This window comes from Microbacterium sp. NPDC057658 (assembly GCF_042799975.1).
Classification (GTDB): domain Bacteria; phylum Actinomycetota; class Actinomycetes; order Actinomycetales; family Microbacteriaceae; genus Microbacterium.
The window spans coordinates 1769521-1825242 of record NZ_JBHVHT010000001.1; the positions used below are offsets into that span (position 1 = coordinate 1769521).

A 55722-nucleotide genomic window follows, 5' to 3' on the forward strand; every position below is an offset into this window, starting at 1 on the left:
AGGCGTCGGGGGGTGTCAGCACCCCTCCCGGTACGCTAATGGGAGCTCGCACCCCCCCCTTAACAAAAAAAGCGTCCGGACCCCGCTCCCCCCCCCGCTTCCGTGAATCTCAGGAGGCGCGGCGGGCGCGGGCCGCGCGACGCTTGAGAGCGCGACGCTCGTCCTCGGAGAGGCCGCCCCAGACGCCGGAGTCCTGACTGGTCTCCAGGGCGTACTGCAGGCAGATCTCGGTGACCGTGCAGGTCGCGCAGACCGTCTTGGCCTTCTCGATCTGGTCGACGGCCGGGCCGGTGTTCCCGACGGGGAAGAACAGTTCGGGGTCGACGGTCAGGCAGGCGGCCTTGTCACGCCAGTCCATGGGGGCTCCTCGGTGTGGATTTCATGAGATGTCGCGATGCGACCTCTCGATTCGGGTGACGGTTCGGGTTCCGCTACCCTGTTGAGATACGGGCGGATGCCCGCTGATTGTGATGCGAACGCGAACGTTCGCCCCACGCCGCTGTGGGAGCACATGACTTTCTCTATTCTGTTACATGAATACCCTGAAATCAAGGGTTTTCTCGTCATTCGATCCCCGGGAGGACACCCGTGCGCGCACCGGGAATCGCCCGCGCCGCCGCCGCCGTGCTGGCGGTGGAAGCCATCGCCCTGCTCGTGTTCGCCGCGATCGAGATGGCCGGACTCGGGGCGGGGGACGCCGCGTCGCTGCCGACGGCCATCGCTCTCATCGTCCTGACGCTGATCGGCGCCGCCGCGCTCGCGGCCTTCGCGTTCGGCACCCGCGCGGGACGCTCCTGGGCGCGATCCGGGGGCGTGGTGTTCCAGGTCCTCGCGATCGCCCTGGCGCTCGGAGCCCTCACGCTGCCGCCCATCCCGTGGGCCTTCGTGCTCGGACTCGGCATCCCGGCCGTCGCGGGCTTCGCGCTCCTCATCGCGAGCGCACGCCGGGAGGGCTCACGCCGCGAAGCGGAGTGAGCGGGACCCGACCCGTCAGGCGTCGATGCCGAGCTGCTTGCGCAGCCGCGCGACGTGGCCCGTGGCCTTCACGTTGTACTGCGCGCTCGTGATGACGCCGTCTTCGTCGAGGACGAACGTCGAGCGGATCACGCCTTCGACGAGCTTGCCGTAGTTCATCTTCTCGCCCCAGGCGCCGTACGCCTCGTGCACCGCGTGGTCGGGGTCGCTGAGCAGCGGGAACGTGAGGCCGTCGCGGTCGCGGAAGGCGGCGAGCTTCGCCGGCTCGTCCCGCGAGACGCCGACGACCTGATACCCGGCGCCCTGCAGCGACGAGATGCTGTCGCGGAAGTCGCAGGCCTCCGTCGTGCACCCCGGCGTCATGGCGGCCGGGTAGAAGTACAGCACCGTCTTCGTGCCGCGGAGGTCGGCCAGGCGGACGGTGTTCCCGTCCTGGTCGAGCAGGGAGAAGTCGGGGGCGGCGGTTCCGGTTTCCAGGCGTTCGGTCACCCGTCCAGCCTATCGTCCGGGGGGCTGCTCCGCCTTGTCGGCGAAGGTCTGCAGGAGGCGCTGCAGGGAGTCCAGCCGGGCGCGCCCCGTCTCGCTCAGCTCGCCGCGCTCCGCCGCCTCGATGAGGGCGCAGTCCGGCGCGTCGGGGAGGTGGGTGCAGCCGCGCGGGCAGTCCTCGGCGATGACGGCGAGCTCGGTGAAGGCGGCGAGGATGTTCGCGGGGTCGACGTGCCCGAGGCCGAAGGAGCGGACGCCGGGGGTGTCGATGACCCAGCCGGAGCCGTCGGCGCTCTCGTAGCGCAGCGAGACGGTGGAGGAGGAGGTGTGTCGCCCGCGGCCGGTGACCTGGTTCACGTGTCCGGTGGCGCGGCCCGCGGTGGGCACCAGGGCGTTCACCAACGTCGACTTGCCGACACCGGAGTGTCCGACGAACACCGTCGAGTGGCCGATGAGCGCGGCGCCGATCTCGTCGACCGGCATCTCGTCCTGTGCGCTCGTGAAGACCCGGAGATCGAGGCCCTCGAAGTGCGTGAGGAACGGCGCGGGGTCGGCGAGATCGGTCTTCGTCACGACGAGGAGGGGACGGATGCCGGCGTCCAATGCGGCGACGAGGTAGCGGTCCACGAGACGGGCGCGGGGCTCGGGGTCGGCCGCCGCGACGACGACGAGCATCTGGTCGGCGTTCGCGACGATCACCCGCTCGACCTCGTCGGTGTCGTCGGCGCTGCGGCGGAGGAGCGAGGTGCGCTCGACGATGCCCACGATCCGGCCGAGCGTGCCCTCGTCGCCCGAGGTGTCACCGACGACGCGGGCCCGGTCGCCCGTGACGATCGGCGTGCGCCGCAGCTCTCGTGCGCGGGCGGCCGTGATCGTGCGCTCCTGCGGGGTGTCCTCGTCGAGGAGGACGGAGTACCGGCCCCGGTCGACGCCGAGGACGCGGCCGATCTGCGCATCCTCGTGCGCAGGACGGCGTTTGGTGCGCGGCCGGTTGGCCTTCGGGTTCGGACGCGTGCGGATGCTGCTCTCGTCGTAGTCCTCGAAGTCGTCCTCGAGGTCGTCGTCGTCGTTCAGCCAGCTCACCCGTCAGCCTCGCAGCATCCGCTCCCAGAGCATCGTGAACTCCGGGAGGGTCTTGGCGGTGGTGCCGATGTCGTCGATGACCACGTCGGGGACGCGGAGGCCGATCAGCGCGCCGGTCGTCGCCATCCGATGGTCGTGGTGCGCGGCCCAGGTGCCGCCCCGGAGCGGACTGGGAACGATGCGGATGCCGTCGGGGAGCTCCTCGGCGGTTCCGCCGAGCGCGCGCAGGTTCCCGACGAGCGCCGCGATCCGGTCGGTCTCGTGGAGGCGGATGTGTCCGATGCCGCGGATGGTCGTGGGGCCGTCGGCGAAGGCCGCGAGACCGACGAGGGTCGGCGTCAGCTCGCTGGCGGCGGAGAGATCGAGATCCAGTCCACGGATTCCGGAACCGGCCCGCACGGTGAGCACGCCGGCGTGACGGCTGACGTGTGCACCCGCCGCCTGCAGGATCTCGGGGAGCAGCGCTCCGGGCTGGGTCGAGTGCGCCGGCCAGCCGGTGATCGCGACGGAGCCTCCGGCGACGAGGGCCGCCGCCAGGAACGGGGCGGCATTGGAGAGATCCGGCTCGATCGGGATCTCCTTGGCACGGGGGACTCCGGCCTCCACCAGCCATTCGCCCACGGCGGGGCGCTCGATGCGGATGCCGCGGCGGCTCAGGGCCTCGATGGTCATGTCGATGTGCGGCAGGCTCGGCAGCCGCTCGCCCGTGTGCACGAGGTGCAGGCCGACGTCGAAGCGCGGGGCCGCGAGCAGCAGCCCGGACACGAACTGGCTGGAGGCCGACGCGTCGATCTCCACGCGACCGCCGCGGATGTGGCCGTGGCCGCGGATGGTGAACGGGAGGGCCCAGGTGCCCTCGTCGTCGATGTCGACGCCGAGGTCGCGCAGGGCGCTGATGAGCCCGCCCATGGGCCGGTGCAGAGCCGTCTCGTGCGCGGTGAGGTGGACGTCCTGCTCCGCGAGGCCGGCCAGCGGCGCGATGAAGCGCATGACGGTCCCGGCCTGGCCGCAGTCGATCGTCGTGCCGCCGCGGAGCTTGCCGGGCGTGATCACGAGGTCGGGACCGAACTCATGACCGGCGTCGACCTCCTCGATGCCGACGCCGAGTGCGCGGAGTGCCTCCACCATGCGCTGCGAGTCGTCGGAGTGCAGCGGCGCGATCAGGCGGCCGGGGCCGTCCGCGATCGCCGCGATGAGGAGCTCGCGGTTCGTGAGGGACTTGGAGCCGGGGATCGTGAGCTCGGCGTGCACCGGGCCGTCGATCGTGGGCGCGGGGTAGGCGCCCTGCACACGGGTGGGGGAATACCTTTTGGCGCTCATCGGTTCTCACCTTAGTAAACGCAACGCCGTCCTCGTGAGAGGCGGCCCCCGTGTGAAGGGAAGAGGATGCCTGCGACGCTGGAACGCGAGGTGATCGACCTCAGCCGCCTAGACTGGCCGGTGATGGACGACACCGCAACCGCAGCCACCGTCGGCGACCCTCGGCGCGAGTTCGAGGAGCAGGCGCTCCCCTTCATGGACCAGCTCTACGCCGCCGCGATGCGCATGACGCGCAATCCCGCTGACGCTGCCGATCTCGTGCAGGAGACCTTCGTCAAGGCCTACGGCTCGTGGTCGACGTTCGCGCAGGGCACGAATCTCAAGGCGTGGCTGTACCGCATCCTCACCAACACGTACATCAACATCTACCGCAAGCGGCAGCGCGAGCCCTTCCAGGGCACCATCGACGAGCTCGAGGACTGGCAGCTCGGCGGCGCGGAGTCGACCACCGCTTCGCACAGCCGGTCGGCAGAGGCGGAAGCCATCGACCGCATGCCGGCGTCGGTCGTGAAGGACGCGCTGCAGGCGGTTCCGGAGGACTTCCGGCTCGCGGTGTACCTCGCCGACGTCGAGGGCTTCGCGTACCAGGAGATCGCCGACATCATGAAGACCCCCATCGGCACCGTGATGAGCCGTCTGCACCGTGGCAGGCGGATGCTGCGGGAGCTGCTGGCCGACTACGCCGCGGAGCGGGGAATCGCCGCGGCTGACCCGAGGAGCAAGAAATGAGCGACTGCGGCTGCGACAAGGCCCGTCAGGATCTGGAGGAGTACCTCCGCAACGAGGTGTGCAAGACCGAGCACGCCGAGATCCGCGAGCACCTGGAGAACTGCCCGGCGTGCCGGGACGAGGCTCTGGTGGCGACGACCCTCACCGAGGTCATCGCCCGCGCCTGCAAGGAGACCGCTCCGGAGGAGCTGCGCGACCAGGTGTTCGCTCGGCTCCGCGAGGTCCAGGCCGCGCAGCACTGAGCGCCCCCGGGGCGCGGAGCGTCGGAGACCGCCCGTAGGCTGTGTGCATGGCCCATACCGATGCGCGCGGGATCCCCGCTGACCAGACGTCCGTCGACCGCCTCGCGGGGGAGGGCCTCGAGTACCGGGTCCTCGATACGACGGATTCCACGCGCGTCGCCGCCTTCCAGCGGGCGATGGCCCGCGGGTTCCTCGGCGCCGACCCCTCGGAGGCGGCTCGTGAGGAGGGCGTGGGCACGCTGAGGAGCCGGCGCAACATCGGCGTCTACGAGCCCGACGCCCCGGCCGACCGCTTCCCGGTGGCGACCATCGACTCCTGGGTGACGCCGCTGACGATCCCCGGCGGCGAGATCGGGATGTGGGCGATCAGCGGGGTCACCGTAGCCGGCACGCACCGCCGCCGTGGCATCGCGCGCGCCCTGTTGGAGGGCGAGCTGCGTGCCGCCGTCGATGCCGGCCTCCCCGTCGCGGGTCTCACGGTGTCCGAGGCGACGATCTACGGCCGGTACGGCTTCGGCTCCGCCGTCCCCGTGGCGCGGTTCACCGTGGATGTGCGCCGCGCCGGCTGGGCGGGCCCCGTCCCGGCCGGCCGCGTGGAGTACCTCGAGCGCGAGGAGCTCGCCGAGGCGCTGGCGGAGGCGCACGAGCGCGCCCGTACCGCGCGGTCCGGTCAGGTCCCGGGGTGGGCGGCCCGCTGGGCGGGCATCAGCGGGCTCACGAGCACCGACACCGACCGGGATCGGGTGCGCGGCGTCCGCTATCGCGACGAGTCCGGTCAGGTGCGCGGCGTGATGGCCTTCCACCTCAGCGAGCGCGGCGGCACGTTCCGGTTCGCAGCGCACGTGCGCCTGCTCGTCGGCGAGACGGCGGAAGCGACGGCTGCGCTGTGGCGGTTCGCGCTGCAGCACGACCTCGTCGACGAGGTGACCGCCGATCTCCGACCGCTCGACGACGCCCTGCCGTGGCTGGTCGCGGACCCGCGCGGCGTCACCCAGGAGGTGCACGACCACGGGTGGCTCCGCGTTCTGGACGTCCCCGCCGCGCTCACGGCCCGGACCTACGCCGCGCCCCTGGACACCGTGCTCCGCATCGAGGACCCCCTGGGATTCGCCGCGGGCACCTGGCGCCTGCGCGTCGACGCGGAGGGGCGGGCGCACATCGAGGACGCTCCGGGCGCCGAGGCGGACCTCCTCCTCGACGTCTCCGCGCTCTCGTCGATCTACGCCGGCAGCATCCGCGTCGCCGCGCTGCACGGAGCGGGCCGGATCACGGGCCCGGTGGACGCCGTCGAGGCACTGGACCGTGCGTTCGTCGCCTTCCCGGCGCCGTCCCTCGACATCTGGTACTGACCCACGGACCGAGAAGGGCGCCCCGGCCGAAGCCGGGGCGCCCTTCGTCGTCAGAGAGGCGGTCAGCCCAGGGTGACCGCCTCGCGGATGAGCGCGGCCTGCTCGGTCGCGTGCACCTTGGACGAGCCCGTCGCCGGCGAGGCCGACGCCGGACGCGAGACCGGGCGGAACGAGCGGTCGCCGGGGACGTCCGCGAAGGCCAGAGCCAGGAACGGCCAGGCGCCCTGGTTCTCCGGCTCCTCCTGCACCCACACGAGCTCGGCGTTCGGGTACGAGTCGGTGATCTTCTTCAGCTCGTCGATGGGCGTCGGGTAGAGCTGCTCCAGACGCACCAGGGCGATCTCCGGGTTCGGGTTCTTCTCCAGCTCGGCGCGGAGGTCCCAGTGCACCTTGCCGCTGTGCACGAGCACGCGCTTCACGGCGGAACGGTCGAGACCGCGGTCGTCGTCGAGGACCGGCTCGAAGCGGCCCCCGGTGAACGCCTCCACCGGGCTCGTCGCGCCGCGCAGACGCAGCATGGCCTTCGGCGTGAACACGATGAGCGGCTTGCGCGGGCGGGCGTAGGCCTGCCGGCGCAGCAGGTGGAAGTGCGACGCCGGGGTCGATGGACGGGCCACGATCATGTTGTCCTGCGCGCACAGCTGCAGGAACCGCTCGATGCGTGCGGAGGAGTGGTCCGGTCCCTGGCCCTCGTAGCCGTGGGGGAGCAGGAGCGTGACGCTGGACTGCTGACCCCACTTCTGCTCCGCGGCGGAGATGTACTCGTCGATGACCGACTGGGCGCCGTTGACGAAGTCGCCGAACTGCGCCTCCCACAGCACCAGGGCCTCTGGCGCCTCCACGGAGTAGCCGTACTCGAAGCCGAGCGCGGCGTACTCGCTGAGCAGCGAGTCGTAGACGAAGAAGCGGCCCTGCGCGTCGGACAGGTTCGACAGCGGCAGCCACTCCTGGCCGTTCGCACGGTCGTGGAGCGCGGCGTGCCGCTGCACGAAGGTCCCGCGGCGCGAGTCCTGGCCGGCGAGGCGCACCGGGGTGCCCTCGACCAGAAGCGAGCCGAAGGCGAGCAGCTCGCCGAAGCCCCAGTCGATGTTCCCGTTGCGGCTCATGTCGAGGCGCTTCTCCAGCAGCTGCTGGATCTTCGGGTGCACCGTGAAGCCCTCGGGCTTGTTCACGAACGCGTCGCCGATGAGGCGGATGACCTCGGCGGGGACACCGGTGACCTCGGGGGCTCCGACCTGGTCCTCGACCTGCGGGGCCTCCTCGGGGGCGATCGGGGTCGCGCCGGTCTCGGCGGCGTGCGTCTCGGCGAAGGCGATCTCCAGACGGTTCTGGAAGTCGGCCTTGGCCTCGTCGTACTCCTCCTCGGTGATGTCGCCGCGACCGACGAGGGACTCCGTGTACAGGCGGCGGACGGAGCGCTTCGCCTGGATGAGGTCGGTCATCAGCGGCTGCGTCATCGAGGGGTCGTCGCCCTCGTTGTGCCCGCGTCGGCGGTAGCAGACGAGGTCGATCACGACGTCGCGGTGGAAGCGCTCGCGGTACTCGAACGCGAGCTGCGCGACGTGGATGACGGCCTCGGGGTCGTCGCCGTTCACGTGGAAGACCGGCGCCTGGATCGTCTTGGCGACGTCGGTGGCGTAGACCGAGGTGCGGGCGTCGCTCGGCGTCGTGGTGAAGCCGACCTGGTTGTTGACGACCACGTGGATCGTGCCGCCCGTGCGGTAGCCGCGCAGCTGCGACATCTGCAGGGTCTCGACGACGACGCCCTGGCCGGCGAAGGCCGCGTCGCCGTGGACGAGGATGGGCAGCCAGGCGAAGGTGCCGATGGGCTTGCGGTCCTGCTTGGCGCGGACGATGCCCTCCAGCACGCCGTCGACCGTCTCCAGGTGGGAGGGGTTGGCGGCGAGGTACACCGGCAGCGCGGAGCCGTCGTCGGCGACGAACGTGCCCTCGGTGCCCAGGTGGTATTTCACGTCGCCCGAGCCGCGCTGGTTGCCGGGGGTCTGCGTGCCCTCGAACTCGCGGAAGACCTGGCCGTACGTCTTGCCGGCGATGTTGGTGAGCACGTTCAGGCGGCCGCGGTGGGCCATGCCGATCGCGGCGCCCTCCAGACCGGCCGTGGCCGCGCCCTGGAGGATCTCGTCGAGGAGGGGGATCAGCGACTCGCCGCCCTCGAGCGAGAAGCGCTTCTGGCCGACGAACTTCGTCTGCAGGAAGGTCTCGAAGGCCTCGGCCTCGTTGAGCTTGCGCAGCACGCGCAGCTGCTCGTCATGGCCGGGCTTCTGGTACTTGACCTCGACCTTCTCCTGGAACCAGCGGCGCTGCTCCGGGTCCTGGATGTGCATGTACTCGATGCCGAGAGTGCGGCAGTACGAGTCGCGCAGCACGCCGAGGATGTCGCGGAGCTTGGCGACGCGGCGTCCGCCGAACCCGCCCGTGACGAACTCGCGGTCGAGGTCCCAGAAGGTCAGGCCGTGGCTCTCGATCTCCAGGTCGGGGTGCGAGCGCTGACGGTACTCGAGCGGGTCGATGTCGGCCATGAGGTGGCCGCGCACGCGGAAGGAGTTGATGAGCTCCTGCACGCGCGACTGCTTGTCGACGCGCTCGGCGAGGTCGACCGCGATGTCGGGGTTCCAGCGGATGGGCGCGTACGGGATGCGCAGCGCCGCGAAGATGTCGTCGTAGAAGCCCCGCTGCCCGATGAGCAGCTCGTGAACCTTCTTCAGGAACTCGCCGGAGCCGGCGCCCTGGATGACACGGTGGTCGTAGGTGCTCGTGAGCGTGATGGTCTTGCCGATCGCGAGCTCGTTGAGCGTCTTGTCGCTCGCGCCCTGGAACTCGGCGGGGTACTCGAGGGCGCCGGCGCCGATGATGCAGCCCTGGCCCTTCATGAGACGCGGGACCGAGTGCACCGTGCCGATGCCGCCCGGGTTGGTGAGCGAGACCGTGGTGCCCTGGAAGTCGGCGGCGGTGAGCTTGTTGGCGCGGGCGCGGGTGACGAGGTCCTCATAGGCGGCGAGGTACTCGGTGAAGGTCATGGTGTCGGCACGCTTGATGCTCGGGACCATGAGGGCGCGGGTGCCGTCCGGCTTGGGCAGGTCGATCGCGATGCCGAGGTTGACGTGCGCCGGGGCCACGACGGAGGGCTTGCCGTCGATCTCGGCGTAGAAGACGTTCTGGCTGCGGAACTCGTCGAGGGTGCGGATGAGCGCCCAGCCGATGAGGTGGGTGAAGCTGACCTTGCCGCCGCGGGTGCGGGCCATGTGGTTGTTGATGACGATGCGGTTGTCGATCATCAGCTTGGCCGGGACCGTGCGGACGCTCGTCGCGGTGGGGACGGTGAGCGATTCGTCCATGTTCGCGGCGAGGGTCTTCGGCAGACCGCGCAGCGGGGTGACCTTGTCCTCTTCGGACGGCTGCTGCGTCTCCTTGGACTCCTGCTTCGGCTTCGGCGCCTGGGCGGGGATCGGCGCGGCCGCCGCCGGCTTCGCGGTGGTGCGGGCGACGGGCTGTGCTCCGATCACGGGGATGGGAGCGGTCACGGGGTGCGCGGGGGCCGCGGTCGCGGCGGGAGCGGCAGCGCCTCCGGCGGCCGTGGTCTCGGAGTGGTACTTCTCCAGAATGGGCCACCACTCCTTGTCGACCGAGTCGCGGTTCTCCTTGAACTGCTCGTAGAGCTCTTCGACGAGCCAGGAATTGGCTCCGAACCCCCCGTCGCCACCGACGCCGGTCACCTGGTTCGACACGCTCTATCGCCCTCTTTCATCGCTGAAGATCTCCGATGCGGACGCACGACGCAGGATGCGCTCGGGCCCGCACACTCTCGACCACCAAGCCTAACCTGTTTCGACCGAGGAGACGTCGAACAGCACGACCCGTGGCGCGCCGATCTGGGTACCGTGGAGACATGGAGTTCTCAGGTGCGCAGCCGACCGTCGATCTGACCTACTCGGACGTCTTCCTGGTGCCACGCCGCTCGGCCGTCACCAGTCGCCTCCAGGTCGATCTCGCTCCGCACGACGGCACCCCGGCGACGCTGCCGCTCGTCGCCGCGAACATGAACTCGGTGACCGGGCCGCGGATCGCCGCCGTGCTCGCGCGCCGAGGGGCGCTGGGCGTGCTGCCGCAGGACCTCCCGCTCCAGGAGCTCGACGCCGCGATCCGCGACGTGAAGGGGCAGCCGGTGCTCTGGGACACGCCGCTCGTGCTGCCCCCGGAGGCGACGGTCGCCGACGCCCTCCGCCTGCTCCCCGCCGCCCCCGGCCACGGCATCGTCGTGGCCTCCGGCGCGGCGCCGTTCCCCGTCGACCGCATCGTCGGGGTGCTCCCGGCCACCCGTCTCGCGACCGCGCTGCCCGACGCGCAGCTCGGCGACCTCGTGCACCGGGGCACGCCGTCCATCGACGCGGACGACATCGGCTCCGAACGGCACGCCTTCGACGTCATCACCGAGGCGGACGTCGAGGTCGTCACGGTCGTCCACCACGGCCACCTCGTCGGGACGCTGAGCGCCCGCAGCGCCCTCCGCGCCACGCTGTACCGGCCGGCCGTGGACGCCGACGGGCGCCTCGCCGTCGCCGCGGCGGTCGGCATCAACGGCGACGTCGGGGCGAAAGCGAAGGCGCTCGCGGCGGCCGGGGTGGACGTGCTCGTCGTCGACACCGCGCACGGCCACCAGGAGGGCATGCTCCGGGCGCTGCAGGAGGTCGCGTCCCTCGGGCTCGGGCTCCCCATCGTCGCGGGGAACATCGTCACCGCGGACGGCGTGCGGGATCTCGTCGACGCGGGTGCCTCGATCCTCAAGGTCGGCGTCGGACCAGGGGCGATGTGCACGACGCGGATGATGACGGCGGTCGGTCGTCCCCAGTTCTCCGCGGTGCTGGAGACCGCGCAGGCCGCCGCCGAGGCCGGAGCGCATGTCTGGGCCGACGGCGGGGTGCGCTACCCGCGAGACGTCGCCCTCGCGCTCGCGGCCGGTGCGGCCTCCGTCATGGTCGGCTCCTGGTTCGCCGGGACGATCGAGGCCCCGGGGGAGCTTCAGCGCGACGCGGACGGTCGTCTGTTCAAGGAATCGTGGGGGATGGCCTCGACCAAGGCCGTGCAGGCGCGGTTTGGTCGGCTCGACGCCTACGAGCGCGCGCGCAAGGAGCTGTTCGCCGAGGGCATCTCCTCCTCCCAGATCTACCTCGACCCGCTGCGCCCGGGAATCGAGGACCTCCTCGACATGATCACGTCGGGCGTGCGGTCGTCCTTCACCTACGCCGGGGCCGCGACCGTGCCGGAGTTCCACGACCGCGCTCTCGTCGGACTGCAGTCGGCGGCGGGCTACGAGGAGGGCAAGGCGCTGCCGGTCAGCTGGTGATCACCTGCCGCGACCACAGTCCGCTTCTGTAGAATCGAGCGCACTATGGACGACCCTCCCAGTTGCCGAACATCGCCCCACCGTCCCGTTCTCTCCCCGGAGAGGAAGATCTGATGGACTACATCATGTTGGGCGTGGGGCTTCTGCTCACGGTCGGCACCGGCCTCTTCGTCGCGAGCGAGTTCGCCCTCGTGAACCTCGACCGCGCGGATCTGGAAGCACGGCAGGCGCGAGGCGAGTCCCGCCTCTCCCTGACGATCAGCGCCCTGCGGCACACCTCGACGCATCTCTCCTCCGCGCAGCTCGGCATCACGCTGACCACGCTGCTGACCGGATACACGATGGAGCCGGCGCTGTCCAACCTCCTGCGCCCCACGCTGGTCGCCTGGAACATCCCGGAAGCCGCCGTCGCTCCGATCGCGACCGTGGTGGCGATGTTCGTCGCGACGGTGCTCTCGATGATCCTCGGCGAGCTCGTCCCGAAGAACTTCGCGCTGGCGCTGCCCCTGGCCACGGCGAAGCTCGTCGTCCCGTTCCAGATCGCCTTCACGACCGTGTTCAAGCCGGCGGTGGTCGTGCTCAACGGCAGCGCCAACGGGGTGCTGCGCAGCATGGGCATCGAGCCCAAGGAGGAGCTCTCCGGCGCCCGCAGCGCGGAGGAGCTCTCCTCCCTCGTGCGACGGTCGGCGAGCGCCGGAGTGCTGGAGGCCGACACCGCGACGCTGCTGGACCGCACGCTCACGTTCTCGCGGCTCACCGCGGCCGACGTCATGACGGCGCGCCCGAGCATGCACGCGATCGCCGCCGGCGACTCGGTCGACGACGTGATCCAGCTGGCGCGGCGCACCGGCCACAGCCGCTTCCCGGTCTTCGACGAGGACCTCGACGACATCACGGGCGTCGTGCACCTCAAGGCCGCCATTTCGGTGCCGCGGGAGCGCCGGGCCGAGGTGCCCGTCGGTGCTCTCGCGACCGATCCGCTGCGCGTGCCGGAGACCGCCCACGTCGACGCCCTGATCTCCGACCTCCGCGGTCGCGGATACCAGCTCGCGGTCGTCGTGGACGAGTACGGCGGGACGGCAGGGATCGTGACGCTGGAGGACCTCGTGGAGGAGCTGGTCGGCGAGGTGTCCGACGAACACGACCGGACGAGGGCCGGCATCATCCGCAACCGCGACGGGGTGACCTTCCCCGGCGAGCTGCGTCCGGACGAGCTGCGCAGCCGCGCAGGCGTCGAGGTGCCGGAGGGCGATGTGTACGACACGGTCGGCGGCTACGTCATGAGCGTCCTCGAGCGGGTGCCGGTCGTCGGCGACGAGGTGCCCCTGGAGAGCGGCACGCTGCAGGTGGTCCGCATGGACGGCCGCCGCGTGGATCGGGTGCGCTACGTCCCGAGACCGGATGCCGTCGTCATCGAGGGGGTGTCCCTGTGAGCGATTGGGGAGGCCTCGCCTGGCTCGTCGTCCTGCTGGCGGCGAACGCGTTCTTCGTCGGCGCCGAATTCGCGGTGATCTCCGCGCGGCGCTCCCAGATCGAGCCGAAGGCGGAGCGCGGGTCGCGCCCGGCCAAGACGGCGCTGTACGCCATGGAGCACGCGACGCTCATGCTCGCGACCTCGCAGCTCGGCATCACGATCTGCTCGCTGCTCATCCTGAACGTGTCCGAGCCCGCCATCCACCACCTGCTCGCCGTGCCGCTGCACGCGCTGGGCTGGTCGGACGGCGCGGTGGACGTCGTGTCGTTCACGATCGCGCTGCTCATCGTGTCGTTCCTGCACGTCGTGTTCGGCGAGATGGTGCCGAAGAACCTCGCGTTCTCGATTCCGGACCGGGCCGTGCTGCTGCTGGCGACGCCGCTGGTGTGGGTGTCGAAGGTGTTCATGCCGGTGATCTGGCTGCTGAACGCGGCGGCGAACGGCGTGCTGCGCCTCTTCCGCGTGGAGCCGAAGAACGAGGCGGCGTCGACGTTCACCCTCGACGAGGTCGCGACCATCGTCAACCAGTCGCGCCGTGAGGGCGTGCTGATGGACACCGCGGGCACGGTGACGGCCGCGGTGGAGTTCACCGACAAGAAGGCGCGCGACGTGGCCGTGCCGCTGAGCGACCTCGTCACGCTGCCGCAGACGACCACGCCCGACGACATCGAGAAGGCGGTGGCCCGTTACGGGTTCTCGCGCTACGTGATCGTCGACGACGAGGACGTCCCGATCGGCTACGTCCACCTCAAGGACATCCTGCGGGCCTCGGAGGGCCCGGATGCCGAGGCCAAGGTGCTCGAGCCGATCCCCGGCAAGCGCATCCACCACATGGTGCCCGTGCAGGAGGACACCGATCTGGAGGACGCGCTCGCCGTCATGCGACGGGCGGGTCGCCACCTCGCCAAGGTCCGCGACGCCCGGGGGGAGACCACCGCCGTGCTGTTCCTGGAGGACATCCTCGAGGAGCTCGTCGGCGAGGTGCAGGACGCGACCCGTCGCGTCCGCGGCCACTGACATCCGGACACGCGAAGGCCGCCGGCTCCCTCGGGAACCGGCGGCCGTCGTCGTGGGCGTCAGCGCCAGTGCGCGCGTTCGTACTGCGGCGGCCAGGCGACCTCGTCGTCCAGCTCGTGCGCGGCCCGGAGCGCGAAGTGCGGGTCGCGCAGCCACTCCCGTCCGGCGAAGATCGCGTCGGCCGCCCCGTCGGCGAGCACCTGCTCGGCCTGGGCGGCGGCGGTGATGAGGCCCACGGCCGACACCGGGATCCGCCCGCCCTGGCGGACGGTCTCGGCCAGCGGGACCTGGTAGCCGGGGGAGACGCTGATGCGCTGATGCGCGACGAGGCCGCCGCTGGAGACGTCGATGAGGTCGGCGCCGCGCGCGGTCGCCCAGCCGCCGACCGTCGCGGCCTCCTCGGGCGTGAACCCGCCCTCGGCGTGATCCGTCGCCGAGATCCGGACGAAGACCGGCACACCCTCGCCGGCCGCCTCGCGTACCGCGTCCACGACGCGCAGCAGCAGCCGGGCCCGGTTCTCCAGCGAGCCGCCGTACTCGTCCTCGCGGAGGTTCGACAGCGGCGACAGGAACTGGTGCAGGAGGTAGCCGTGGGCGCCGTGGACCTCGATGACGTCGAAGCCGGCCTCGAGCGCCCGACGGGTCGCCGCGGCGAACCCATCGACGACGCGGTCGATGCCCGCCGCGTCCAGCGCGACCGGCGCGGCGAACCCCTCGTAGGCCACCGCGGACGGGGCGGTGGTCGTCCACCCGCCCGCGGCGGCGGGGACCGAGCCGCGCTCTTCGGCCCAGGGCCACCAGGTGGAGGCCTTCCGCCCGGCGTGCGCGAGCTGGATGCCCGCGGCGGCCCCGCGGTCGTGGATCGCTCGCACGATCGGGGCGAGGGCGTCGCGCTGGGCGTCGTCCCACAGCCCGAGGTCGCGCGGGGAAATGCGCCCCTCCGGCACGACGGCCGTGGCCTCGGCCACGATGAGCCCGGCGCCGCCCGAGGCGAACTGCGCGAGGTGCGTGTGATGCCACTCCTGCGCCACGCCGTCGACGGCGCTGTACATGCACATGGGGGAGACCCAGAGGCGGTTGCGGAACGTGGTGGACCGGATGGTCAGCGGGGAGAAGAGAAGACTCACCGTTCGACGGTACCGCCGACGCGGACGGGACAGGGCCGTCGGGCTAACGTGGAGTCATGAGCGACGTGCGCGAGTGGTCCCGCAGCGACGCGGCGCGGTTCTTCCGCGCGCCGACCGCCGAGGACGACAAGTATTCGCGGGGCGTCGTGGGCATCCGCACCGGATCGGCCGCCTACCCCGGCGCGGCGGTGCTGGGCGTCGAGGCCGCCTGGCGCACCGGTGCCGGTTTCGTCCGCTACGTGGGCGCGCCGTCGGCGGTGGCGGCGGTGCTGGCACGACGCCCGGAGACCGTCGGCGGGCCGGATGCCGGACGCACGCGGATCGGTGCCTGGGTGATCGGCTCCGGGACCGATCCGGACGACCGGAGCACGGCGGAGGCGCAGGCGCTGCGGGAGATCGTCGACGGCGACGTCCCCGTGGTCATCGACGCCGGAGCGCTCGATCTGGCGCCGACCGCCCGCGCTCCGTTCGTCGCCACGCCGCACGGTCGGGAGTTCGCGCGGCTGCGCGAGCGCGTCGGCATCGACGGGGCGGGGGACGATCTCGCCGACGTCCGCGACGTGTCCGCCGCGATCGACGGCGTGGTGCTGCGGAAGGGCGCACGCACCCTGCTCGCCGCACCTGACGGCACGCTCATCGCCGTCGAGGCGGGGACCGGGTGGCTCGCGACGGCCGGGACGGGGGACGTGCTGGCCGGGATCGTCGCCGCCGTGATCGCCGCGAATCCGGACGGCCCGCTCGTCGAGTCCGCCGCGGCGGCCGTCTGGCTGCACGGGTACGCCGCCCGCCTCGCCGCCGCGGCGACCGCGGGCGCGAGCGGTCATCCGATCGTGGCGCTCGACGTCGCGGAGGCGCTGCCCCGCGCGGTCGCGGACCTCCTGTCGTGAGGACCACGGCTCGGGGGAGCGTGCTCGCGCTGTGGATCGCCTTCCTCCTCGTCCACGTCCTGACCGCATGGCTGGGCTGGGTCTACCCGAGCCAGCCCATGGGGGACGTCGTGCTGGTCTACGAGCCCTGGGCGACGGCCGCGTGGAGCGGCGGCGAGATCGTGGGTGTCACGGAGTCCTGGGTGTATCCGCAGCTCGCGCTCCTGCCGATGATGCTCGCGGCCGTGCTCGCCGCCCCGCTCCTCCCGCTGCTCGGCGTCTCCGGCGCGTACCTGATCGGCTGGGCGTTGCTGGTCACGGTGCTCGACGCCGTCGCGTTCGCCGTCCTCGTCGGGCGTGGACACGTGCGGTCGCGGCGCACCGCCGCGTGGTTCTGGTGCGCGGCGCTGCTGCTCCTCGGACCCATCGCGCTGTACCGCATCGATGCCGTCACCGTGCCGATCGCCGTCGTGGCCGGCCTCTGGCTGGTGACCCGCCCGACCATCGCCGCGGCGCTGCTGACCATCGGCACCTGGATCAAGATCTGGCCCGGTGCCCTCCTCCTCGCAGCGGTCGTGGCCGGGAGGGCGCGGCTGCGGATGCTCCTGGCCGCCGCGGTCGTCACCGCCGGTGTGGTGGTGGTGCTCCTGCTGCTCGGCGCCGACACCGAGATCCTCGGCGTCCTCACCGCGCAGACGGGCCGGGGACTCCAGATCGAGGCGGTCGCCGCGACCCCGTTCCTCTGGATGGCCCTGACGGGGGCCGCCCGCATCGAGTACAGCTACGACATCCTCACCTTCCAGATCGTCGCGCCGGGCGCGGAGGCCCTCGCGACGATCCTCACCCCGCTCCTGGTGCTCGCCGCCGCCGTCGTCACCGTCGTCGGCGGGGTCAAGGCCGCCCGCGGCGCCTCGTTCGCGCGACTCTTCCCGCCGCTGGCCCTGCTCCTGGTGACGGTGCTCATCGCCCTGAACAAGGTCGGCTCGCCGCAGTTCCAGACCTGGCTGCTCGCCCCCGTGATCCTGTGGCTCGTGCTCGACCGCCGCCGGGCGCGCACCGCCGCCGCCCTCGTGCTCGCCCTGTGCCTGCTGACGTGTCTCGTGTATCCGCTGAGCTATGACGGGCTTCTGCGTGCCGAAGCCGCCCCCGTCCTGCTGCTCACGATGCGCAACGCCCTGCTCGTCGTCCTCGCCGCCGTGAGCGCCGTCGCGCTCGCGCGGGTCCCCGCCGTCCGTCGTCCCCGAACCCAGGAGTGAACCCATGCTGATCGCCTTCTCCGTCGCCCCCAGCGGCACGCCCGCCGATGGTGCCGAGCGCACCGATGCCTCCGTGCATGACGCGGTCGCCGCGGCCGTGCGCGTCGTCCGCGCGTCGGGCCTCCCGCACCGCACGACGAGCATGTTCACCGAGATCGAGGGGCCCGACTGGGACACCGTCATGGACGTGGTCAAGCGCGCGACCGAGGCGGTCCTGCCGTACGGCTCCCGGGTGTCGCTCGTCCTCAAGGCGGACATCCGCCCCGGGTACACGGGAGAGCTCGACGCCAAGGTCGAGCGTCTGGAGGCGGCGATCGAGGAGTCCGACGACCGGTAAGCTGAACCGGTGAATCCCTCGACACCTTCGAGGGGTGCGGCGAAGTGGGCGCTCCTCTCCCTCGCCATCGGCAGTTTCGGCATCGGCATGACCGAGTTCGTGGTCATGGGCCTGCTGCCGAACATCGCCGCCGACCTCCTCCCGTCCGTCTGGGCGTCGAGCCAGGAGGAGGCACTGAGTCAGGCCGGCTGGCTGATCTCGCTGTACGCACTCGGCGTGGTCATCGGCGCCCCGACCATCGCCGGCTTCGTCGCCCGCTATCCGCGGCATCGGATGATGATCGTGCTCGCCCTCGCGCTGACCGTCTTCAACGCCCTCACCGTGGTGCTGCCGACGTTCGAGCTCGTCGGGGTCTCGCGCTTCCTCGCCGGGCTCCCGCACGGCGCGTACTTCGGCATCGGCGCGCTGGTCGCCGCCGACGTGATGGGGCCGGGAAACCGTGCCAAGGGCGTCGCGTTCATCCTCACCGGTCTCACGGTCGCCAATGTCGTCGGCGTGCCGCTGGGCACCTTCCTCGGCCAGGAGTGGGGCTGGCGGGCCGCCTTCGCGGTCGTCGCGCTCGTCTTCGCGCTCGCCACCGTCTTCATCGCGCTGTTCGTGCCCGCGCACCCGGGGAACCCCGGACGCACGATGCGAGCGGAGCTCGGGGTGTTCCGCATCGGTCAGGTCTGGTTCACGCTCGGCGTCGGGGCGATCGGCTTCGGCGGGTTCTTCGCCGTCTACAGCTACATCGCCCCGCTCGTGACGGAGGTGGCCGGATCGCCGGACTGGGTCGTGCCGATCGTGCTCGTGCTCATGGGGCTCGGCATGACGGGCGGGAACCTCGTCGGCGGTCATCTGGCCGACATCGACCTCCGCCGGACGCTGCTGCTGGGCCTCGCCGCGATGGCCGTCGTGTTCGCCCTCCTCGCCGTGCTCTCGTTCTGGATCGTGAGCCTGAGCCTCGTGGTCGTCCTCGTCGGGTTCGTCTCGTCCGTGCTCAGCCCGACGATCCAGACGCGGTTGATGGACGTGGCCGGCGACAACCAGTCCATCGCGGCGGCCATGAACCACTCCGCCCTGAACATCGGCAACAGCCTCGGCGCCTTCCTCGGCGGCATCGTGATCGCGGTCGGCTGGGGCTTCACGGCACCGGCGTGGACCGGGGCGGTGCTCGCGGTGGCCGGACTCCTCATCGCCCTGGTGTCGTACCGCGTGGAGCCACGGCGGGTCGCGCAGACGCCGGTCCTCGCGTCGTAGAGTGACGGGGTGACCGCTCCCGACGACGACCTCCCCCTCGCCGGAACCGTCGTGCTGCTGCGCCCGAGTCCCGGGGGCTTCGAGGTGCTGCTGCTGCGCCGTCCGTCGCGCGGCTCCTTCGCGGACGCCTGGGTGTTCCCCGGGGGGAAGGTCGAGCCGGAGGATCGGCGGGCGGGCGCGGCGGACGTCGAGGACGCGCGCCGGGCCGCCGCCCGGGAGACCGCGGAGGAGGTCGGACTCGTCGTCGACGACCTGGTGCCTCTGTCGGAGTGGCGCCCGCCCGCGGAGGCGCCCGTGCGGATCCGCACCTGGTTCTTCCTCGCCCTCGCGCCGGACGTCGAGCCGTCGCCTGCCGCCGACGAGGTCGTCGAGCTCGCCTGGGTGTCACCGGACACGGCCTTCGAGCGGCACGCGGCGGGGGAGTGGCGGCTCTTCCCGCCCACCTGGCTCACGCTGCACCGGCTCTCCGCCTTCACCGACGTCGAGGCCGCGCTGGCCTCCGGCGGGGCGGTCGAGCTGTTCCAGACGGAGGTGCGCGACGGGGGCCGGGCGTTCGGCTGGGCGCAGGGGACCCTCCACGCCCACACCCTGCCGTGGCGGTTCGACCCGGCCTGACGCGGGTCAGGCGTCGAGCAGGCGCCGCAGGTGCGTGCCGACGGCCTCGGTCTCGATGAGGAACCCGTCGTGGCCGAAGTCGCTCGTGAGCACCACCGCCTCGCCGTCGAGCACGTTCCGGATGCTCCGGGCGATCCGCTGCTGACCGTCGACGGGGAAGAGGCGGTCGCTGTCGATGCCGAGGACGAGGGTCGTCGCGGTCACCGCCTTCAGGGCCTCCTCCACGCCGCCGCGGCCCCGGCCGACGTCGTGCGAGTTCATGGCCTCGACGAGGGTGATGTAGCTGTTGGCGTCGAAGCGGCGCGTGAACTTGTTCCCGTGGAAGTCGAGGTAGGACTCCACGGCGAAGCGTCCGCCGTGGCCGAGCGGCGACACGTCCGACTGCCAGGAGCGCTGGAATCGCTGGTTGAGTTCGATCGGGCTGCGGTAGTTCAGCAGCGCCATGCGGCGGGCGAGGGCCAGGCCGCGGTGCGGGCCGTCGCCGTCCGCGAGGTCGTAGTACTCGCCGCCCTGGAACCGCGGGTCCATGCGGATGGTCTCGAGCTGCACGGTGTTGAGCGCGATCTGGTCGGCGGTCGTAACCGGGGGCGAGGAGAGCACGGCGAGGCGCTGCACGCGGTCCGGCTGCGTCACGGCCCACTCGAGCGCATGCATGCCACCCATCGAGCCGCCGATCACCGCCGCCCAGCTGTCGATGCCGAGCGCGTCGGCCAGGCGCACCTGCGCGGCGACCTGGTCGCGGATGGTGAGGTAGAGGAAGCGCGACGCCCACTCGTAGCCGTCCGGGGCGATGCTCGCGGGGCCGGTCGATCCCTGGCAGCCGCCGAGCATGTTCGGCGCGATCACGAACCACTCGTCGGTGTCGAGGGGCGCACCGGGGCCGACGACGTCCTCCCACCAGCCGGCCGTCGGGTGGCCGGCACCGGCCTCTCCGCGCACGTGGCTGTCCCCGGTGAGGGCGTGCAGGACGAGCACGGCGTTGTCGCGTGCGGCGTTGAGCTCGCCCCAGCTCTCGTACGCGAGGCGGATGCCGGGGAGCCGGGCCCCGCTCTCCGTGTCGAACGCGCCGAACGCGGCGAACCGGCGGCCGCCGACGGGGTCGCCGTCGCGCCAGGCGCCGGTGGCCGGTGGCCGGGCACGGAGCAGCCGGACGTCGGCCTCCGTCACCGGTGCCGACGGCACCGTGTCCTCGGAGGTCGTCTGCCAGTCCATGTCTCCATTCTCGCCTGGCCGGTCTGTCCCGGCCCGCAGGTTACGACACCGGGGACGACGAAGGCCCCGGACCGTGCGGTCCGGGGCCTTCGCGGAGAGGGTGCTCAGGCGCGCGCGGCCTCGGAGACGGCGCGGGCGGCGGCGAGCGCCTGGTCGAGATCGGCCTTGAGGTCCTCGATGTTCTCGAGTCCCACGGACAGGCGCACGAGGCCGGGGGTCACGCCCGCGGTGAGCTGCTGCTCCGGGGTGAGCTGGGCGTGCGTCGTGGAGGCCGGGTGGATGACGAGCGAGCGCACGTCGCCGATGTTGGCGAGGTGGCTGAACAGGGAGAGGCTGTTGACGAACTCGCGTCCGGCCTCGACACCGCCCTTGAGCTCGAACGACAGCACGGCGCCGACACCCTTCGGGGCGTACTCGTTCGCCTTGGCGTACCAGGGCGAGGACGGCAGGCCGGAGTAGTTGACCGCGGCCACGTCGTCGCGGCTGTCCAGCCACTCGGCGATCTCCTGGGCGTTCTGCACGTGGCGCTCGATGCGCAGCGACAGCGTCTCGACACCCTGGATGAGGTTCCACGCGCTCTGCGGGGCGATGGCCGAGCCGAGGTCGCGGAGCAGCTGGACCCGGGCCTTGATGATGTAGGCGAGCGGGTCGCCGACCGCGGCCGTGTAGCTGGCGCCGTGGTACGACGGGTCCGGCTCGGTGAGTCCGGGGAACTTCTCGACGTTCTCCGACCACGCGAACGAACCGCCGTCGATCACGACGCCGCCGATCGTGGTGCCGTGGCCGCCGAGGAACTTCGTGATCGAGTGGACGACGATGTCGGCGCCGTGCTCGAACGGGCGGATGAGGTACGGGGTCGCGATCGTGTTGTCGACGATCAGCGGGACGCCGTTCTCGTGCGCGATGTCGGCGACCGTGCGGATGTCGAGCACGTTGATCTGCGGGTTGCCGATCGTCTCCGCGAAGAAGAGCTTCGTGTTCGGGCGGACGGCGCGACGCCACTCCTCGGGGTCGTCCTGGTTCTCGACGAAGGTGACCTCGATGCCGAGCTTGGCGAGGGTGTACTTGAAGAGGTTGTAGGTGCCGCCGTAGATCGAGCTCGACGCGACGAAGTGGTCGCCGGCCTGCGCGATGTTGAGGATCGCGAAGGTCGAGGCGGCCTGACCGCTGGAGAGGACGAGGGCGCCGGTGCCCCCTTCGAGCGCGGCGAGGCGCTGCTCCAGGACGTCCTGGGTCGGGTTCTGGATGCGGGTGTAGATGTTGCCGAACTCGGCGAGCGCGAAGAGGTTCGCGGCATGGTCGGCGCTGTCGAACACGTAGGACGTGGTCTGGTAGATCGGGGTCGCCCTGGCCTTGGTGACGGGGTCGGGGGCGGCGCCCGAGTGGATCTGCTTGGTCTCGAAACGCCAGGTCTCGGGTGCGGACATGTGTTCCCCCTGGAACGGTCGGAAGGTCGGATGGGCTGGTGCCCTTGCAGCGAGAGTACGGAATATCGGTCCGTGTCAACAACGACCGGGAAATGTGACGTAACACGGCGAGGGGGCCGGGAACGGGCGGAACCCGCGCGGACATCGTACGGTGGAGGACATGGCCAACAGACGTGCAGTGGTGACAGGTGCGAGTTCCGGGATCGGTCAGGCGACGGTGCGGGTGCTGCGGTCTCGGGGGTGGGACGTCGTCGGCGTCGCACGCCGTGCCGACCGGCTCGCCGCGCTGTCCGCCGAGACCGGGGCGTCGACGATCGCCTGCGATCTGACCGACGACGCGGCGGTGGCGGCGCTCCTCGGGGAGCTCGAGCGCACCGGACCCGTGCACGCCCTCGTCCAGGTCGCCGGTGGCGCGCGGGGGACCGACCGCGTCGAGGATGCCGCGCTCGCCGACTGGCAGTGGATGTACGACGCGAACGTCCTCGCGACCCAGCGCCTCGTCGCCGGACTGCTCCCGATGCTCCGTCGCACCGCGGACGTGGACGGACACGCCGACCTCCTGTTCGTGACCTCGACGGCCGCGCAGACCGCCTACCCGGGCGGCGCGGGCTACAACGCGGCGAAGGCGGCCGAGGCGATGCTCGTCCGTGCGCTGCGTCAGGAGCTGAACGGCGAGCCGCTCCGGGTGGCCGAGATCGCTCCCGGGATGGTGCACACGGAGGAGTTCACGCTGAACCGGCTGGGGGGTGACGCCGTCGCCGCGGAGGCCGTCTACTCCGGGGTCGAGTCGCCCCTCCGCGCCGAGGACGTGGCGGACGTGATCGCGTACGCCCTGGACGCGCCGGCCCACGTGAACCTCGACCTCGTCACGATGCGGCCCGTCGCCCAGTCGGCGCAGCACCTGCTCGCGCGGGGACCGCTGCGGGTCCGGCCGGTCGAGTGAGCGGAGGACGCACCCTCGCGGAACTCGCCGACGAGGGACTGATCGACGCGGGATGGGCGGAGGCGCTGGCCCCGGTGCAGGACACCATCACGGCGCTCGGCGAACGGCTGCGCGCCGAGCAGGCGGCCGGTCACGGATACCTTCCTGCGGGGCCGAACGTGCTGCGCGCCTTCCAGCGACCACTCGCGGACGTGCGTGTGCTCATCACGGGCCAGGACCCCTATCCGACCCCCGGCCACCCGATCGGGCTGTCGTTCGCCGTGGACCGCGACGTGCGGCCGCTGCCCCGGAGCCTGACGAACATCTACAAGGAGCGGGAGGCCGACCTCGGCCTCCCGCCCGCACCGCACGGAGACCTCACCGCGTGGAGCGATCAGGGCGTGCTGCTGCTCAACCGCGTCCTGACGGTGCGCCCCGGAGCGGCCGCCTCCCACCGGGGTTGGGGATGGGAGCAGGTGACGGAGCTCGCGATCCGCACCCTCGTGGCCCGGGAGCAGCCGCTCGTCGCGATCCTCTGGGGGCGTGACGCGGCGAACCTCCAGCCCCTTCTCGGCGACACCCCCGTGATCGCCTCCGCGCATCCGTCCCCTCTCTCCGCGAGCCGTGGCTTCTTCGGCTCCCGGCCCTTCTCCCGCGCGAACGCGCTCCTGGAGGGACTCGGCAGTGCTCCGGTGGACTGGAGGGTGGAGGGCGAGGGGTCCGGCTCTCTAAGCTGAGCGCATGCAGTTCGAGCCGGGGGACCGCCGCCGCGTTCTCCCGCGTCATCTGCGACCGGCGACCGCGCCGGACACGTTCTCCTACGTCATCAGACCGGCACGCGCGGCCGATCTGCCGCACGTGCGGGAGATCTACAACCACTTCGTCAGCAATTCGGCCGTCACCCTGGACGAGCGCCGCAGCAGCATCCCGTACTGGCGGGACAAGTTCACCCTGCTGGAGCGGCTCGGGCTGCCGTTCCTCGTGGCGGTGTCGCCCTCCGGCGCCATCCTCGGGTATGCGCTCGCGCAGCCGTGGGCGGGCAAGAACGCGTACCGGTACACGGTCGAGGACTCGATCTACCTCGGTCCCGGCGCGGCCGGCAAGGGTCTCGGGTCGGCCCTTCTTCAGGCGCTGATCGCGGCGTGCGAGCAGCGGGGGCTCCGGGAGATGGTCGCCGTCATCAGCGACCAGGGCGCGGAGGCCTCGATCCGGCTGCACGAGAAGCTGGGCTTCGTGGAGGCCGGTCGCATGGGGCGCGTCGGCCACAAGTTCGGCCGCGACCTCGGCACCGTCTACCTGCGCCGGGTGCTCCGCCCGTCCCGCCCTCGCCGTCGCCTCTCGCTCTTCCCGCGCTGACCCGTCGACCCACCCCCTTGCGTGCCTCCCAGCCCGTTGCGGGCGCACGCAAAGGGCCGGGGTGGCCGCAAAGGGGTGGGTCGGCGATCAGGCGTCGGGGATGACGGGGATCGCGGAGAGCAGCGTGCGGGTGTAGTCGGCGGTCGGGTGGAGCAGCACGTCGCGGGTCGGACCGCGCTCGACGATGCGGCCGTCCTTCATGACGACGACCGTGTCGCAGAGGTTCTGCACCACGCCGATGTCGTGTGACACGAGCAGCAGCGTGAGCTCGTCCGCGACGCGGAGTTCCGCGAGGAGCTCGAGGATCTGCGCGCGCACCGTGACGTCCAGCGCCGACAGCGGCTCGTCGCCCACGAGGATCCGCGGACGATGGACGAGAGCGCGGGCGAGAGCGATCCGCTGCCGCTGTCCGCCGGAGAACTCGTGCGGATAGCGATCGCCCATCTCCGGGTCCAGGCCGACCCGGGCGATGACCTCGCGCACCCGTGCCCGATGGTCGCCGTCGATGCCGAGGGCCCACAACGGCTCCCGCACGATCTGCCCCGCCGTCATCCGAGGGTCGAGCGAGGCATAGGGATCCTGGAAGACGAGACCCGTCTGCCGGCGCAACCAGTGCAGCGATCGCGCGGAGGCGCCGGCGTCGACGATCCGGCCGTCCACCGACACGGTGCCCGCGGTCGGTCGGTCGAGGCCCAGCAGGAGTCGCACGAGCGTCGACTTCCCCGAGCCGGACTCGCCGATGATCCCCAGGGAGGCGCCCTCGGGCACGTCGAGGTCGGTCGGCTGGAGCGCCGTCTGCCGCCGCGTGCGCTCGAACGCCGTCCGCTTCGGCACGACGAAGTCCCGTCGCAGCCCGCGCGCTTGGATGAGGCTCATGCCTCTCCTCCCTCGGGCCGCCACAGCGTCGCGGTCGCGTCCCGCAGCAGCCCCTGCGTGACAGGAGAGGTCGGCGCGGTCAGCAGCCGCGACACCGGTGCGCTCTCGACGACCCGACCGTGCTCCAGCACGACGCCCTCGGTCGCCACCTGGGACAGCACCGCGAGGTCGTGCGTGATGAACAGGAGCGACATGCCCTCGTCGGCGACGAGCCCGAGCAGCAGCGACAGGATCTCGGCCTGGATCGTCACGTCGAGGGCCGTCGTGGGCTCGTCCGCGATCAGCAGCCGCGGACGGCAGGCGAGGGCCATCGCGATCGCGACGCGCTGCCGCTGGCCGCCGGAGAGCTGGTGCGGATACCGGTCGACGATGGTCTCCGGGTCGGGGAGTCGCACGCGGGCGGCTTCCGCGATCGCCCGGTCACGGGCCTCGCGCCGGCCCAGGCCTTCGTGGATGCGGATGGACTCCGCGATCTGGCGGCCGACCGTCCGGATCGGGTTGAGCGCCGTCCGGGGTTCCTGGAACACGATGCCGATGTCGTCGCCGCGCAGCCGGGCGAGCTCACGGTCCGGCATCCCGATCAGCTCGGTGCCGTCCCACCGGATGCTCCCGCGTGCCGTCGCCCCCTCCGGCAGCAGCCCGAGCACGGCGAGCGCCGTGAGGGACTTGCCGGAGCCCGACTCGCCGATCACCCCGAGGCGGGTGCCGTCGGGGACCTGGAGCGAGACGCCGTCGACCACGCGGCGTCCGTCGATCTCGATGACGAGATCCTCGACCGTCAGACTCATGCGACCACCGCCGGTGTGTGCGTCTCGGCGGCACGGTGCCGCAGGGTGGGGTCCGTGGCTTCGCGGAGCCCGTCGCCGAGCAGGTTGAGGGCGAGCACGGTCAGGGTGATCGCGAGCCCGGGCCAGATCACGGTGAGAGGGTGCACGCCGATGTAGCGCTGGAGATCCGCGAGCAGCAGCCCCCAGCTCGGTTCCACAACCGAGGCCCCGAACCCGAGGTACGACAGGCCGGCCTCCGCGAGGACCGCGACGGCCATCGACCAGGAGAGCTGCACGATGAACACCGGAGCCACGTTCGGCAGGAGGTGACGGACGAGGCTCTGCGCGGGGGTGAGGCCGGACGCGCGCGCGGCGAGCACGAAGTCGCTCTGCTGCACGCGGCGGAGCTCCGGCCGCGTGACCCGCGCGATGTTCACGCCGAACCCGATCCCCACCGCCCAGATCACGACCCAGAGCGATCCGCCCCACACCGACGAGATCATCATCGCGATCAGCAGCACGGGGAAGGCGATGAGGATGTCGACGAACACGGCGACCGTCTCCCGCACGAGCCGGGTGGTCAGGGCGCCGAGGGCGGCGAGGGCGATGCCGACGACGGTGGCCACGAGTCCCGCGCCGACACTGACGAAGACCGTGGTCCGCGCGCCCGCCATGAGCAGGCTCAGGATGTCGCGTCCCGTGTCGTCCGTCCCGAGCAGGTGCGGCCAGCCCGGCGGCAGCCAGCGGTCGCCGATGTTCGAGGCCCGCGGGTCGAACGGCGTCCAGAAGAGGGACACGACGGCCGCCAGGGCGACGATGGCGATGACGATCAGTCCGAAGCGGCCGGTCGAGGTCCGCCAGAGCCGAGGGAACCAGCGCGCGCTCATGCGGCCTCCCGCTGTCGAGGGTCGATCGCCCGGTGCAGCAGATCCACGAGGAAACCGACCACCAGCACGAAGCCGGTCAGCACGAGCAGCTCGCTCTGCACCTTGACGAGGTCGCGGGTGCCGACGTCGGTCACGAGCATGCGGCCGATGCCCGGAAGCGTGAACAGCTGCTCGATCACGACCGAGCCGACGATGATCCCGGCGACCTGGAGGCCGAGGACCGTGATGATGGAGAGCCCGACCGCCGGGATGCCGTGCTGGATGAGGGCGCGGGTCTTCGTCAGACCCTTGGCGGCCGCGGTGCGGACGAAGTCCTGTCCGGCGGCCTGCAGGGTCGCGCTGCGCACGAAGCGCATCAGCATGGCGCCCTCGACGATGCCGATCGTGAGGGCGGGCAGCAGCAGCGCCTCGATCGCTCTGCCCGGTGTCGACCACCCGGTGCGGGGGAAGCCCTGGGGCGGCAGCCAGCCGAGCCACACGGAGAACACGACGATCAGCATCATGCCCGCCCAGACGACGGGGACGGCCGCGAGAGCCTGCGCGCCCACGCTGAGCGCCGTGCCGTCGCGGTGGCCGCGACGCAGGGCGGCGAGGATCCCGAACGGCACGGCGATGAGCACGGCGATCACCAGCGACATGATCCCGAGCGGAACCGTGACCTGTGCCTTCAGCAGCAGCTCCTCGCCGACGGAGGCGCCGGACAGCAGCGACGTGCCCAGGTCGCCGCGGAGGATGCCGCCGATCCAGTCGGCGTACTGCGCGAGCAGAGGCTGGTTCAGCCCCAGCGACTCCCGCAGCGCCTCGACCTCGGCGGGGGAGGCCTGGGTGCCGGCGATGAGCTGGGCCACGTCGCCGGGGAAGACGCGCAACGTGAGAAAGATGAGCGCGCTCGACACGAGGAGCCCTGCGATCAGCAGGGCTCCTCGGACGAGCGCGTAACGCAGCACGGAGCGTCGACCGTCGTCAGCTCGCGGCGGAGACGGTCACACCCGCGAGGTTGATGCGCGAGTTGATCGAGTCCTCCGGGAAGCCGCTGACGACCGGATTCACGGCGGTGATGGTCTGACCGTTGTAGAGCCAGTCCGCCGCGTGGTCCTCGGAGACGATCCGGGCCGCCTCGGCGAGGAGCTTCGCGGAGGCCTCGGGATCGACCTCGGCCAGCGCCTGCGTGTAGAGGTCCTGCACCTCGGCGTTGTCGTAGCCGAAGTAGTAGTCCGGGTTGGCGAAGTTGCCGAAGTCCCGCGGCTCGACATGCAGGACGAAGCTGAGGTCGTAGTCCTTGTTGGTGTACACGTCCTCGAGCCAGGTCGGGAACTCCACGGAATCGACCTCGAGGTTCACGCCGACCTTGTCGAAGTCCGAGATGAGGACCTTCGGGACGGTGGTGCCGTAGAACGACGGGATGGTCAGAGTGAGGTCGAGGTCCTCCTGGCCGGCCTCGGCGAGCAGCTCCTTGGCCCGCTCGGGGTCGTAGGAGATGACGTCGGAGAGGTCCTCGTAGCCGGGGTCGAGCTCGGGGATGGGGCCGTACAGCGGCGTGCCGGCGCCGACGGCCTCGATGAGCGCGTCGTGGTCGATGGCCAGGCGCAGCGCCTCGCGGACCCGGACGTCGTCCAGCGGAGCCTTCTTGTTGTTGAAGGCGAGCGTGGCCTTGTCGGTCGTGCGGCCCGTCGTGAGGGTGAAGTCGCCCGAGTCCTCGAGCTGCGGAGCGAGGTTCGGGTCGACGGCGGTGAGGACGTCCACGTCACCGGCGAGAGCCGCGTTCACTCCGGCCGTGAAGTCGGGGATGTACTGGAACTCGACCTCGGCGACGCCGGCCGGGTCGCCCCAGTAGTCGTCGTTGCGGGCGAAGGTGATCGTGCTGCCCTTGTTCCAGCGCGTGAGGGTGAACGGTCCTGTGCCGTTCTCCGCGGTCTTCAGGTCGGTGGTGTCGCCGTCCTTGAACACGAGCCCGGCGGGGCCGGTGAGGGCGAAGAGGAAGTTCTGGTTCGGCTCGGACAGCACGATCTCGACGGTCGTGTCGTCGGGAGCCGAGATCGAGGAGACGGACGCGAACTCCGCGTTGCCCTGCACCGTGTCATCGGTGCGGACGGTCTCGTAGGAGGAGACGACGTCGGCCGCCGTCAGGGGCGAGCCGTCGTGGAAGGTGATCCCGTCGTTGAGGGTGAAGGTGTACGTGAGGCCGTCGTCCGACACCTCGTACTCCGAGGCGAGCCGCTCCACGATCTCGTTCTCCTGGGTGCGGCTGACCAGTCCCTCGTAGATGTTGTCGATGAGGATCTGCTCCAGCGCGGCACCGCTGGTGTGCCGGATGTCGAGGTTGGTGGGCTCGAGCACGAGACCGACGTGCAGGGTGGCGTCGGGGTCGGGCTCGCCGCCCGTGGACGGGGCAGGCTCGGCGGAGCCGGAGCAGGCGCTGAGGATCACGGCGGTGGCCGCGAGCGCGGAGATCAGCGCGAGGCGTCGATGACGTCGGAACATGGGTGTTTCCTCTCGGTGCGGCAGGTGCTGTGTGCCGGTGGGACGAGCCTAGGGTCGGGCGGGATTCGGCGCGGCGGACGTGGAACGGAGCGTCATATTCCGGCCGCGGTCGCCGAACCGACGAGCAGGGCGAGGTCTCGGGGCGCCGTCTCCTGCACGTTGTGCGTGGCGTCCATCGCGACGACCCGCGCTTCCGGGAGGCGGTGCTGGAACTCCTCCGCGTCGGCAGCGCTCACGAAGCCCCGCTCGGCGCGGACGAGCGTGACGGGCGCGGTGACCGCCGCCAGATCGTCCCAGCCGGTCTCATGCAGGACCGACGGCGCCGTCGGGGTGCCGGGGTCGTGGGCGGCCAGAGCGGTGGCGGCGAGGTGGGCGAAGTGGTGCTTCCACTCGACGCGGCCGTCCGCGCGGACACGGGTGTTGAGGAAGACACCGCGCTCGGTCTCGGGGCGAGTGCCACCGAACCCCAGGGCCATCGCCTTGTCGACGAGCTCGTCGCGGGTCGCGAAGTCCGTGGGCCCGGCGTAGAACTCCCGGAGCGCCGCGGGGCCGGCGGACACGTCGATCCCGGGCGTGATGTCGACGATGATCAGAGCGGCCACGAGGTCCGGCCGCGCCGCGGAGACGGCGGCGCCGGTGAGACCGCCGAGCGACTGTCCCACCAGGATCTGCGGTGCGGAGACCCACGCGTCCAGAGCGGCGACGACGTCGGCGGCGAGGGTGCGGGGGGAGTAGTCCGCGTCGTCGCGCCAGGAGGAGTCGCCGTGGCCGGCGAGGTCGATCGCCAGGAGCGGCTGCCCCAGCGCCAGCGCCGTCGTGTCCCAGGTGTGGGCGTTCAGACCGGCGCCGTGCAGCAGGGTGATGCGCGGCGGCTCGGACCCGAAGCGCAACCCGCTCACGACGCGACCCTCGGGGAGGGGGAGCGTCAGGCGCTCCACGGTCGGAAGCGGAACGCCGAGCGCGTCGGCCTGCGCGGGAAGATAGGAGAACTCGCTGGTGTCGATCGCCACGCGGCTATTCTGCGCCCCGTTTCGACCTCGCGGGAAATGCCGGAGCAAAGTGACAAGGTGTGAGGGGTACCAACAGGGCGATATGCAGCAGGATCGCACCCAAAGGTTGGCAGTGTGCATTTCGGCGAGGCCGCTCCCATACCGTCTCCCGCGCCCGGCGCCGAATATCATGGAGGTATGACCGAACAGCGCGTGCACCTGTCCAAGACGGAGCCTGCGGCCTATCAGGCCCTCGACGCCTTCTCGAAGACGGTCGGCACGATCTGCGCCGAGAACGGGATCGACGACCGCCTGAAGGAGATCGTCATGATCCACTGCTCGCAGCTGAACGGCTGCAGCTACTGCACGCGGGTGCACGTGGACCGGGCGGTCGCCGCCGGGCTGGACGTCGACACGATCAGCCAGATCGCCGTGTGGCGCGAGAGCGGTGTGTTCAGCGATCGGGAGCGTGCCGCGCTCGAACTGGCGGAAGCCTTCACCTTCATCGCGGAGGACGGCATCTCGGACGAGGTCTACGACCTGGTCGGGAGTGTGTTCACCGAGAAGGAGTACGCCGCGTTGAGCTGGGCGTGCGTGTCGATCAACGCCTTCAACCGCATCGTCATCGCCGGGCGCTACCCCGTGCCCCCGCGCGGCCCCCAGGCGGGGGCGTGACGATCCTCGACGTCGAGGGCGTCACGAACGTCCGGGACGTCGGCGGGATCCCCGCGGAGGGTGGACGCATCCGCCCCGGCGTGCTGCTGCGCTCCGGCCAGCTCTCCACGGCGACCACGAACGGCGCGGCGCTCCTGCGGGCGACGGTGCGTCGCATCGTCGACCTCCGTGACGGGGAGGAGGTCGCCGCGGAACCGAGCGAGATCGAGGGTCCCGAGACGACTCACCTGCCGCTGTTCCTCGGGTCCGTGCGCTCCTTCTTCGAATCCGATACGAGTCTCGACGACCTGTACTTGCATCTCCTGGAGGAGAGCGGGGAGCGCCTGGTCGCCGCTGTCCGGGTGATCGCCGCGGGCGAGCCGACCCTGGTGCACTGCACGGTGGGCAAGGACCGCACGGGCGTGACGGTCGCGCTGGCGCTCTCGGCGGTCGGCGCCGATCGTGATGCCGTCATCGCCGACTACGCCCTCACCGAGTCGCAGCTGCCCGCCGAACGGTCGCGGCGCATCGCCGCCTATCTGCGGAGCCAGCATCCTGAGGCGCTGCACGCGGTGGATCTGGCCACCCGCTCGCCCGCCGAGGTGATGCGTCGCCTGCTGGCCCAGGTCGACGAGCGGTGGGGGTCGGCCGCCGGCTACCTGCGTGCGAACGGCATGACAGAGGAAGAGCTCACTGCGCTGCGCGAGGCCCTCGTCGAGCCCGTGACGGAAGAAGGCGTCGAAGGTTAGGCAAGCCTTCGCTTGGTGTACGATGGGATCACCATGGACACCACGCTCGACACCCGAGGCACGCGTGCGGCTCGCCGCGCGGCGCGCCGTCGCGCACACCACCTGGTGACCGCCGACGAGCACTCCCTGCTCGACCTCGAGGCGTTCCTCGCGACCCTCCCGCTGTGCGCGTCCGGTCGCATCTTCATCGAGGTTCCCGACGTCTCCGACATCGGCGTCATCCATGCTCCCGGTCGCATGACGGTCACCTGGCTCGCCCGCTCCGCCCGCTCCGGAGCCCCGGGAAGCGGTCGCGGCTGCGCGCCAGGGCAGGCCCTGGCCCGAGCCACCTGCGCATGGGCCGACGAGATGCTCGTCGACGACGAGGTCGAGACGCACGTCACGCTGCTCGGGGGCTACCTCGGCACGGCCGACATCGTCGAGCACCTCACCGACCGCCTCGGCGTGGCCGTGAACCGGATCCGCGTGCCGGAGCGCTTCGGACTGCTCCCCGTCGAGGGCTGAGTCAGCGGGGGCGGCGCACGTAGTTGCCGTCTTCCAGCCCCGCTTCGATCTCGAAGCGGTTCCGCAGCGGGTCGCGTCCCGCGAACAGATAGAGCACCGGCATCAGGAAGCCGTAGCGCAGCCACTGCTGCTTGTGCACGGCCTCGTGGCGCAGCACCGCGTCCGTGGGCCGCGCGTCGCCGGTGAGGAAGCACCCGCCCACGCAGACGCCGCCGCGGTGGAAGGTCCATCGGGGCATGCCCCGGAACACCCAGAGACCGCCGCGCCGTTCGATCGGGCCGGTGCTCCACAGAGCGCCCCAGATCCAGCCGACGGCCGTGCCCCAGAGGTAGCCCAGGCGGCTGATCGGGGAGCGCAGCAGGAAGGAGGGGATGCGGCGGTCCGACCGTCGTCCGCGGGCGAGGCGTTCCGCCGCGACGGCCTCCCACCCCGGCGCCGGGCTCACGCGACGGCTCCGACGAGACGCAGGATCGCGCCGAGGTCGTCGACGGCGTCGGCCGGCGTGCGAGGGGCGAAGCCCGCGATGGTCGCCCCGGCGAGGGGGACGCGGCTCCGGAGCTCTCGGATCGCCGTGCTCAGGGACGAGGGGGTCACGCCGAAGGGCACGGCGGCGGAGACTCCGGTGAACGACGCCGGGTCGAGGACGTCGACGTCGATGTGCACCCACACCCGCTGCGCCCCCGTGGCCTGCACGGCGTCGGCGAGCGCCGCCGGGTCGTCCAGATCGGCCACCCCGAGATTCCGGAGGCGGTCCCATTCGCCGGTCTCGGCCTCGTCGAGGTTCCGGACACCCACGGTGACGACACGATCCCGGGGGATGCCGGGGGACAGGGCGAGCTGCGGTTCTCCCTCACCGAGGACGGCACGCAGCGCCATGCCGGAGAAGGCCCCGGACGGCGAGGTGTCCGGCGTGTGCAGATCGCCGTGCGCATCGCACCAGACCACGGCGAGGTCGTCGGTCCCGCCGGGGAGCGTGTCGAGTGCGGCGACGGTGATGCTGCAGTCGCCGCCGATCAGCACGGTTCCGGCTTCGAGATGTCCGGCGACGAGCTCCCGCGTACGTGCGAGGGCGCTGAGCCGCCGGACGCCCGTGCCCAGCGCCTCGCCGGCTTCGACCGGAACGTCGAGGACGGTCGTCGCCGCACGCGGCAGATCGCCGGCGATCGCCGACGCGCCGTCGACGAGGAGCATCGCGCGCGCGGCGGGTGAACCCTGCCACTGCGGCACGACCAGGAAACGCACCATGGGAGACCTCCCGGAGACGGAACCGCGGATGCCCGGGCGTGCGCCCGGGCATCCGCGTCGGTGTCAGTTGCCTTCGAGCGCCTGGCGCGGCGCGGTGCCGCCGGCCTTCAGCTCGGCGAGGCGCGCCTCGACCTCGGTCAGCTCGCCGAGATCCTCGAGGCTCTCGAACTGGGCGTCGAGGCTCGACGCGGCCAGCTCCGCCTTGCCCTGGGCGAGAGCCTCCTGGCGGCGGACCTTGTCCTCGAACCGGCCGAGCTCGCTGGTGGGGTCGAGGACGTTGATGGAGCTGACCGCGTCCTGCACCTTGGTCTGCGCCTCGGCGACCTTGGCGCGGGCGAGCAGCTCGCTGCGCTTGTTCTTGAGCTCGTTGAGCTTGTCCTTCATGCCGTTCAGGCCGCTCTTGAGCTTGTCGACGATCTCGGTCTGGGCCGCGATCTGCGGTTCGGCGCTCGTCGCCTCCCGCTCGGCGCTGATCTGGCGCTGCAGGGCGATCTTCGCGAGGTTGTCGAACTTGTCGGCGTCGGCGGTGTTGCCCGCGCCGCGCATCTCGTCGGCCTTGCGGCTGGCAGCGAGGGCCTTGTTGCCCCACTCGTTGGCCGCCTGCACGTCTTCCTCGTGGTCGCGCTCCAGCAGCCGCAGGTTGCCGATGGTCTCCGCGATGGCGGACTCGGCGTCGGCGATGCTGTTGGTGTAGTCGCGGACGAGCTGGTCGAGCATCTTCTGCGGGTCCTCCGCAGAGTCCAGGAGGGCGTTGATGTTCGCGCGGACGAGGGTGGAGATCCGTCCGAAGATGGACTGCTTGGTCATGCGTGGTTCCTTTCAGAGGGGCGTCTTCGAGAGCTTGGCGTATGTGTCTGTGCGGGGGATCAGAAGCGTCGACCTCCGGAGCGTCCGCGTCCGCCGCCGCGGGATCCGCCTCCGCCGAAGCCGGAGCTGCGAAAGCCGCCCGAGGAGCGCCAGCCGCTGCTGCGCCGGGACGAGCCGCCGCCCCCGCCGCCGGCGAGGAGTCCGCCGATGATCCCGCCGAGGATGTCCCCGCCGATGCCGGAGCCGCCGGAACGGGAGCCGGAGCCGCCGAGCACTCCGCCCCAGCCGTCGTCCGGATAGCCGCCGGGGGTGTATGCGCGGAGATCGGCCTCCGCGGCGGACGTGGCCTGGCGCGCGAGGTCGAGGGCGCGCTGGGCCTCGGCCAGGGCGTTCTCGACATCCGACGTGCGCAGGGTGAGGGCCTGGGTCAACGCGGCGTCGGCGGTCGCCAGGCGCGTGCGGGCGGTGGAGCCCACGGTGCCGCGGCGCGTCTCGATGAACTCCCGGGCGGCGCGGATCTCGGAGGCCGCCTGGGCGAGGGTCTGCTCCAGGAGCTGCTGGGCCCGTCGGGCGCGCTCCACGGCTTCGTGTCCCTGCGCGATCGCGCCGTCGATCTGGGCGTTCGCCGCCGTGAGGGCGTCGAGGGCCCGCTGTGGGTTGCGCGGCGTGGCGACGAGGTCGGCCTGCGCCGTCTGCAGCTGTGCGGTCACCGCGTGGGACGCACCCGCCAGGGCGCCGGTCGGGTCGGGCAGTTGTGCCGCCGCAACCACATCGCCCTGGAGTTCGGTGACGAGCGCCTGCGCCTGCGCCTCGATCCCGGTCAGCTCGGTGCCGAGCGCGGTGATCGCCTGGACCAGCTGCGCCGCCTGCGCCACCGCCTGCTCGGCCGTGCGGATCGCGAACGCCGCTTCACCGGTGCGCCCGTTCGCGAGGGCCTGGGCCGCGGCATCGATCGCCCGATCGGCCAACGCCGCGCGCTCCTGGGCCTGCGCCGGGTTGTCCGTCACGGTGCTCAGGGCGGCCTGGTCGTAGGTCGCGACGAGAGCGGCGAGGGAGGGGGCGGCCGAGGCGAGGAGCGGCGTCAGATCCGCGCGCTCTCGTCGTACTCGCTCCAGCTCCTGCGGTGCGTTCTGCTCGAGCCGGCGCAGCTCGTCGAAGGCCTCGGTGTTGTCGTCGAGGATCTCGTCGATCTCGTCGGCCAGCCGGATGATGCGGATGTGCCACGCACGGCGGTCGTGGACGGAATCCTCGATCTCGTCATCGAGCTTCTGCCGCAGATCGAACGCCTCGGCGATCTTCGCCTTCGCCTCGTCGACGGCGCGGGAGAACTCCGCGGTCGCGCCCTCGCCGTACTGCGCCACGGCGAATCCCAGCTCCTCCCGGCTGGAGGTGATGGCGTCGTCCGCGCGCACGAGCGCGACGCCGGCCTGCTGCTCGACCTGGGCATCGGTGAGCGTGGAGAACGGATCGGCGGGGTCGGGTGTCTCCGGCATGGCGCCCCGCTCGCGGATGGCTGCGGTGCGGCGTGCGCGTCGGACCAGAGCGACGACGAGCCAGATGAGCAGGGCGGCCGCGACCACCCCGACGACGATCAGCGTGACGCGGAGCGCCCCGGCGCCCCCGTCCCCCTGGATCTCGTCCGCGGCCAGCGTGATCGCGCCGACCCAGTCGCCGTCGCCGGCGAGCGGGGCGATCGCATCCTCGATGGCGGCGAGCTGCCCGTCGCTCAACGGCCCGGAGGAGTCCGCGGAGATGTACAGGCTGCGGCCCTCGACGGCGATCGCGAGGAGGTACTGATCGGGGCCGAGCCGGTTGTCGTTCGCGACCTGATCGGCCCACGCGACGCTGTCGCTCGGCTCGGTGAAGTCGTCGACGAGGACGACGAAGAGATCGGCGGAGGAGTTGTCGGTGAGCTCCTGCAGGCGGGACTCGACCTGTTCCTCCTCGGCGGGGGAGAGGACGCCGGCCTGGTCGGTGACATACCCGGAGTCGAGCGGGAGCGGATCGGTCGCGGACGCCGCCGAGGCGGACAGCGCACCCGTCGCGACCGCGAGGGCCATAGCACCCAGCGTCAGCCACCGTTTCGTCATCGTGTTCCCTCCGACCGGCAGCCGAGCCCCATGTGTCGAGTCTATGCACTGGGTCCGACACGCGACAGCACTCGCGCGCGTCTCGGCGTTCGCCCTCGGCGGAGACACATACGCTGGAAGGCATGGACGACAGGTACGGATCCGACGTGCTGGCAGCAGGCTGGCGCGAGCGCGGCGTGAAGCCGGTGCCGCAGGTGCCCGCCGAGGTCGACCTCGTGGTCGAGGTCGCGGCGGACGGATTCTGCGGCGCCGTGACGAAGGTGCAGGGCGGTGCCGTGGAGCTCGAGGACCGCGTCGGGCGACGGCGGCTGTTCCCCCTCGGTGGAGGCTTCCTCATCGACGGGGCTCCGGTGCGCCTCACGGCGCCGGCGGCGTCCGCACAGGGCCCCCGTCGCACCGCCTCCGGGTCCTTCGCGGTGGCGGATCACCGGGCGCGGACGGCGCTGCCCAGCCGGATCCTCGTCGAAGGACGGCACGACGCCGAGCTCGTCGAGAAGGTGTGGGGGGCCGACCTGCGCGTCGAGGGCGTCGTCGTCGAGTACCTGCAGGGCGTGGACCTGCTCGACGACCTCCTCGCGGCGGAGCCGCCGAGTGCGCGCCGGCGGTACGGCGTCCTCGTCGACCATCTCGTGCCCGGGTCGAAGGAGTCCCGTATCGCCGAGGCGGTGGCCCGCGGACCGCACGGTCGCCATGTCCGTATCGTCGGACACCCGTTCGTCGACGTCTGGCAGTGCGTCACCCCTCGAGCCCTCGGGATCGCGGCGTGGCCCGAGATCCCGCGCGGCGTCGACTGGAAGACGGGCATCTGCCGTGCCTTCGGCTGGCCGCACGAGACGCAGGCCGACACGGCCAGGGCCTGGCAACACATCCTGTCGAAGGTGACGACCTACCGCGACCTCGAGCCCGCGCTCCTCGGCCGGGTGGAAGAGCTGATCGACTTCGTCACCGAGCCCGCGGGCTGACCGCGTCCGGCGGTGGCGGCCCCGGCGGCTACCCTGGAACCATGCCCGAACCGCGTACCTTCCGCGACGAGCCGGTGTCCTTCGTGCGTCGGAGCGGCCGGATGTCCGAGGCGCAGGAGCGCGCCTTCAGCGACCTCGCCCCGCGCTATCTGCTGGATGTCCCGCGCGCCGTGGCATGGACCTCCGTGCACCCCGAGGCACGGTTCGACGTCGCCGCCGAGTACGGCAGGGAGGCGGACCTCTTCGTCGAGATCGGCTCCGGCCAGGGGCATGCCATCGTCGCCGCCGCATCGAGCCGGCCGCACGACGACTTCCTCGCCGTCGAGGTCTTCCGCGCGGGCCTCGCCCGGACCATGCTCGACGCCGACCGTGCGGGTGCACAGAACCTCCGCGTCGTGGAGGCCAACGCGCCGGAGGTGCTCTCCTCGTACCTGCCGGAGGCCGCGGCGGCCGAGGTGTGGATCTTCTTCCCCGATCCGTGGCACAAGAAGCGCCACACGAAACGTCGTCTGGTGCGGCCCGGATTCGGTGACACGGCGGCCAGGGCGCTGCGCGACGGCGGCCTCCTGCGGCTCGCGACCGACTGGGAGGACTATGCGCTCCAGATGCGGGAGGTGCTCGACGCCGAGCCCCTGTTCGGGCGGGCCTTCGAGGGCGACTGGGCCGAGCGGTTCGACGGTCGGGTCATGACCGCGTTCGAGCGGAAGGGTCTCGCGAAGGGGCGCGATATCCGCGACCTCGTGTACCGCCGACGGGATCGTGCATGACGCAGGCCCCTCCGAGCGCGCCCGTGGGGGTGCGCCTCGTCCCGGCGGCGCTGGTGTGTGCGGCCGCCCCGGCCTTCTTCGTCGTGGCGTTGCCCTGGCTCGGTTGGCTGCTGCTGGCGCTGGGCGTCGGTGCCGCTCTGTTCGTGGAGCGCCGCGGCGAGCCGCTCACCGGGGCCGACGGGTCCCGGCAGCCATCGCTCACGCGAGACCTCTCGCTGATCGCGCTCGGCATGCTCATCGTGAGTGTCATCCCGCTCGCGGCGGAGCTGGACAACCTGGCCATGCTGCGCTTCACGCTCGCGCTCGGCGGCGCGGTGCTGGTGCCGTATCTGGTCTCGCGGTTCGTCTATCGCGACCGGGCGATCCGGTTCCCCTGGCGCACCGGGCAGCGCTGGGGAGTGCTCCACTGGGGCTGGCTCGTCGCGGTGCTGGTGCTCGGCTGGCTGATCCTGCCCTTCTACTTCATCACCAGCGGCGTCTATCAGAACTGGCCCGTGGTGGACACGCCCGATCTCATCGCGCGGCTGTTCGTCGGCGTCGGCGCCGTCGGAATCTGGGATGAGCTGTTCTTCATCTGCACCGTCTTCGCGCTGCTGCGGCGCCATTTCCCCGATGCGCTCGCGAACGTGCTGCAGGCCGTCGTGTTCGTCTCCTTCCTCTGGGAGCTCGGGTACCGCGAATGGGGCCCGCTGCTGACCATCCCGTTCGCGCTCCTGCAGGGATTCATCTTCCTCCGGACGCACTCGCTGGCCTACGTCGTCACGGTGCACCTCCTCTTCGACGCGGTCGTCTTCGCCGTCCTCGTCCACGCCCATAACCCCGGGCTCCTGCCGATCTTCCTCGTGTGACGGGGTGACTTCCCGGGCGTCAGCGGCCACACTCGATGCATGGCCGAGTGGGTGCTGCACGTCGACATGGATCAGTTCATCGCCGCGGTCGAGGTGCGGCGTCGGCCGGAGCTGGCCGGGCGGCCGATCATCGTCGGGGGCCGCGGTGATCCGACCGAGCGGGCGGTCGTCTCGACGGCGTCGTACGAGGCGCGTGCGTTCGGCATCGGGTCGGGGATGCCACTGAAGATCGCGGCGCGCAAGGCACCGGAGGACGCGGTGTTCCTGTCGGTGGATCACGCGGAGTACGAGCGGGCCTCCGAGGAGGTGATGACGGCGTTGCGGACCCTGCCGGACGTGGTGCTGGAGGTGCTCGGATGGGACGAGTGCTTCCTCGGCGTCGCGACCGACGATCCGGAGAGCGTCGCGCGGGCCGCGCAGCGGGCGGTGGCGGAGGCCACGGGCCTGCGCTGCTCTGTCGGCGTGGGCGACAATAAGGTGCGCGCGAAGATCGCGACGGAGTTCGGCAAGCCGCACGGCGTCTTCCGGCTGACCGCCGACAACTGGTTCGCTGTGATGGGCGACCGGCCCACCCGCGATCTCTGGGGCGTGGGGCCGAAGGTGCAGAAGCGGCTCGCGGCTCACGGCATCGCCACGGTGCGCGAACTCGCGGCGGCCGACGAGGAGACCCTCGTCGCGGAGTTCGGCCCCAAGATGGGGCGGTGGTATCTCGGCCTGGGCTCCGGGCTGGGGCCGCGGATCGTCGACGACACTCCGTGGGTGGCACGGAGCCACAGCCGGGAGACCACGTATCAGCAGAACCTCACGACACCTGAGGCGGTGCAGGACGCGCTGCGGGAGCTCGCGGGACACGCGTTCGACGACTGCGCCGCCGAGGGGCGCCCGGTCATGCGGGTGCATCTCAAGGTGCGGTACGCCCCGTTCGAGACGAGGACCTTCGGCCGGAAGCTCCCGGCTCCCACGGCGGATCGAGAGGACGTGGTCGCGATGGCGCTCGCGCTCGGTGAGACCCTCGACCCCGCCCGGGAAGTGCGTCTGCTCGGCGTCCGTGCCGAGATGACGATGCCCGACGAGCCGGACGGTGTCGAACGCACCCCCGTGCGCGGTCGCATCTGACTCAGTCGCGGATGGTCGCGGCGATCGCGCTCACCTCGATGAGGGCTCCGGGCACGCCCAGGCCCGCCACCCGGGCGGCGGTGACCAGCGGCGGGGCGCCGTCCCTGGCGAGGGTGGCGGCCACGGCGCCGTACGCCGCGCGCAGATCGGCATCCTGATCGATGAGGATGGTCCAGCTCACGACGTCGTCGAGCGTCGCCCCCGCCGACTCCAGCGCGACCCGGGCGTTGTCGAGAGCGCGAAGCGCCTGCGCCCCCACGTCCGGGGAGACGACGGCGCCGGAGGCGTCGACGCCGTTCTGCCCTCCGATGTAGACGGTGGTCGCCCCGGGAGGGATGACGGCGGCATGGCTGAAGGCGGGGCTGCGGACGAGGCCGTCCGGCTGCAGGAAGGTGATGTCCATGCGCAGATCATGCCCGAGGGCACCGACATCGCGCACCCCGTTCTCACACGGCGTCGGACGGCACGAGGGGTGGCGGGGCCGGGACGCTGGTGACCGTGCCGGTCGTGCCGAGAGCGCCGAGGGCGTCGAAGACGGCGACCACGACCGCGGCGCTGACGAGGGCGCCGTGCAGCGGGTGGTGCCAGAACTGCAGGCGGGCGATCAGCCGGTCTCCGCTCACGCCGACCACGAGCGCCCGCACGCCCTCGTGCCGGTGCACGCCCTCCGCCGTCCGCGCGGCGTCGACGAGCGGTGCGAGCACGCCGTCGATCCCGGTCGTCCCGTCCCGTCGCACCCTGACCTCCACCTCGCTGCGCCGGGCTCCGCGGGTGGAGTCGTTGACCACGGGGTCGGAGAGCAGCCGCGCGTTGGGGATGTGCAGGGTGCGCCCGTCGACCGTGTGCAGGATCACCGCGCGGGCGTTGAGCTCGGTCACCGTCCCCGCGATCACGGAGTCCAGCGCCTCCACGACGATCTCGTCTCCGATGCGGACCGTCTGCCGTGCCTGCAGCAGCACGCCGGCCGCGAAGTTGTCGGCGACACCGCGGAGGACGAGGATCGCGACGACGCCGAGGATGACGACGATCGCGAGCAGCGGCTGCACGTTGGCGCCGAGCATCGCGAGCGCGATGCCGAAGCCCAGCAGGAGGATGGCGTAGCCGACGAACTGCGCGATGGCCGTCCCGACGGCGGCGGAGATCCCGGGTGCACGCCGGAGCAGGGCGGTGGTGCCCCGGCGCGCGAACCGCGAGATGATCCAGGTCGCGAGGGCGACGAGCAGGGCGAGCAGCAGCTGCCACCAGTCGATGTCGGTGGGCAGGAGATCCTGCAGGTCCATGCCGCGGGCTCCTCGCGATGGTGCGGTCCGGGCTGCGCCTTACTGCAGCGCCTTCGCCTTGATGAGGGAGTACTCGTCCGGCGTGATGGTTCCGGCGTCCAGGAGCGCCTTCGCCTTCGCGATCTCCTCGCTCGGACTGCTGCCGGCGACCTGCTGGATGTAGGCGTTCGCCGCCTCCTGCGCCCGACGCGCCTCGGTGCTGCTGCGTTCGGCCATGCCGTTGCCGCGGGCGATGAGGTAGACGAGGGCGGTGAGGAACGGCACGAAGATCAGGAAGAAGATCCACACGGCCTTCCACCAGCCGCTCAGCTTGTGATCGCGGAACAGGTCTCCGATGATCGCGAACAGAGCGAAGAGGTATGCGGTGAAGGCGAAGATCCACAGGAACCACCAGATGATGTCCCAGAACGATGCCCAAAATCCCATGACTGCTCCTTTCTCGGTGCCGCCGTCTCCGGGGGCACGCTCGGACCATACCGGCGGGCGCGGTCGCTGCGCACCGCTTCCGTCGGGAGTTCACCCGGGTGACTCACGGCCCGTCCGGAGTCCCCGGCGGGCCGCTGCGGGAGCGTCGGCAGTACGCTTCCCTCGACGGCGGAGGGAGCCCCCATGAGCGCAGCGCGCAGACCGTCCTGGCTGCTGAGCACGCTGGACGGGTACCAGCGCCGCTGGATCGTGCGCGACGTGCTCGCCGGCCTCTCCGCGGGCGCCGTCGTGGTGCCGCAGGCCATGGCGTATGCGACGATCGCCGATCTCCCGGTGCAGGTCGGCCTCTACACCTGCATCGTGCCGATGCTCGTCTACGCCCTTCTGGGCGGCAGCCGGGCGATGAGCGTCTCGACGACGTCGACCATCGCCACCCTCACGGCGACCACGCTGGTCTCGGCGGGGGTCGCCGCGGGCGCGGACGACGCCATCGGGGCGCTCATGATGCTCACCCTCCTGGTGGGGGTGGTGCTGCTGCTCGCCCGGGCGTGCCGCCTGGGCTCGCTCGTCGAGAACATCAGCGGGGCCACTGTTCTCGGGTTGAAGATCGGGGTCGGGGCGACGGTCGCCGTGGGGCAGCTCCCGAAGCTCCTGGGGGAGTCCTTCGACTTCTCCGGCCACGGCTTCCTCCGCTCTCTGGTCGCCGTGGGGGAGGCGCTCGGCAGCGTCAACATCCCCACGCTGCTCCTCTCGATCGGCTCCATCGCCACCCTTCTGCTCCTCAAGCGCTTCGCCCCTCGGGTGCCGGGCACCCTCGTCGTCGTCGCGGCCGGCATGCTGCTCGTCGGGGTCGGCGGGATCGATGATCTCGGGGTCGACCTCATCGCCCCGGTGACCGGCGGCCTGCCGGTTCCCGGGATCCCGGACCTGTCCGCGGCCGCGGCTCTCGTGCCGGGAGCGCTCGCCATCGCCGTCATGGCGTTCCTCGAGTCCGCCGCCGTCGCGCGCAGCCTCCGTCAGGCGACGGAGCCGCAGATCGACAGCGACCAGGAGCTCTTCGCCACCGGCGCGGCGAACACGGTCGGCGCGTTCTTCTCGGCCATGCCCGCGGCGGGGGGATTCTCGCAGAGCGCCGTGAACCAGGGGGCCGGAGCCCGCTCCCAGCTGGCGACGCTGACCACGGTCGCGCTCGCCGTGGCGGTCGCGCTCTTCCTCGCCCCGGTGCTCAGCCTGCTGCCCGAGGCCACGCTCGCGGCGATGGTCTTCACGGCGGTGGCCGGACTCGTCAACATCCCGGAACTCGTGCGGTGGGCGCACATCAGCCGGATCGACTTCTGGGTCGCGACGGCCGTGGCGGCGATCGGGCTCACCGCGGGACTCCTCCCCGCTGTCGCCGTCGGGGTGGTGGTGACCCTCGTGCTCGTCCTCCGGGAGCTCAACATCCCTCGGATCCGGGTGGTGGGCAGGAGGGGGAGCGCCCTCGGGGTGGAGCCGGAGCGGGGCCTGTACACGGCGAACGCGCTCGCCAACCAGCGGCTCATCGTCCAGACCGTCTCGGCTCAGGCCGAGCCGGTCCGGACGCTCGTCCTCGGGCTGCCGCAGCAGGTGGTGATGTCCATCACCGTGCTCGACACCCTCGAGGCGCTCGACCGGGAGCTGTCCCAACTCGGCGTGCTGCTCCACCTCGCGGCGGTGCCGGAGGCGGCGGCGGCCGTCGCGGCGCGGACGCCGTGGTACTCCGGGCTGGTGGAAGCCGGCCGGGTGCACCCCACCGTCGACATCGGGCTCCGGGCCGCTGCGGATCGGGAGGGGAGCGGAGGCGTTCACCCGGGTGAAGTGGCCGACGAGCGGTGACGTGCGGTCATCGCCTGCCTAGGCTGACGGCACGGAGGATCCGAGGGGCGATCGAGAACGGGGAGCGCATGCCCGACCGCAGCCGGAGCCGGAGAGCGAGACGGTGATGGCGGCGCGCGGGGGACTGACCTGGCGGTGGTCGCGGTTCGGTCTCGGCCTCCTGTACGCCGTGCCTTCGATGGCGGTCGCCCCGTTCGATCCTGCCGTCGCCCTGGCCCTCAGCATCGGCGTCCTTCCCGCGGCCGCCATGGGACTGCCGGCGCGGCGGCGGGCCCGGTCGGCGATCCCGGTGCTCGGGACGCTGGTCGCGCTGGGGCTCCTGCTCGGCGCGACCCTCGCGCTCGCACCGGTCCTCGCCGTGCCCGCCCTCGCGGTGCTGGCGGTGCTGGCCAGCATGCTCGCCGCCCGCGAGCGTGCAGGCCCGCTCGCGCTGACCCTGGTCCTGCCCATGGTCGGGCTCGGGTTGAGCTTCCCTCTCTCGGCGACGACCATCCTCCTGGCGGGCGCGATCGTCGCGGGTTCGGTGTACGCGTGGCTCATCGCCCTGCTGTGGCCGGAGCACGGGGCGGGCGCGCGGGTCCCGGCCGCCATGCCCAAGGGACGAGCTCTGCTGGTCTACGGCGTCCTGCTGGGTGCGGCCGCGGGGACGGCCGCCGCGATCGGCTTCGCGACCGGGGTCGAGCACGTGGGCTGGGCGACCGGCGCCGTGCTGCTCGTGATGCGTCCGGTGCGCGGGCAGCTCGTCCTGCGCAGCGTCGGTCGGGCGGCATCGGTGCTCATCGGGGCCCTGGCGGCCGCCGGTTTCGCCCTGCTCTCTCCGAGCGGCGTGGTGGTCGCACTCGCGATCGGTGTCGTGGTGGGCGGCCTCGGCGCGGTCCAGGAGAGTCGGTGGTACGTCGCGCCGGCCTTCACGACCTTCCTCGTGCTCTCCCTGCTGCTGTCGACGTCGGACGAATCGCCGACGTCGCGGTTCCTGGAGCGGACCCTCGAGACGCTGCTCGGTGTGGCTCTCGCCCTGTTCTTCGGCGCCCTCGTGCCGGCGCTTCTCGCGATGCGGCGGCCGTCGCGGGCGGACGTCTCCGAGTGAGCCCCTCTTGCGGGACCGCTCCCACCTTGCAATAGACTGCCCGCGAGGGGGAGCAAGATCGAAATCGGGGGGTTTCGAGTGCTGCACAGTGCAAGAACGGCGGGAACGAGCGAGAGCCCGGGACCCGCAGCGGTGAAGGGCGAGGTCCGTCGAGAGCGCCTGCTCTCGCGGTTGACGGCCGCGATGGACGGGCCGTGGACGCTCACGCTCGTGAGCGCGCCGGCGGGATCCGGCAAGACGAGGCTGCTGTCGCAGTGGGCGCAGGGTCTGCGTGCCGATCCCGGCATCGACCTCGTGTGGGTGTCCCTGGAACGCGGCGAAGCGGACCTGCCGCTCCTGCGTGCCGCCCTCGAGAGGATCGACGATCCCGGACTCCAGGACGCGCTCGCGGCCGTGCCCGCCGTGCGCTCCGCGACGACGGCGCGTGCGTTCGCCAGGGCCCTCCGAGAGGCGAGGAACCGGATCGTCCTCATCGTCGACGACGTGCACCGCGTCGAGGACGAGCACACCGCCCAACTGATCTCGACGTTCGTGCAGAGCGCTCCCGGCACGGTGCACGTGGTGCTCTCCGGACGCGGGACGCGCGCGATCCCGCTGGCACGACGCCGCATCGCCGGCGTGGCCCTCGAACTCGACGCCCGTGCGCTCGCCTTCACCCCGGCCGAGATCCGCGCCTTCTTCGGCGCGCGAGGTCTCCGGCTCTCTCAGGGCGAGGTCAGCACCGTGCTCGCCCGTACCGAGGGGTGGGCGACCGGGCTGCAGCTCATGATGCTCGACGCCGCCGGGGCGCAGACCGTCCTCGGGCCCACGCTGCGCGGGGACGCCCCCGAGGTCGCGGACTACTTCGTCGAGGAGGTGCTCGCCGACCTCGACGGCGAACTGCGCTCCTTCCTCGAGGCGACCGCGGTCGTGGACCGCTTCACTCCCGAGCTCGCCGCCGTGCTCTCCGGGGCCGATTCCGTGACCGCCATGATCGACCGGCTGCTCCGCCTCAACGTGCTCGTGGGCCCGGACGCCGAGGATCTGTCCCGCTACCACTATCCGCCGCTGCTGCGGGAGTTCCTCCTCGGCCGGCTGCGGGAAGGCGGTGCCGGCCGCGAGGAGCGGCTCCACCGGCGGGCCGCCGACTGGTTCGCGCAGCAGGGGCAGCCCCTCCGCGCGCTGCAGCACGCCGTCCGTGGCGGGGAGACGGCCTGCACGGCCGGCGTCCTGCGGCGCTGCGGGATGCAGCTCGTGCTGGACGGCCGGGCGGACACGGTGCGGCGGATGATGGCGGAGCTGCCGACCGCCCTGCGCGCCGTGCCCACCGTCCGGATGCTCGTCGCCGCGGCGGAGCTGTCCTGCGGAGATCCGTCGGCCGCCGTGATCGTGCCGCCCGTGGGCGCGGGGGAGTCCGACGCCGACCGGCGCTGGCGCCGCGGGATCGAGATGCACACCGCGCTGCGGCGGGGCGGGATCGCCGAGACCCTCGACGGCGCCGGAGCCGAACTCCGCGATCTCAGCGGAGAGGAGCAGCTCGACACCTATGCCCTCCTGGAGACCGCGACGGCGGAGCTCTATGTGGGACGACTCGATCAGGCGGAGGCGACAGCGCGCCGTGCCGGTGACCTCGCCCGAGCGATCGGTGCCCGCGCGGCGGAGCTGCAGGCGGAGGCGGTCCTCGCCACCAGCGTGCTGTTCCGCGGCCGGCTCCGTGACGCGATCGAGGCGGGAGCCGCCCTGGAGCGCCGCTGGCACGAGTTCGGCGAGCCGGACAGCCCGTTCTTCGAGGTGACCAGGGTGTGGCGTTTCTGGGGCCCCTACGAGGGCATGCAGATCCTGGAGGAGGCCGAGACCCTGGAGTCCTCGGCGCAGGTGATCGCCGCGGGCGGAGAGACCGCGATCGCGCGGGGCCTGGAGGGGATGCGCGCGCTGCTCGGCGCGGAGCAGGGCGGCGATCCCCACGACGCGGCCGTGCGGCTCCTCGACACCCTGACTCCCCGTGACGATCTGCCGCTTCCGCCGCACTGGTACGCCATGATGGGGCCCTTCGCGGTGCACGCCTTCGACCGGTTGGGGGAGCCGACGCTCCGCGACCGGTTCATCGCCGATATCGAGGATGCGCTGGGGGACACGGGAGACGTGTTCGTGCTCCGGGCCATCGCCGCCGTGCACGACCGCCGTGACGGCATCGCGCGTGGCGCGCTGGCGCCGGTGCTGGAGGGCGCCATCCCGTGTCTGCTCCCGGCGTCGATGATCGACGCGTGGCTGGTCGAGGCCGAGCTCGACGTGCACGACGGGGAGCCGGACCGGGCGCAGCTCGCGCTCGCCACCGCGCTCGCCCTCGCGGAGCCGGAGGACCACGTGCGCCGCGTCGCCGAGGCCGGCCCGATCGTGTCGCGGCTGCTCGCCGCACGGGCGACGGCGGGCGCGCGCACGCACTTCGCCGATCGGGTGCGCGAGCGGCTGTCCGCCGCCGGAGTCCTCGTCGAAGAGGAGCTGACGCAGCGGGAGCGCATCGTGCTGAGCGCGCTGAGCCGGAATGCGACGCTGCGGCAGATCGCGCAGCAGGAGTACATCTCGCCGAACACGGTGAAGACGCACGTGCGGAACATCTACCGCAAGCTCGGCGTCTCGGATCGGGACGGCGTGACGGCGGCCGCCCAGGCCCTCGGACTGCTCTGAGGGCCCGGGCGGCCGCGGGGTCGTCAGTCGCGGGCCATCGCGGCCGCCAGGTGCGCCTCCAGGTCGAGATAGGCGTCGTCGGCGATGTCGAACACGACCTGTGCGATGTGGCCGCCGCGGAAGTCGAACCCGTAGCCGTACAGGGACGACACCGGGTCGGCGCTGTCCCGCCCGATCGTCAGGCCCTCGCCGCAGAGCGAGAAGTGACCGAGGACCGTGCGGATCTGCTTCTCGTCGACCTTCTCCTCGTCGATGTAGAGCCGCGCGGGTCCGACGCCCTCCCGGTACTCGCCCATGCCCTCCTTGACGAACTCAACCCCGATGATGTGCTTCCCGGAGGTCGGGGCGGGTCCCGAGATGCGGTCCTCCGGCGGGATCCCGAGGAAGTTGTAGACGTAGTGCACCTGGCCGTCCTTGACCACCAGGGCGTGTCCGCCGAACCGGGAGCCGTGCGCGAAGATGACGCCCTCGGTCTCCGGAGTGAACTCGACCTCCGCGGCGATCTTGAAGGAGACGCCGTGGGTGTTCGCCGCCGACCGCTCCGGCACCTCGCTGGTGCCCGGGTAGTAGACGAACCGGCCGGACGGCGGCGCGGGCTGATGGAACTCCATCGCGACGAACGTCTCGAAGTCCTTCGGATTGCCGATGACCTGGAGATCGTTCAGCGGGAGCACCGCGTTCGCCTTCGCCTCCTGCATCCAGAGGGCCTTGAGCTCCTCCAGCTTGTCCGGATGCTCGGCGGCGAGGTTCACGGCCTCGGCGCGATCCACGTCCGTGTGGTACAGCTCCCACTCGTCCTCGTCGAAGTGGCCCTTGCCGCTGACGGGACCGTGCACCGTGACCGCCTTCCAGCCGTCGTGCCAGATGCCGCGCTGTCCGAACATCTCGTAGTACTGCGTCTCCTTCGCCGTCGGCGCCTCCGGCGCCGCATCGAACGAGTACGCCATCGAGACGCCGGAGAGCGGCGTCTGCTCGATGCCGTTGTAGACCTCCGGGAACTCGACGCCGCAGGCCTCGAGGATCGTCGGCACGATGTCGGTGGAGTGGTGGTACTGATGACGCACCTCGCCGCGGGCCTTGATGCCGGCGGGCCAGTGGATCACCAGCGGGTCGCACACGCCGCCCTGGTACGTGTAGCGCTTGAACATCTTGTAGGGCGTGGAGAAGGCCGCCGCCCATCCGGTCGGGTAGTGGTTGTAGGTGTCGCGGGAGCCCAGCTTGTCGACGAGGCGGAGGTTCTCGGCCTCGTCGTCCGGGTACCCGCCGAAGATCTTGCCCTCGTTGACGGAGCCGTTCGGGCTGCCCTCGCCGGACGCGCCGTTGTCGGCGCAGTAGATGATGAGGGTGTTGTCGAGCTGCCCCGACTCCTCCAGGTAGTCCACGATGCGGCCGACCTGGGCGTCCGTGTACTCGCTGAAGCCGGCGTAGACCTCCGCCATGCGCGAGAACATCGCCTTCTCCTCGTCGTTCAGCGAGTCCCAGGGACGCACCTCATCGGTCTGCGAGAAGGTCCCCTCCGGCATCGGGTTGAGCGCGGTGAGCTCAGTGCCCTCCGGGACGATGCCCTTCTCGATCATCCGGGCGAGGACCCACTCGCGGTAGGCCTCGTAGCCGTCGTCGAACACGCCCTTGTACTTGTCGATGTACTCCTGCGGCGCGTGGTGCGGCGCGTGGTTCGCACCGGGGCAGAACCACAGGTACCAGGGCTTGTCCGGCTCGGTCTGCTTCACGTCGCGGATCATCGACAGCGCGCGATCGGCGAGGTCCTTCGAGAGGTGGTAGCCGTCCTCGGGGAGGTAGGGCTGGTCGATGTAGTGGTTGTCCTCGGCGAGGGACGGATACCAGTTGTTCGTCTCGCCGCCGATGAAGCCGTAGAAGCGGTCGTACCCCTGCGCCAGCGGCCAGTGCTTCTTGGACGCGCCGGCCGTCCACTCGTCGATCGGGACGTTGTGGTTCTTGCCCACCCAGAACGTCGACCAGCCGGCGTCGCGGAGGACGTGGGCCATCGTGGTGTTCGAGTCGGGGATGTGGGAGTTGTAGCCGGGGAAGCCGGTCGACGACTCCGAGATCGTCGCGAAGCCGTTGAGGTGGTGGTTGCGTCCGGTGAGGAACGTCGAGCGGGTGGGGGAGCACAGCGCCGTCGTGTGCCACTGCGAGTACGTCAGACCGTTCTGCGCCAGGCGATCCATGGTCGGCATGTTGATGCGTCCGCCGTACGGGGACCAGGCGGCCATGCCGGTGTCGTCATAGAGGACGACCAGCACGTTGGGTGCTCCCTCGCGGGGCTTCGCCGGGAGGAACGCCTCCCAGTCGGCCTCCGAATCGCGGACGTCGAGTTCGATTCTGCCCTGGAAGTCACGGGCCATGTCCATCTCCTTCATCTCTGCCGAACCGCCTTTCCCCGCACAGTACTGCCGGGTCAGGGCTGGGGTCACGGGTCCCGCGGTGCGTTCATCCGGGTGATCTCGATGGTGCGGCGGCGGCGCGCTCAGAAGCTGCCGATGCCCTTGCCGATCAGGGACACGCCGATCACGAGCAGCAGCACGGCCATGATGACCGCGTTCTCGGAGGCGAGCCATCCGCGCAGGGCGTCGAGCGGGGCGCGCAACCGTGCGGCGGCGACGAGGTAGCCGATGACGGGCACGAGCACGGTCGACGCCCCGATCAGGGTGAAGACGGCGATCACGAGGATCGTGGACCCCCCGTCGAGCGCCGCGCCCCCAATGTCGACCCCGGCTCCGGCGGCCAGGAGCAGGTTCTTCGGATTCACCGCCGACAGCAGGAACCCCAGTCCGAGCGCCGTGCCGAACGACATCGTGTCGATCGCCTTCATCCATGACGGCAGGGCCGCGGGTTGCCCCGCCTTCGGGCGCTTGCGCCACTGACCGACCGCCAGCACCAGCAGCAGGAGTCCGAGGACGAGCTGGATGACGCCGCGGATCGGGCGGGAGGCATCCGGATCCTCCTCGGGGAGCACCGCCGAGAGCACGGTGAAGAGGCCGACCGCCACGACGATGCCCGCGATCCAGCCGAGCAGGAATCCGACGCTCGTGACCCGCGCCTTCGGGGACAGGAGCATGAGGATCGCGGCGATGATCGGCACGGGGCTGATCGCGACGCCCACGGCGAGGGGGAGGATCTCCCCGATGACGGCACCCATTCAGCTGCCCTTCCTGTTCGGAGCCGGCGAAGCGGCATCGGTCGGCGCGAGCTCGGTGATGGCGGCGCGGTTGGTCGCGTAGACCGGTTCCCGGTCGAGGATCCCCAGCGAGCGGAGGCGGCGGAGCGTGTTCGGCCGGACGCGGCTGAAGGCGAGGGAGATCGACTGCGTGTCGAGCCACTCCCGCAGCGCCTGGAAGGCCTCGGCGCCCGTGACGTCGACGTCCGTCACCGCCTCCATGTCGACGACGACGTGCTGGACGGCGGACGGGCCTGCGGCGCGGACCGCCTCCTTCACGGCGGCCGAGAACACGGCGCCGTTGGCGAAGAACAGGGGTGCCGCGAGCCGGACGACGATGACTCCCGGCGCGGTCGTCGTGCCGGCGGGAGCGTCCTCCAGGAGGGATTCGCCGGGGTCGCCGGAGGTCTCCAGCACGTCGATCGCCGGGTGCGAGGCGCGTTGCGCGAGGTTGACGAGGGCGAGCACGAACGCCACGAGGATTCCCGCGATCGAACCGACGAACAGGGTCGCGAGGAAGCAGACCGCACCGATGACGAACTCGAACCGGTCGAGGCGCCAGAGGCGGATGAAGTCGCGGATGCCGAGGAGCGGGATGATCGCGACGCCGACGATGGCGCCGATCGCCGGGGAGGGGATGTCGGCGAGCAGCGCGGTGCCGAAGAGCAGCAGCAGGAGCGTCCCGACGGCGAGCACGAGCGCCGGGAGCTGGGTGCGCGAGCCGGCCTGGTCCATCGCCGCGGTGCGCGACGTCGAGGATCCGACGGCGAAGCTGCCCTGCGCGCCGGCGGCGACGTTCGCGACGCCGAAGGCGAGCAGGTCGCGGTTGGCGTGGAACGGGTAGCGATGCTTCTCGGCGTAGGAGCGCGACACGAGCAGACCCTCCGCGGTGGTGACGAGGGTCAGGGCGATCGCGGAGGGGACGAGAGCGAGCCACAGCGACCAGTCGATGATCGGCCAGGTGAGCGCGGGAGGGCCGGCGGGGACCTCGCCGAGCACATCCACACCCCGTCCGTCGAGGCCGGTGAGGACGACCACGACGGTCGTCGCGACGAGCACGATCAGTGCCCAGGGAACGGCACGGAGGTAGCGCTGTCCGAGGAGCAGCACGGCGACGGAGACGGCGGCGAGCAGCACGGACCAGCCGTTGAGCGAGGGGAGGCCGGTCACCAACGCGACGACCTTGTCCACGAACTCGGCTCCGGAGTCGATCTTCACCCCGAGCATCTTCGCGATCTGGCTGATCATGATGTCCAGGGCCAGCCCGCCGACGAAGCCGACGAGGATCGGCTTGGAGAGGAAGTTCGCCAGGAATCCGAGCTTGAAGACGGCGAGCAGCACGAACATCCCGCCGCAGAGGATCGCCTGGGCGAGGGCCAGGGTGGCGTAGTCGGCGCTGCCGGCGACGGCCAGACCGCCGATGGAGGAGGCCACGAGGGCCGCGGCGGCGGCATCGGGGGAGGCGACCAGCTGGCGCGACGACACCACGAGCGCGTAGACGACGGTCGGGACGATCAGCGCGTACAGTCCGGCGGTCGCGGGGAGCCCGGCGATCTGCGCGTAGCCGATGTTGAGCGGGATGGCGATCGCCAGGAGGGTCACCCCCGCGGTGAGCTCGGTCACGAGGGTGCGTCGGGTCAGGCCCGCGAGCGGACGCGGCATGCGCTCTCCCTTCGTCGCCGGTGGTGTCCGGCTTCACGATGGCATCGTCGGACGGCGACGACCAGAGCGGCGGGGAACCTCGCCCTGGTGATTTCGCGGTGCGGTGCCGGCGGAGCGGCGTCAGCGTCGGCGGAACCGGCGCCGGGTCGGCGTCGCGGTCGGCTCCGGCGTGGGCTCGGGGACGGCCGTGCGGTCGCCGCTGACCCAGCGCGCCCAGGTCGCCCCCGGGTCGCCCTCCAGCACGACGGCGCGCACGAGCAGGGTCAGCGGGATCGACAGGATGGCGCCGAGCGGGCCGATCACGAAGGTCCAGAAGATGACGGAGAAGAAGCTCAGCGTCAGGCTCAGGTCGACGGCGTCGCTGACGAATTTGGGCTGGACGAGCACCTGGAGCACGACGTTGACCACGCAGTACACGGCGATGACACCGAGCAGCAGTGGCCAGCCGCCCACCACGAAGGCCAGGATCGCCGGCGGGATGAGCCCCAGCACGAACCCGATGTTCGGGATGAAGTTCGTCACGAACGCGAGGATCGCCCAGACCACCGGGGCGGGGACGCCCATCCACCACAGGGCGAGACCGTCGACGATGGCCACGACGGCGCCGAACGCGGCGTTCACGACGTAGTAGCGACGGACCCCCGTCTGCAGCCGGGCGATGCGCTGCAGGGCGGGGCCGTGCGTGGCGCCGAAGAGGGCCGGAGCCGTCCGATAGCGGGCGGCGTCCGCGGCGAGGAAGATGATGTAGGCGCAGACGAAGAACAGCGCTGTCGCCACCCCGAGCACCGCGCTGCCCAGGCTCCCGGCCAGGCCGAGGAGCGTCTCGGGGTCGAGGATCGAGGCCGCGGCATCCGCCGCCTCCTGGTCCAGCCCGAGGGACTGCAGCCAGGCGACGATCTGATCGGCGGCGCGCACCAGGCCGTCCTGCGATGCGAGGTCGCCGACGAGCCGGGCGAACTGGGTGCCGGCGAGCCACAGCAGCGCCGCCATCGCCAGCAGGATCACGTAGGCGAGCACGATCACGGCGGTCGTCCCGATCCAGGCGGGCCGGCCGGGGCGCTGGAAGGGACGACGGACGGGTTCGCAGATCACCACGATGACGATCGCGAGGGCCAGCGGGCCGAACACCTCGCGCGCCAGCGAGATCCCGGCGAGGACGATCGCGCTCGCCGCCAGGATCAGCAGGGTGCGCAGAGCAGGGGAGGGCGCGTGGTCCGCTGCGGAGTGCGGAGGAGTGGGGAGCGAGGTCACGCGGCCAGCGTAGCCCGCCGCACTTTCATCCGGGTGATTGCGCCTCCGCCCCCTGGAAGGGGGCGCGGACGCGTGGTTTCGTGTTGCCATGTCGCCTCCCGTACGTTCCACGAGGCCGGGACCGGCGATGCGCTTCCGGCCGCCCGCCACGCCCATCGGCGTCGTGCCGCGGGAACGTGTGACCGCGGCGATCGCGGCTGCCATCGAGGCGGACGGGGTGACGGTCCTCAGCGCGCCCAGCGGCTATGGAAAGACCACCGCCGTCGCTGCCTGGGCGTCATCGCGCGACGACGTCGCCTGGCTCGCGCTGAGCGCGTCCGACGACGACCCCGCACTGCTGACCGCCGGTGTCCTGAACGCGCTGGCGCTCGCCGGGGAGCGTGCGGGGCGCGTGTTCGCCGCGCCGCGGGACATCGAGGATCCGGTGCGCGCCTACCGGCAGATCTGTGCGGCGTTCCAGGACGCCGAGCACCCGGTGCACCTCGTCGTCGACGATGCCCACCGTGCCGGGGAGGCGTGGAGCGATGGTCTCCTCGGGCTCCTGGCCGACCAGCCTCCGGACGGACTGCGGCTCCTCCTGGTGGGGACGACCCTGATCGAGGTCACCCTGTCCCGCCACCGCCTCATGAACCCGGGAGCCTTCGTCGGCGTGGACACCCTCCGGTTCTCGGCGGACGAGATCCGGAGTCTGACGCGGTCGGCGCCCGGTGGGCTCGATGCGGCCGCGGTGCGCGACGAGACCGGGGGCTGGCCCATCGCGGTGCGGCTGGTCCTCGTCGGCGGCTCCCTGCCGTCGAGCCCGGCGTCGACGGCCTCGTCCTTCCTCGGCGCGTACATCCGTGAGCACGTCCTGGACGCGCTGCCGCCCGCGCTCGCGGATTTCGTCCTCGAGGGGACGGCCTGCGCGGAGCTCACGCCCGACACCGCCGCACAGGTCACGGCGAGAGACGACGCCGCCGACCTCCTGGAGACCTGCGTTCGGCTCGGGCTGTTCCTCGACCGGTTCGACGGCCCGGAGGGCCCGACGTACCGCTGGCACCCCGCGTTCGCGCGTCGGTGCGCCGACCTCGCGCGGACGGATGCGGCGCGTTTCGCCACGGTGCACCGCCGGGCCGCTCGTGCTCTGGAGCACACGGATCCGATCGCCGCCGTGACGCACGCGCGGCGCGCCGGGGATCGGGCCGGTGCCAGGGCCATCCTCCTGCGGCACTGGCTGGGCCTCGTGGTCGGCTCCTCGGCCGTCGACGTGGAGCGGACGGCGACGGCTCTCCTGCGCGACAACCCGGATGATCCGCACCTGCTGCTCGTGCGGGCCGGAGCCAGCGACGTCCTCGGGGACCATCGCGTCGCGCGGGAGCTGTGTCGACGGGCGGAGGCACTCCTCGATCGCACGCCGGGGCAGGCCGACCCCGCCGTCCTGCTCATCGTCCGCCTGCTGCTCGCGGAGTCGTCCGTCGAGGTGGCCGCATCCGGTCCGGAGATCCGTGCGCTGCTGGATGCCGAGGACGACAGGATGTACGGCGGTCGGGTGGCGCTCAACCATCTGCTGGGGTGGACCGCGCTGCGCAATCGCGAATCGCCGGACCTCGCGATCGAGTACTTCTCGGCGGCGGCGCGCGAGGCGAGGGAGGCCGGCGATCGGGAGCTCACGTCCCGCGCCGTCGGACATCTCGCCTACGGCCTCGCCACCTCCGGCCGGCTCACGGAGGCCGCGGCCGTGCTCGCCGAGGCCGAGACCACCCGGGAGGCTCTTCTTCCGCGGAACACCTTCGCGCGCGGAAGCGCCGTGGCCGCCGCGGGGTGGGTGGCGTACTGGTCGGGCGAGGCGGAGGAGGCGGTCCGGATCTTCGATGCGGCGCGTGAGGAAGCCGCGTCCGGCCGCGATCTGGCCGGACATGCACGCATGATGGGAGCCTATGCCGCCGCGCTCACGGGAGACCCCGCGATCTGCCGCCGAGCGGCCATCAGCGTGCAGGAGCTCCCCATCGACGTCGTCCAGGGGGTGGAGTGGCCGGCGTTCCGGGAGTCGTCGGTGGCCCTGCTCGAAGAGGCGGTGGGGCGGAGGGAGCGCGCACTGCGCATCGCGAAGAAGTATGCCGGCGGTACCGACCTCCCGCTCGTGGGCGTCGCCCTGTCCGGGATCCTGCGTCGCGCCGAGGAGCATGCGGCGGCGCTGGAGATGCT

The 55722-nt window shown here is 71.6% G+C and carries 51 protein-coding genes (1 of these 51 only partly in view); 26 read left to right on the forward strand and 25 right to left on the reverse strand.

Features of this window, described 5'->3' with window-relative positions; translation table 11 throughout:
* Positions 1–109: 109 nt before the first annotated feature.
* Entirely contained in the window at positions 110–358 is a 249-nt protein-coding gene (locus ACFU8V_RS08360) for a WhiB family transcriptional regulator (RefSeq protein WP_017203224.1), read from the reverse strand.
* A gap of 230 nt (positions 359–588) precedes the next feature.
* On the opposite strand from ACFU8V_RS08360, the gene ACFU8V_RS08365 reads away from it, so the two are divergent.
* Positions 589–975 carry a hypothetical protein gene (locus ACFU8V_RS08365; RefSeq protein WP_025103059.1) on the forward strand — a complete coding sequence of 129 codons (387 nt, stop codon included), beginning with the start codon at positions 589–591 and terminating at the stop codon, positions 973–975.
* A gap of 15 nt (positions 976–990) precedes the next feature.
* Here the strand turns inward: ACFU8V_RS08365 and bcp are convergent, their stop codons facing one another.
* The 3 genes from bcp to aroA are packed head-to-tail and all read right to left on the reverse strand — an operon-like array spanning position 991 to position 3864.
* Entirely contained in the window at positions 991–1464 is a 474-nt protein-coding gene (bcp, locus tag ACFU8V_RS08370) for a thioredoxin-dependent thiol peroxidase (protein WP_102208316.1), read from the reverse strand.
* A gap of 9 nt (positions 1465–1473) precedes the next feature.
* Positions 1474–2544 carry a ribosome small subunit-dependent GTPase A gene (gene rsgA / locus ACFU8V_RS08375; RefSeq protein WP_338565807.1) on the reverse strand — a complete coding sequence of 357 codons (1071 nt, stop codon included), beginning with the start codon at positions 2542–2544 and terminating at the stop codon, positions 1474–1476.
* A 3-nt stretch (positions 2545–2547) separates the two neighbouring features.
* On the reverse strand, positions 2548–3864 hold the full coding sequence (gene aroA / locus ACFU8V_RS08380) for a 3-phosphoshikimate 1-carboxyvinyltransferase (RefSeq protein ID WP_338565808.1): 1317 nt from the start codon (positions 3862–3864) through the stop codon (positions 2548–2550).
* Between the two features lie 66 nt (positions 3865–3930).
* On the opposite strand from aroA, the gene ACFU8V_RS08385 reads away from it, so the two are divergent.
* Genes ACFU8V_RS08385 through ACFU8V_RS08395 form a run of 3 tightly spaced genes read left to right on the forward strand, consistent with a single transcriptional unit; the run spans position 3931 to position 6184 of the window.
* Positions 3931–4593: a sigma-70 family RNA polymerase sigma factor gene (locus tag ACFU8V_RS08385; RefSeq protein WP_025103063.1), complete on the forward strand. Its 663-nt coding sequence runs from the start codon at positions 3931–3933 to the stop codon at positions 4591–4593.
* Complete coding sequence (locus ACFU8V_RS08390) at positions 4590–4835, forward strand: zf-HC2 domain-containing protein (protein WP_025103064.1); 246 nt, start codon at positions 4590–4592, stop codon at positions 4833–4835. The genes ACFU8V_RS08385 and ACFU8V_RS08390 overlap by 4 nt, the downstream gene beginning before the upstream one ends.
* Before the next feature lie 47 nt (positions 4836–4882).
* Complete coding sequence (locus ACFU8V_RS08395) at positions 4883–6184, forward strand: GNAT family N-acetyltransferase (protein WP_249522072.1); 1302 nt, start codon at positions 4883–4885, stop codon at positions 6182–6184.
* A gap of 62 nt (positions 6185–6246) precedes the next feature.
* Here ACFU8V_RS08395 and ACFU8V_RS08400 read toward each other — a convergent pair whose 3' ends face one another.
* The gene (locus tag ACFU8V_RS08400) at positions 6247–9930 is read right to left on the reverse strand and encodes a multifunctional oxoglutarate decarboxylase/oxoglutarate dehydrogenase thiamine pyrophosphate-binding subunit/dihydrolipoyllysine-residue succinyltransferase subunit (RefSeq protein WP_378870414.1); all 3684 of its coding nucleotides are present in this window, start codon (positions 9928–9930) and stop codon (positions 6247–6249) included.
* Between the two features lie 161 nt (positions 9931–10091).
* On the opposite strand from ACFU8V_RS08400, the gene ACFU8V_RS08405 reads away from it, so the two are divergent.
* The 3 genes from ACFU8V_RS08405 (at position 10092) to ACFU8V_RS08415 (ending at position 14037) form a co-directional block, all read left to right on the forward strand.
* Complete coding sequence (locus tag ACFU8V_RS08405) at positions 10092–11546, forward strand: GuaB1 family IMP dehydrogenase-related protein (RefSeq protein ID WP_378870417.1); 1455 nt, start codon at positions 10092–10094, stop codon at positions 11544–11546.
* 113 nt (positions 11547–11659) lie between these two features.
* Positions 11660–12979 (forward strand): hemolysin family protein, encoded by a 1320-nt coding sequence (locus ACFU8V_RS08410; protein ID WP_085607187.1) that lies wholly within the window; start codon positions 11660–11662, stop codon positions 12977–12979.
* Complete coding sequence (locus ACFU8V_RS08415; protein WP_025103069.1) at positions 12976–14037, forward strand: hemolysin family protein; 1062 nt, start codon at positions 12976–12978, stop codon at positions 14035–14037. The genes ACFU8V_RS08410 and ACFU8V_RS08415 overlap by 4 nt, the downstream gene beginning before the upstream one ends.
* Positions 14038–14096: 59 nt before the next feature.
* On the opposite strand, the gene ACFU8V_RS08420 is transcribed toward ACFU8V_RS08415, so the two are convergent.
* Positions 14097–15164 carry an NADH:flavin oxidoreductase/NADH oxidase gene (locus ACFU8V_RS08420; protein WP_378870422.1) on the reverse strand — a complete coding sequence of 356 codons (1068 nt, stop codon included), beginning with the start codon at positions 15162–15164 and terminating at the stop codon, positions 14097–14099.
* Positions 15165–15220: 56 nt separating this feature from the next.
* Between ACFU8V_RS08420 and ACFU8V_RS08425 the strand changes: the two genes are divergently transcribed.
* From ACFU8V_RS08425 to ACFU8V_RS08445, 5 genes are read left to right on the forward strand one after another with little or no spacing between them, the layout of a single operon-like run.
* Entirely contained in the window at positions 15221–16051 is an 831-nt protein-coding gene (locus ACFU8V_RS08425) for an NAD(P)H-hydrate dehydratase (protein ID WP_378870425.1), read from the forward strand.
* A complete protein-coding gene (locus ACFU8V_RS08430; protein WP_378870427.1) occupies positions 16048–17286 on the forward strand; it encodes a hypothetical protein in 1239 nt (412 codons plus the stop codon). The genes ACFU8V_RS08425 and ACFU8V_RS08430 overlap by 4 nt, the downstream gene beginning before the upstream one ends.
* Positions 17287–17290: 4 nt before the next feature.
* Entirely contained in the window at positions 17291–17623 is a 333-nt protein-coding gene (locus ACFU8V_RS08435) for a thiamine-binding protein (RefSeq protein ID WP_062635094.1), read from the forward strand.
* A 9-nt stretch (positions 17624–17632) separates the two neighbouring features.
* Complete coding sequence (locus ACFU8V_RS08440) at positions 17633–18862, forward strand: MFS transporter (protein WP_378870430.1); 1230 nt, start codon at positions 17633–17635, stop codon at positions 18860–18862.
* Positions 18863–18871: 9 nt separating this feature from the next.
* Positions 18872–19477, forward strand: coding sequence for an NUDIX domain-containing protein (locus tag ACFU8V_RS08445; protein WP_085607197.1), 606 nt, complete (start codon positions 18872–18874; stop codon positions 19475–19477).
* A gap of 6 nt (positions 19478–19483) precedes the next feature.
* On the opposite strand, the gene ACFU8V_RS08450 is transcribed toward ACFU8V_RS08445, so the two are convergent.
* Positions 19484–20689 (reverse strand): homoserine O-acetyltransferase, encoded by a 1206-nt coding sequence (locus tag ACFU8V_RS08450; RefSeq protein WP_378870434.1) that lies wholly within the window; start codon positions 20687–20689, stop codon positions 19484–19486.
* Positions 20690–20793: 104 nt separating this feature from the next.
* Positions 20794–22116, reverse strand: a complete 1323-nt coding sequence (locus ACFU8V_RS08455; protein ID WP_025103077.1) for a bifunctional o-acetylhomoserine/o-acetylserine sulfhydrylase — start codon at positions 22114–22116, stop codon at positions 20794–20796.
* 160 nt (positions 22117–22276) lie between these two features.
* On the opposite strand from ACFU8V_RS08455, the gene ACFU8V_RS08460 reads away from it, so the two are divergent.
* From ACFU8V_RS08460 to ACFU8V_RS08470, 3 genes are read left to right on the forward strand one after another with little or no spacing between them, the layout of a single operon-like run.
* Positions 22277–23059 carry an SDR family oxidoreductase gene (locus tag ACFU8V_RS08460; protein ID WP_378870438.1) on the forward strand — a complete coding sequence of 261 codons (783 nt, stop codon included), beginning with the start codon at positions 22277–22279 and terminating at the stop codon, positions 23057–23059.
* Positions 23056–23775 (forward strand): uracil-DNA glycosylase, encoded by a 720-nt coding sequence (locus ACFU8V_RS08465; protein WP_062635083.1) that lies wholly within the window; start codon positions 23056–23058, stop codon positions 23773–23775. The genes ACFU8V_RS08460 and ACFU8V_RS08465 overlap by 4 nt, the downstream gene beginning before the upstream one ends.
* A gap of 4 nt (positions 23776–23779) precedes the next feature.
* Positions 23780–24394 (forward strand): GNAT family N-acetyltransferase, encoded by a 615-nt coding sequence (locus ACFU8V_RS08470; RefSeq protein ID WP_025103080.1) that lies wholly within the window; start codon positions 23780–23782, stop codon positions 24392–24394.
* Positions 24395–24481: 87 nt separating this feature from the next.
* Here ACFU8V_RS08470 and ACFU8V_RS08475 read toward each other — a convergent pair whose 3' ends face one another.
* The 6 genes from ACFU8V_RS08475 to ACFU8V_RS08500 all read right to left on the reverse strand — a co-directional run bounded on the left by ACFU8V_RS08475 (position 24482) and on the right by ACFU8V_RS08500 (position 30415).
* The gene (locus ACFU8V_RS08475) at positions 24482–25270 is read right to left on the reverse strand and encodes an ABC transporter ATP-binding protein (RefSeq protein ID WP_378870443.1); all 789 of its coding nucleotides are present in this window, start codon (positions 25268–25270) and stop codon (positions 24482–24484) included.
* Complete coding sequence (locus tag ACFU8V_RS08480; RefSeq protein WP_126893894.1) at positions 25267–26058, reverse strand: ABC transporter ATP-binding protein; 792 nt, start codon at positions 26056–26058, stop codon at positions 25267–25269. The genes ACFU8V_RS08475 and ACFU8V_RS08480 overlap by 4 nt, the downstream gene beginning before the upstream one ends.
* Positions 26055–26924 (reverse strand): ABC transporter permease, encoded by an 870-nt coding sequence (locus tag ACFU8V_RS08485; RefSeq protein WP_085607209.1) that lies wholly within the window; start codon positions 26922–26924, stop codon positions 26055–26057. The genes ACFU8V_RS08480 and ACFU8V_RS08485 overlap by 4 nt, the downstream gene beginning before the upstream one ends.
* Entirely contained in the window at positions 26921–27871 is a 951-nt protein-coding gene (locus tag ACFU8V_RS08490) for an ABC transporter permease (RefSeq protein WP_071328318.1), read from the reverse strand. Before ACFU8V_RS08490 ends, ACFU8V_RS08485 begins: the two co-directional genes overlap by 4 nt.
* A 16-nt stretch (positions 27872–27887) precedes the next feature.
* Positions 27888–29405, reverse strand: coding sequence for an ABC transporter substrate-binding protein (locus ACFU8V_RS08495; protein ID WP_249522062.1), 1518 nt, complete (start codon positions 29403–29405; stop codon positions 27888–27890).
* 92 nt (positions 29406–29497) lie between these two features.
* The gene (locus ACFU8V_RS08500) at positions 29498–30415 is read right to left on the reverse strand and encodes an alpha/beta fold hydrolase (RefSeq protein ID WP_253247445.1); all 918 of its coding nucleotides are present in this window, start codon (positions 30413–30415) and stop codon (positions 29498–29500) included.
* A gap of 177 nt (positions 30416–30592) precedes the next feature.
* Between ACFU8V_RS08500 and ACFU8V_RS08505 the strand changes: the two genes are divergently transcribed.
* The 3 genes from ACFU8V_RS08505 to ACFU8V_RS08515 are packed head-to-tail and all read left to right on the forward strand — an operon-like array spanning position 30593 to position 32301.
* A complete protein-coding gene (locus tag ACFU8V_RS08505; protein WP_025103087.1) occupies positions 30593–31069 on the forward strand; it encodes a carboxymuconolactone decarboxylase family protein in 477 nt (158 codons plus the stop codon).
* Positions 31066–31797, forward strand: coding sequence for a tyrosine-protein phosphatase (locus tag ACFU8V_RS08510; RefSeq protein WP_085607215.1), 732 nt, complete (start codon positions 31066–31068; stop codon positions 31795–31797). Before ACFU8V_RS08505 ends, ACFU8V_RS08510 begins: the two co-directional genes overlap by 4 nt.
* 33 nt (positions 31798–31830) lie before the next feature.
* Positions 31831–32301, forward strand: a complete 471-nt coding sequence (locus ACFU8V_RS08515) for an SIP domain-containing protein (RefSeq protein ID WP_025103089.1) — start codon at positions 31831–31833, stop codon at positions 32299–32301.
* A 1-nt stretch (position 32302) separates the two neighbouring features.
* Here ACFU8V_RS08515 and ACFU8V_RS08520 read toward each other — a convergent pair whose 3' ends face one another.
* The 4 genes from ACFU8V_RS08520 to ACFU8V_RS08535 form a co-directional block, all read right to left on the reverse strand.
* Complete coding sequence (locus ACFU8V_RS08520) at positions 32303–32746, reverse strand: hypothetical protein (protein WP_025103090.1); 444 nt, start codon at positions 32744–32746, stop codon at positions 32303–32305.
* A complete protein-coding gene (locus tag ACFU8V_RS08525; RefSeq protein WP_025103091.1) occupies positions 32743–33546 on the reverse strand; it encodes an arginase family protein in 804 nt (267 codons plus the stop codon). Before ACFU8V_RS08525 ends, ACFU8V_RS08520 begins: the two co-directional genes overlap by 4 nt.
* A gap of 63 nt (positions 33547–33609) precedes the next feature.
* A complete protein-coding gene (locus tag ACFU8V_RS08530; protein ID WP_025103092.1) occupies positions 33610–34353 on the reverse strand; it encodes a PspA/IM30 family protein in 744 nt (247 codons plus the stop codon).
* Positions 34354–34412: 59 nt separating this feature from the next.
* Positions 34413–36443: a TPM domain-containing protein gene (locus tag ACFU8V_RS08535; protein ID WP_378870456.1), complete on the reverse strand. Its 2031-nt coding sequence runs from the start codon at positions 36441–36443 to the stop codon at positions 34413–34415.
* A gap of 122 nt (positions 36444–36565) precedes the next feature.
* Between ACFU8V_RS08535 and ACFU8V_RS08540 the strand changes: the two genes are divergently transcribed.
* From ACFU8V_RS08540 to ACFU8V_RS08555, 4 genes are read left to right on the forward strand one after another with little or no spacing between them, the layout of a single operon-like run.
* Positions 36566–37405: a DUF3097 domain-containing protein gene (locus ACFU8V_RS08540; protein ID WP_378870459.1), complete on the forward strand. Its 840-nt coding sequence runs from the start codon at positions 36566–36568 to the stop codon at positions 37403–37405.
* A gap of 41 nt (positions 37406–37446) precedes the next feature.
* Positions 37447–38172, forward strand: a complete 726-nt coding sequence (gene trmB, locus ACFU8V_RS08545; protein WP_378870462.1) for a tRNA (guanosine(46)-N7)-methyltransferase TrmB — start codon at positions 37447–37449, stop codon at positions 38170–38172.
* Positions 38169–39020 carry a CPBP family intramembrane glutamic endopeptidase gene (locus ACFU8V_RS08550; RefSeq protein WP_025103097.1) on the forward strand — a complete coding sequence of 284 codons (852 nt, stop codon included), beginning with the start codon at positions 38169–38171 and terminating at the stop codon, positions 39018–39020. Before trmB ends, ACFU8V_RS08550 begins: the two co-directional genes overlap by 4 nt.
* 39 nt (positions 39021–39059) lie before the next feature.
* Positions 39060–40136 carry a DNA polymerase IV gene (locus tag ACFU8V_RS08555; RefSeq protein ID WP_378870465.1) on the forward strand — a complete coding sequence of 359 codons (1077 nt, stop codon included), beginning with the start codon at positions 39060–39062 and terminating at the stop codon, positions 40134–40136.
* A 1-nt stretch (position 40137) separates the two neighbouring features.
* Here the strand turns inward: ACFU8V_RS08555 and ACFU8V_RS08560 are convergent, their stop codons facing one another.
* Genes ACFU8V_RS08560 through ACFU8V_RS08570 form a run of 3 tightly spaced genes read right to left on the reverse strand, consistent with a single transcriptional unit; the run spans position 40138 to position 41842 of the window.
* On the reverse strand, positions 40138–40539 hold the full coding sequence (locus ACFU8V_RS08560) for a RidA family protein (protein WP_062635254.1): 402 nt from the start codon (positions 40537–40539) through the stop codon (positions 40138–40140).
* Positions 40540–40582: 43 nt separating this feature from the next.
* Positions 40583–41416 carry a mechanosensitive ion channel family protein gene (locus ACFU8V_RS08565; RefSeq protein ID WP_085607225.1) on the reverse strand — a complete coding sequence of 278 codons (834 nt, stop codon included), beginning with the start codon at positions 41414–41416 and terminating at the stop codon, positions 40583–40585.
* A 39-nt stretch (positions 41417–41455) separates the two neighbouring features.
* Positions 41456–41842, reverse strand: a complete 387-nt coding sequence (locus ACFU8V_RS08570; protein WP_378870470.1) for a PLDc N-terminal domain-containing protein — start codon at positions 41840–41842, stop codon at positions 41456–41458.
* Positions 41843–42025: 183 nt separating this feature from the next.
* On the opposite strand from ACFU8V_RS08570, the gene ACFU8V_RS08575 reads away from it, so the two are divergent.
* The 3 genes from ACFU8V_RS08575 to ACFU8V_RS08585 all read left to right on the forward strand — a co-directional run bounded on the left by ACFU8V_RS08575 (position 42026) and on the right by ACFU8V_RS08585 (position 47447).
* A complete protein-coding gene (locus ACFU8V_RS08575) occupies positions 42026–43696 on the forward strand; it encodes a SulP family inorganic anion transporter (RefSeq protein WP_366215942.1) in 1671 nt (556 codons plus the stop codon).
* A gap of 106 nt (positions 43697–43802) precedes the next feature.
* Positions 43803–44783, forward strand: coding sequence for an FUSC family protein (locus tag ACFU8V_RS08580; RefSeq protein ID WP_025103103.1), 981 nt, complete (start codon positions 43803–43805; stop codon positions 44781–44783).
* 132 nt (positions 44784–44915) lie between these two features.
* Positions 44916–47447, forward strand: coding sequence for a LuxR C-terminal-related transcriptional regulator (locus ACFU8V_RS08585; protein ID WP_378871845.1), 2532 nt, complete (start codon positions 44916–44918; stop codon positions 47445–47447).
* 23 nt (positions 47448–47470) lie between these two features.
* On the opposite strand, the gene ACFU8V_RS08590 is transcribed toward ACFU8V_RS08585, so the two are convergent.
* The 4 genes from ACFU8V_RS08590 to ACFU8V_RS08605 all read right to left on the reverse strand — a co-directional run bounded on the left by ACFU8V_RS08590 (position 47471) and on the right by ACFU8V_RS08605 (position 53538).
* Positions 47471–49813: an arylsulfatase gene (locus ACFU8V_RS08590; protein WP_378870475.1), complete on the reverse strand. Its 2343-nt coding sequence runs from the start codon at positions 49811–49813 to the stop codon at positions 47471–47473.
* A 122-nt stretch (positions 49814–49935) separates the two neighbouring features.
* Positions 49936–50607, reverse strand: coding sequence for a GAP family protein (locus ACFU8V_RS08595; protein ID WP_378870478.1), 672 nt, complete (start codon positions 50605–50607; stop codon positions 49936–49938).
* Positions 50608–52287: a SulP family inorganic anion transporter gene (locus tag ACFU8V_RS08600; protein ID WP_378870481.1), complete on the reverse strand. Its 1680-nt coding sequence runs from the start codon at positions 52285–52287 to the stop codon at positions 50608–50610.
* Positions 52288–52407: 120 nt separating this feature from the next.
* Positions 52408–53538 (reverse strand): AI-2E family transporter, encoded by a 1131-nt coding sequence (locus tag ACFU8V_RS08605; RefSeq protein ID WP_378870484.1) that lies wholly within the window; start codon positions 53536–53538, stop codon positions 52408–52410.
* Positions 53539–53626: 88 nt separating this feature from the next.
* Here ACFU8V_RS08605 and ACFU8V_RS08610 point away from each other — a divergent pair, with 88 nt between their 5' ends.
* On the forward strand, positions 53627–55722 hold the 5' portion of the coding sequence (locus ACFU8V_RS08610) for a LuxR C-terminal-related transcriptional regulator (protein WP_238695638.1). The gene runs 451 nt beyond the window's last position; 2096 of the gene's 2547 nt are visible here — the first part of the coding sequence; the start codon lies at positions 53627–53629; its stop codon lies beyond the right edge, outside the window.

Coding starts and splice junctions, on each gene's coding strand:
- ACFU8V_RS08360 (WP_017203224.1), bottom strand. CDS start 358: ATGGACTGGCGTGACAAGGCCGCCTGCCTGACCGTCGACCCCGAACTG.
- aroA (WP_338565808.1), bottom strand. CDS start 3,864: ATGAGCGCCAAAAGGTATTCCCCCACCCGTGTGCAGGGCGCCTACCCC.
- ACFU8V_RS08385 (WP_025103063.1), top strand. CDS start 3,931: ATGCCTGCGACGCTGGAACGCGAGGTGATCGACCTCAGCCGCCTAGAC.
- ACFU8V_RS08390 (WP_025103064.1), top strand. CDS start 4,590: ATGAGCGACTGCGGCTGCGACAAGGCCCGTCAGGATCTGGAGGAGTAC.
- ACFU8V_RS08395 (WP_249522072.1), top strand. CDS start 4,883: ATGGCCCATACCGATGCGCGCGGGATCCCCGCTGACCAGACGTCCGTC.
- ACFU8V_RS08405 (WP_378870417.1), top strand. CDS start 10,092: ATGGAGTTCTCAGGTGCGCAGCCGACCGTCGATCTGACCTACTCGGAC.
- ACFU8V_RS08410 (WP_085607187.1), top strand. CDS start 11,660: ATGGACTACATCATGTTGGGCGTGGGGCTTCTGCTCACGGTCGGCACC.
- ACFU8V_RS08425 (WP_378870425.1), top strand. CDS start 15,221: ATGAGCGACGTGCGCGAGTGGTCCCGCAGCGACGCGGCGCGGTTCTTC.
- ACFU8V_RS08435 (WP_062635094.1), top strand. CDS start 17,291: ATGCTGATCGCCTTCTCCGTCGCCCCCAGCGGCACGCCCGCCGATGGT.
- ACFU8V_RS08450 (WP_378870434.1), bottom strand. CDS start 20,689: ATGGACTGGCAGACGACCTCCGAGGACACGGTGCCGTCGGCACCGGTG.
- ACFU8V_RS08455 (WP_025103077.1), bottom strand. CDS start 22,116: ATGTCCGCACCCGAGACCTGGCGTTTCGAGACCAAGCAGATCCACTCG.
- ACFU8V_RS08460 (WP_378870438.1), top strand. CDS start 22,277: ATGGCCAACAGACGTGCAGTGGTGACAGGTGCGAGTTCCGGGATCGGT.
- ACFU8V_RS08470 (WP_025103080.1), top strand. CDS start 23,780: ATGCAGTTCGAGCCGGGGGACCGCCGCCGCGTTCTCCCGCGTCATCTG.
- ACFU8V_RS08475 (WP_378870443.1), bottom strand. CDS start 25,270: ATGAGCCTCATCCAAGCGCGCGGGCTGCGACGGGACTTCGTCGTGCCG.
- ACFU8V_RS08480 (WP_126893894.1), bottom strand. CDS start 26,058: ATGAGTCTGACGGTCGAGGATCTCGTCATCGAGATCGACGGACGCCGC.
- ACFU8V_RS08485 (WP_085607209.1), bottom strand. CDS start 26,924: ATGAGCGCGCGCTGGTTCCCTCGGCTCTGGCGGACCTCGACCGGCCGC.
- ACFU8V_RS08495 (WP_249522062.1), bottom strand. CDS start 29,405: ATGTTCCGACGTCATCGACGCCTCGCGCTGATCTCCGCGCTCGCGGCC.
- ACFU8V_RS08505 (WP_025103087.1), top strand. CDS start 30,593: ATGACCGAACAGCGCGTGCACCTGTCCAAGACGGAGCCTGCGGCCTAT.
- ACFU8V_RS08515 (WP_025103089.1), top strand. CDS start 31,831: ATGGACACCACGCTCGACACCCGAGGCACGCGTGCGGCTCGCCGCGCG.
- ACFU8V_RS08525 (WP_025103091.1), bottom strand. CDS start 33,546: ATGGTGCGTTTCCTGGTCGTGCCGCAGTGGCAGGGTTCACCCGCCGCG.
- ACFU8V_RS08530 (WP_025103092.1), bottom strand. CDS start 34,353: ATGACCAAGCAGTCCATCTTCGGACGGATCTCCACCCTCGTCCGCGCG.
- ACFU8V_RS08535 (WP_378870456.1), bottom strand. CDS start 36,443: ATGACGAAACGGTGGCTGACGCTGGGTGCTATGGCCCTCGCGGTCGCG.
- ACFU8V_RS08540 (WP_378870459.1), top strand. CDS start 36,566: ATGGACGACAGGTACGGATCCGACGTGCTGGCAGCAGGCTGGCGCGAG.
- trmB (WP_378870462.1), top strand. CDS start 37,447: ATGCCCGAACCGCGTACCTTCCGCGACGAGCCGGTGTCCTTCGTGCGT.
- ACFU8V_RS08550 (WP_025103097.1), top strand. CDS start 38,169: ATGACGCAGGCCCCTCCGAGCGCGCCCGTGGGGGTGCGCCTCGTCCCG.
- ACFU8V_RS08555 (WP_378870465.1), top strand. CDS start 39,060: ATGGCCGAGTGGGTGCTGCACGTCGACATGGATCAGTTCATCGCCGCG.
- ACFU8V_RS08560 (WP_062635254.1), bottom strand. CDS start 40,539: ATGGACATCACCTTCCTGCAGCCGGACGGCCTCGTCCGCAGCCCCGCC.
- ACFU8V_RS08565 (WP_085607225.1), bottom strand. CDS start 41,416: ATGGACCTGCAGGATCTCCTGCCCACCGACATCGACTGGTGGCAGCTG.
- ACFU8V_RS08570 (WP_378870470.1), bottom strand. CDS start 41,842: ATGGGATTTTGGGCATCGTTCTGGGACATCATCTGGTGGTTCCTGTGG.
- ACFU8V_RS08575 (WP_366215942.1), top strand. CDS start 42,026: ATGAGCGCAGCGCGCAGACCGTCCTGGCTGCTGAGCACGCTGGACGGG.
- ACFU8V_RS08580 (WP_025103103.1), top strand. CDS start 43,803: ATGGCGGCGCGCGGGGGACTGACCTGGCGGTGGTCGCGGTTCGGTCTC.
- ACFU8V_RS08590 (WP_378870475.1), bottom strand. CDS start 49,813: ATGGCCCGTGACTTCCAGGGCAGAATCGAACTCGACGTCCGCGATTCG.
- ACFU8V_RS08595 (WP_378870478.1), bottom strand. CDS start 50,607: ATGGGTGCCGTCATCGGGGAGATCCTCCCCCTCGCCGTGGGCGTCGCG.
- ACFU8V_RS08600 (WP_378870481.1), bottom strand. CDS start 52,287: ATGCCGCGTCCGCTCGCGGGCCTGACCCGACGCACCCTCGTGACCGAG.